At 66.3% G+C, this 56523-nt stretch carries 57 protein-coding genes (2 of these 57 running past the window's edge); 37 read left to right on the top strand and 20 right to left on the bottom strand.

The genetic code is table 11. From position 1 onward, the window contains the following. Together AU192_RS14555 and AU192_RS14550 are read left to right on the top strand one after the other, a co-directional pair. Positions 1 to 52 carry the final stretch of an LLM class F420-dependent oxidoreductase gene (locus AU192_RS14555; RefSeq protein WP_064397249.1) on the top strand. Its footprint begins 905 nt before the window's first position, so the window shows 52 of its 957 coding nt (coding positions 906-957); its start codon lies off the left edge, out of view; the stop codon is at positions 50 to 52. Next, the gene (locus tag AU192_RS14550) at positions 49 to 1101 is read left to right on the top strand and encodes a CaiB/BaiF CoA transferase family protein (RefSeq protein ID WP_082695020.1); all 1053 of its coding nucleotides are present in this window, start codon (positions 49 to 51) and stop codon (positions 1099 to 1101) included. The genes AU192_RS14555 and AU192_RS14550 overlap by 4 nt, the downstream gene beginning before the upstream one ends. On the opposite strand, the gene AU192_RS14545 is transcribed toward AU192_RS14550, so the two are convergent. Then, positions 1089 to 1403, bottom strand: coding sequence for a 2Fe-2S iron-sulfur cluster-binding protein (locus tag AU192_RS14545; RefSeq protein WP_064397247.1), 315 nt, complete (start codon positions 1401 to 1403; stop codon positions 1089 to 1091). The two genes, AU192_RS14550 and AU192_RS14545, sit on opposite strands and share 13 nt — an antisense overlap. A 112-nt stretch (positions 1404 to 1515) precedes the next feature. Between AU192_RS14545 and AU192_RS14540 the strand changes: the two genes are divergently transcribed. From AU192_RS14540 to AU192_RS14525, 4 genes are read left to right on the top strand one after another with little or no spacing between them, the layout of a single operon-like run. Further along, positions 1516 to 2913, top strand: a complete 1398-nt coding sequence (locus AU192_RS14540; protein WP_064397245.1) for a class I adenylate-forming enzyme family protein — start codon at positions 1516 to 1518, stop codon at positions 2911 to 2913. Beyond that, the gene (locus tag AU192_RS14535) at positions 2898 to 3710 is read left to right on the top strand and encodes an acyl-CoA dehydrogenase family protein (RefSeq protein ID WP_064397243.1); all 813 of its coding nucleotides are present in this window, start codon (positions 2898 to 2900) and stop codon (positions 3708 to 3710) included. The genes AU192_RS14540 and AU192_RS14535 overlap by 16 nt, the downstream gene beginning before the upstream one ends. After that, positions 3697 to 4785, top strand: a complete 1089-nt coding sequence (locus AU192_RS14530) for an acyl-CoA dehydrogenase family protein (RefSeq protein ID WP_064397241.1) — start codon at positions 3697 to 3699, stop codon at positions 4783 to 4785. The genes AU192_RS14535 and AU192_RS14530 overlap by 14 nt, the downstream gene beginning before the upstream one ends. A 1-nt stretch (position 4786) precedes the next feature. After that, a complete protein-coding gene (locus AU192_RS14525; RefSeq protein ID WP_064397238.1) occupies positions 4787 to 5554 on the top strand; it encodes an enoyl-CoA hydratase/isomerase family protein in 768 nt (255 codons plus the stop codon). Positions 5555 to 5804: 250 nt separating this feature from the next. Here AU192_RS14525 and AU192_RS14520 read toward each other — a convergent pair whose 3' ends face one another. Further along, positions 5805 to 6569, bottom strand: coding sequence for an SDR family NAD(P)-dependent oxidoreductase (locus AU192_RS14520; RefSeq protein WP_064397236.1), 765 nt, complete (start codon positions 6567 to 6569; stop codon positions 5805 to 5807). A gap of 74 nt (positions 6570 to 6643) precedes the next feature. Here AU192_RS14520 and AU192_RS14515 point away from each other — a divergent pair, with 74 nt between their 5' ends. Together AU192_RS14515 and AU192_RS14510 are read left to right on the top strand one after the other, a co-directional pair. Next, on the top strand, positions 6644 to 7789 hold the full coding sequence (locus tag AU192_RS14515; protein WP_064397234.1) for a thiolase family protein: 1146 nt from the start codon (positions 6644 to 6646) through the stop codon (positions 7787 to 7789). Between the two features lie 47 nt (positions 7790 to 7836). Next, positions 7837 to 8727, top strand: coding sequence for an ArgK/MeaB family GTPase (locus AU192_RS14510; protein ID WP_064397232.1), 891 nt, complete (start codon positions 7837 to 7839; stop codon positions 8725 to 8727). Here the strand turns inward: AU192_RS14510 and AU192_RS14505 are convergent. Beyond that, a complete protein-coding gene (locus tag AU192_RS14505; RefSeq protein WP_064397230.1) occupies positions 8679 to 9308 on the bottom strand; it encodes a TetR/AcrR family transcriptional regulator in 630 nt (209 codons plus the stop codon). The genes AU192_RS14510 and AU192_RS14505 overlap by 49 nt on opposite strands. A gap of 88 nt (positions 9309 to 9396) precedes the next feature. On the opposite strand from AU192_RS14505, the gene AU192_RS14500 reads away from it, so the two are divergent. Genes AU192_RS14500 through AU192_RS14485 form a run of 4 tightly spaced genes read left to right on the top strand, consistent with a single transcriptional unit; the run spans position 9397 to position 11830 of the window. Then, a complete protein-coding gene (locus AU192_RS14500; protein ID WP_064397228.1) occupies positions 9397 to 10104 on the top strand; it encodes a hypothetical protein in 708 nt (235 codons plus the stop codon). Continuing rightward, entirely contained in the window at positions 10101 to 10940 is an 840-nt protein-coding gene (locus AU192_RS14495) for a hypothetical protein (protein ID WP_064397225.1), read from the top strand. The genes AU192_RS14500 and AU192_RS14495 overlap by 4 nt, the downstream gene beginning before the upstream one ends. Then, entirely contained in the window at positions 10937 to 11533 is a 597-nt protein-coding gene (locus AU192_RS14490; RefSeq protein ID WP_064397223.1) for a cytochrome c oxidase subunit 3, read from the top strand. Before AU192_RS14495 ends, AU192_RS14490 begins: the two co-directional genes overlap by 4 nt. Before the next feature lie 3 nt (positions 11534 to 11536). Then, positions 11537 to 11830, top strand: a complete 294-nt coding sequence (locus AU192_RS14485; RefSeq protein ID WP_064397219.1) for a cytochrome C oxidase subunit IV family protein — start codon at positions 11537 to 11539, stop codon at positions 11828 to 11830. Between the two features lie 98 nt (positions 11831 to 11928). Here AU192_RS14485 and AU192_RS14480 read toward each other — a convergent pair whose 3' ends face one another. Continuing rightward, positions 11929 to 13533: an FAD-dependent oxidoreductase gene (locus AU192_RS14480; protein WP_064397217.1), complete on the bottom strand. Its 1605-nt coding sequence runs from the start codon at positions 13531 to 13533 to the stop codon at positions 11929 to 11931. Positions 13534 to 13562: 29 nt separating this feature from the next. Beyond that, positions 13563 to 14369: an IclR family transcriptional regulator gene (locus AU192_RS14475; protein ID WP_082695019.1), complete on the bottom strand. Its 807-nt coding sequence runs from the start codon at positions 14367 to 14369 to the stop codon at positions 13563 to 13565. Positions 14370 to 14531: 162 nt separating this feature from the next. Here AU192_RS14475 and AU192_RS14470 point away from each other — a divergent pair, with 162 nt between their 5' ends. From AU192_RS14470 to AU192_RS14380, 19 genes are all read left to right on the top strand, one after another. Next, complete coding sequence (locus AU192_RS14470; protein ID WP_064397457.1) at positions 14532 to 15431, top strand: alpha/beta fold hydrolase; 900 nt, start codon at positions 14532 to 14534, stop codon at positions 15429 to 15431. Next, complete coding sequence (locus AU192_RS14465) at positions 15428 to 17128, top strand: bifunctional 3-(3-hydroxy-phenyl)propionate/3-hydroxycinnamic acid hydroxylase (RefSeq protein ID WP_064397214.1); 1701 nt, start codon at positions 15428 to 15430, stop codon at positions 17126 to 17128. Before AU192_RS14470 ends, AU192_RS14465 begins: the two co-directional genes overlap by 4 nt. Then, positions 17076 to 17996 carry a 3-carboxyethylcatechol 2,3-dioxygenase gene (locus AU192_RS14460; protein WP_064397212.1) on the top strand — a complete coding sequence of 307 codons (921 nt, stop codon included), beginning with the start codon at positions 17076 to 17078 and terminating at the stop codon, positions 17994 to 17996. The genes AU192_RS14465 and AU192_RS14460 overlap by 53 nt, the downstream gene beginning before the upstream one ends. Next, positions 17989 to 19761 (top strand): FAD-binding protein, encoded by a 1773-nt coding sequence (locus AU192_RS14455; protein ID WP_064397210.1) that lies wholly within the window; start codon positions 17989 to 17991, stop codon positions 19759 to 19761. The genes AU192_RS14460 and AU192_RS14455 overlap by 8 nt, the downstream gene beginning before the upstream one ends. After that, positions 19758 to 21098, top strand: a complete 1341-nt coding sequence (locus AU192_RS14450) for an LLM class flavin-dependent oxidoreductase (protein ID WP_064397208.1) — start codon at positions 19758 to 19760, stop codon at positions 21096 to 21098. The genes AU192_RS14455 and AU192_RS14450 overlap by 4 nt, the downstream gene beginning before the upstream one ends. A 23-nt stretch (positions 21099 to 21121) precedes the next feature. Continuing rightward, the gene (locus AU192_RS14445; RefSeq protein WP_064397206.1) at positions 21122 to 21940 is read left to right on the top strand and encodes a coniferyl-alcohol dehydrogenase; all 819 of its coding nucleotides are present in this window, start codon (positions 21122 to 21124) and stop codon (positions 21938 to 21940) included. Between the two features lie 30 nt (positions 21941 to 21970). Then, on the top strand, positions 21971 to 22966 hold the full coding sequence (locus AU192_RS14440) for a cyclase family protein (RefSeq protein ID WP_064397205.1): 996 nt from the start codon (positions 21971 to 21973) through the stop codon (positions 22964 to 22966). Between the two features lie 11 nt (positions 22967 to 22977). Further along, a complete protein-coding gene (locus AU192_RS14435) occupies positions 22978 to 23568 on the top strand; it encodes an NADPH-dependent FMN reductase (RefSeq protein ID WP_064397203.1) in 591 nt (196 codons plus the stop codon). Continuing rightward, the gene (locus AU192_RS14430) at positions 23565 to 24404 is read left to right on the top strand and encodes an alpha/beta fold hydrolase (protein ID WP_064397201.1); all 840 of its coding nucleotides are present in this window, start codon (positions 23565 to 23567) and stop codon (positions 24402 to 24404) included. The genes AU192_RS14435 and AU192_RS14430 overlap by 4 nt, the downstream gene beginning before the upstream one ends. Beyond that, positions 24401 to 25210 (top strand): SDR family NAD(P)-dependent oxidoreductase, encoded by an 810-nt coding sequence (locus tag AU192_RS14425; protein WP_064397199.1) that lies wholly within the window; start codon positions 24401 to 24403, stop codon positions 25208 to 25210. The genes AU192_RS14430 and AU192_RS14425 overlap by 4 nt, the downstream gene beginning before the upstream one ends. Beyond that, positions 25207 to 25923, top strand: a complete 717-nt coding sequence (locus tag AU192_RS14420; protein ID WP_064397197.1) for a TetR/AcrR family transcriptional regulator — start codon at positions 25207 to 25209, stop codon at positions 25921 to 25923. The genes AU192_RS14425 and AU192_RS14420 overlap by 4 nt, the downstream gene beginning before the upstream one ends. Then, positions 25920 to 26114 carry a ferredoxin gene (locus AU192_RS14415; RefSeq protein ID WP_064397455.1) on the top strand — a complete coding sequence of 65 codons (195 nt, stop codon included), beginning with the start codon at positions 25920 to 25922 and terminating at the stop codon, positions 26112 to 26114. The genes AU192_RS14420 and AU192_RS14415 overlap by 4 nt, the downstream gene beginning before the upstream one ends. 10 nt (positions 26115 to 26124) lie before the next feature. Continuing rightward, positions 26125 to 27363 (top strand): cytochrome P450, encoded by a 1239-nt coding sequence (locus tag AU192_RS14410; RefSeq protein ID WP_064397196.1) that lies wholly within the window; start codon positions 26125 to 26127, stop codon positions 27361 to 27363. Between the two features lie 36 nt (positions 27364 to 27399). Continuing rightward, on the top strand, positions 27400 to 28569 hold the full coding sequence (locus AU192_RS14405) for an amidohydrolase family protein (RefSeq protein WP_064397194.1): 1170 nt from the start codon (positions 27400 to 27402) through the stop codon (positions 28567 to 28569). A gap of 59 nt (positions 28570 to 28628) precedes the next feature. Next, positions 28629 to 29804: a M24 family metallopeptidase gene (locus tag AU192_RS14400; protein ID WP_198957164.1), complete on the top strand. Its 1176-nt coding sequence runs from the start codon at positions 28629 to 28631 to the stop codon at positions 29802 to 29804. After that, positions 29805 to 30947 carry a M24 family metallopeptidase gene (locus AU192_RS14395; protein WP_064397187.1) on the top strand — a complete coding sequence of 381 codons (1143 nt, stop codon included), beginning with the start codon at positions 29805 to 29807 and terminating at the stop codon, positions 30945 to 30947. Positions 30948 to 30953: 6 nt separating this feature from the next. Further along, positions 30954 to 31904, top strand: a complete 951-nt coding sequence (locus tag AU192_RS14390; RefSeq protein ID WP_064397185.1) for an enoyl-CoA hydratase/isomerase family protein — start codon at positions 30954 to 30956, stop codon at positions 31902 to 31904. Continuing rightward, positions 31904 to 34312, top strand: coding sequence for a CaiB/BaiF CoA-transferase family protein (locus tag AU192_RS14385; RefSeq protein ID WP_064397183.1), 2409 nt, complete (start codon positions 31904 to 31906; stop codon positions 34310 to 34312). The genes AU192_RS14390 and AU192_RS14385 overlap by 1 nt, the downstream gene beginning before the upstream one ends. Before the next feature lie 122 nt (positions 34313 to 34434). After that, positions 34435 to 35241 (top strand): SDR family NAD(P)-dependent oxidoreductase, encoded by an 807-nt coding sequence (locus tag AU192_RS14380; protein ID WP_064397181.1) that lies wholly within the window; start codon positions 34435 to 34437, stop codon positions 35239 to 35241. Between the two features lie 81 nt (positions 35242 to 35322). Here AU192_RS14380 and AU192_RS14375 read toward each other — a convergent pair whose 3' ends face one another. Further along, entirely contained in the window at positions 35323 to 36165 is an 843-nt protein-coding gene (locus AU192_RS14375) for an SDR family NAD(P)-dependent oxidoreductase (protein WP_064397179.1), read from the bottom strand. A gap of 18 nt (positions 36166 to 36183) precedes the next feature. Then, entirely contained in the window at positions 36184 to 37269 is a 1086-nt protein-coding gene (locus AU192_RS14370; protein ID WP_064397177.1) for an NAD-dependent epimerase/dehydratase family protein, read from the bottom strand. A gap of 94 nt (positions 37270 to 37363) precedes the next feature. Between AU192_RS14370 and AU192_RS14365 the strand changes: the two genes are divergently transcribed. Both AU192_RS14365 and fadD12 read left to right on the top strand, forming a co-directional pair. Beyond that, positions 37364 to 38170, top strand: coding sequence for a lysophospholipid acyltransferase family protein (locus AU192_RS14365; protein WP_064397173.1), 807 nt, complete (start codon positions 37364 to 37366; stop codon positions 38168 to 38170). Between the two features lie 3 nt (positions 38171 to 38173). After that, the gene (gene fadD12, locus AU192_RS14360) at positions 38174 to 39781 is read left to right on the top strand and encodes an acyl-CoA ligase FadD12 (protein ID WP_064397171.1); all 1608 of its coding nucleotides are present in this window, start codon (positions 38174 to 38176) and stop codon (positions 39779 to 39781) included. Here the strand turns inward: fadD12 and AU192_RS14355 are convergent. Next, entirely contained in the window at positions 39778 to 41211 is a 1434-nt protein-coding gene (locus AU192_RS14355) for a WS/DGAT/MGAT family O-acyltransferase (protein ID WP_064397169.1), read from the bottom strand. The two genes, fadD12 and AU192_RS14355, sit on opposite strands and share 4 nt — an antisense overlap. Before the next feature lie 137 nt (positions 41212 to 41348). On the opposite strand from AU192_RS14355, the gene AU192_RS14350 reads away from it, so the two are divergent. Next, positions 41349 to 42320, top strand: coding sequence for an NADPH:quinone oxidoreductase family protein (locus AU192_RS14350; protein WP_064397167.1), 972 nt, complete (start codon positions 41349 to 41351; stop codon positions 42318 to 42320). 9 nt (positions 42321 to 42329) lie between these two features. On the opposite strand, the gene AU192_RS14345 is transcribed toward AU192_RS14350, so the two are convergent. From AU192_RS14345 to AU192_RS14330, 4 genes are all read right to left on the bottom strand, one after another. Continuing rightward, positions 42330 to 43409: a phosphotransferase gene (locus AU192_RS14345; RefSeq protein ID WP_064397165.1), complete on the bottom strand. Its 1080-nt coding sequence runs from the start codon at positions 43407 to 43409 to the stop codon at positions 42330 to 42332. 8 nt (positions 43410 to 43417) lie between these two features. After that, entirely contained in the window at positions 43418 to 44254 is an 837-nt protein-coding gene (locus AU192_RS14340; protein WP_064397164.1) for a mycofactocin-coupled SDR family oxidoreductase, read from the bottom strand. A gap of 40 nt (positions 44255 to 44294) precedes the next feature. Beyond that, positions 44295 to 45425 carry a cytochrome P450 gene (locus AU192_RS14335; RefSeq protein ID WP_233151298.1) on the bottom strand — a complete coding sequence of 377 codons (1131 nt, stop codon included), beginning with the start codon at positions 45423 to 45425 and terminating at the stop codon, positions 44295 to 44297. Positions 45426 to 45735: 310 nt separating this feature from the next. Next, entirely contained in the window at positions 45736 to 46452 is a 717-nt protein-coding gene (locus tag AU192_RS14330) for a TetR/AcrR family transcriptional regulator (protein ID WP_082693919.1), read from the bottom strand. 122 nt (positions 46453 to 46574) lie between these two features. Between AU192_RS14330 and AU192_RS14325 the strand changes: the two genes are divergently transcribed. Together AU192_RS14325 and AU192_RS14320 are read left to right on the top strand one after the other, a co-directional pair. Next, the gene (locus tag AU192_RS14325; protein WP_064397158.1) at positions 46575 to 47750 is read left to right on the top strand and encodes an acyl-CoA dehydrogenase family protein; all 1176 of its coding nucleotides are present in this window, start codon (positions 46575 to 46577) and stop codon (positions 47748 to 47750) included. A gap of 12 nt (positions 47751 to 47762) precedes the next feature. Further along, positions 47763 to 48545, top strand: a complete 783-nt coding sequence (locus tag AU192_RS14320; RefSeq protein ID WP_064346535.1) for an enoyl-CoA hydratase — start codon at positions 47763 to 47765, stop codon at positions 48543 to 48545. A gap of 91 nt (positions 48546 to 48636) precedes the next feature. On the opposite strand, the gene AU192_RS14315 is transcribed toward AU192_RS14320, so the two are convergent. From AU192_RS14315 to AU192_RS14280, 8 genes are all read right to left on the bottom strand, one after another. After that, positions 48637 to 49524, bottom strand: a complete 888-nt coding sequence (locus tag AU192_RS14315; protein ID WP_064397156.1) for a type IV toxin-antitoxin system AbiEi family antitoxin domain-containing protein — start codon at positions 49522 to 49524, stop codon at positions 48637 to 48639. Between the two features lie 169 nt (positions 49525 to 49693). After that, positions 49694 to 50461, bottom strand: coding sequence for an acyl-CoA dehydrogenase family protein (locus tag AU192_RS14310; RefSeq protein WP_064397454.1), 768 nt, complete (start codon positions 50459 to 50461; stop codon positions 49694 to 49696). Between the two features lie 36 nt (positions 50462 to 50497). Next, positions 50498 to 51619, bottom strand: coding sequence for an acyl-CoA dehydrogenase family protein (locus AU192_RS14305; RefSeq protein ID WP_064397154.1), 1122 nt, complete (start codon positions 51617 to 51619; stop codon positions 50498 to 50500). Next, positions 51616 to 52044: a nuclear transport factor 2 family protein gene (locus tag AU192_RS14300; protein ID WP_064397152.1), complete on the bottom strand. Its 429-nt coding sequence runs from the start codon at positions 52042 to 52044 to the stop codon at positions 51616 to 51618. The genes AU192_RS14305 and AU192_RS14300 overlap by 4 nt, the downstream gene beginning before the upstream one ends. After that, positions 52031 to 53245: a metal-dependent hydrolase family protein gene (locus AU192_RS14295; RefSeq protein WP_064397151.1), complete on the bottom strand. Its 1215-nt coding sequence runs from the start codon at positions 53243 to 53245 to the stop codon at positions 52031 to 52033. The genes AU192_RS14300 and AU192_RS14295 overlap by 14 nt, the downstream gene beginning before the upstream one ends. 65 nt (positions 53246 to 53310) lie before the next feature. Next, on the bottom strand, positions 53311 to 53640 hold the full coding sequence (locus tag AU192_RS14290) for a hypothetical protein (RefSeq protein WP_064346540.1): 330 nt from the start codon (positions 53638 to 53640) through the stop codon (positions 53311 to 53313). Beyond that, positions 53633 to 54961 carry an aromatic ring-hydroxylating oxygenase subunit alpha gene (locus tag AU192_RS14285; protein WP_064397149.1) on the bottom strand — a complete coding sequence of 443 codons (1329 nt, stop codon included), beginning with the start codon at positions 54959 to 54961 and terminating at the stop codon, positions 53633 to 53635. Before AU192_RS14285 ends, AU192_RS14290 begins: the two co-directional genes overlap by 8 nt. 5 nt (positions 54962 to 54966) lie before the next feature. After that, a complete protein-coding gene (locus tag AU192_RS14280) occupies positions 54967 to 55506 on the bottom strand; it encodes a carboxymuconolactone decarboxylase family protein (protein WP_064397452.1) in 540 nt (179 codons plus the stop codon). A 260-nt stretch (positions 55507 to 55766) separates the two neighbouring features. Here AU192_RS14280 and AU192_RS14275 point away from each other — a divergent pair, with 260 nt between their 5' ends. Further along, positions 55767 to 56523, top strand: the 5' portion of a protein-coding gene (locus AU192_RS14275; RefSeq protein WP_064397147.1) for an amidohydrolase family protein. The gene runs 539 nt beyond the window's last position; the window shows 757 of its 1296 coding nt (coding positions 1-757); its start codon is at positions 55767 to 55769; the stop codon falls past the right edge of the window.

Below are 56523 nucleotides of genomic sequence, written 5' to 3'. Positions count from 1 at the left end.
GAAATACAGGACGCGCGAGGTGATCGGCGAACTGGCCAAGGCTGTGCGGTGAACGGCCCGCTGGCCGGTATTCGCATCATCGAGGTCGGCGTCATGCTGGCCGGGCCGTACGCCACCATGCTGTTGGCGGACCTCGGCGCCGAGGTCACCAAGGTCGAGCCGCCGGGTGGCGAGATCTCGCGGCAGGTCGGCGACAGCTACTTCGCCAGTCTCAACCGCAACAAGAAGAGCGTCGTGCTCGACCTGCGGTCGGACGCCGGGCGACAGCGCCTGGGCGAGCTCGTCGCGGATTCCCATGCGCTGCTGGTGAATATGAAGCCGTCGGCGATCAAGAAGCTCGGCCTGACATATGACTCGCTCAAGCGCTTCAACGAACGCATCGTCTGTGTGGCGATGACGGGCTTCGGGCTCGAGGGCGGCGACGATCCGGCGTTCGACTACGTCATCCAGGCCGCAACCGGCGTCGCGGCGATGACCGGACATCCGGACGAACCGCCGACCTTGCCGGGATACTCGTCGGCCGACAACTCGACCGGACTGGCCGCCGCACTGGGGCTGCTGGCGCAGATCGTGTCGGGCCGTGGTGGTCAGGTCGACGTGTCGCTGCGGGACGTGATGTTCTCCCAGTTGAACTACCGCGCGTCGGCGTACCTCAACGACGGCGCGGAACCGCTGCGCTATCCGTTCGGGGCGCACTCGTATTACGTTCCGGCGCAACTGTTCGCGACGGCGGACGGTTATCTGGCGCTGTTCATCACCCATGACGGGTTCTGGCGGGCGTTCTCGGCCGAAGCGGGTATCGAGGGCTTTCCGACCATGGCCGAACGGGCAGCCCAGCGCGACGAGGTGCTGGCGGTGGTGGCCGAGGCGTTGGCCACCGACACCGCCGCGAGTTGGGAGTCGCGGTTACGTCCGCTGGGAATTCCCGTCGCCGCGGTGCGCACACTGCCCGAAGCGTTGGAACAGACGCCCGAGGTGGTCGTCACCGCGGGGGATTTCCGGTTGGTGCGCAGCCCCATTCAGATTGTCGGCTACGACCCCGAATACCGACCGGCACCCCGCGTCGACGAACACGGCGATGTCGCGGCTCAGTCGTCGTAGGTCACGCTGATCGTGTCGGTTTCCGGGATCGCTTGGCAGGTCAGGATGTATCCCTCTTCGACCTCGTCCTCGTCGAGAGCGTCGTTGATACGCATCGTGGCGCGGCCCTCGGTCAGCTTGCCCATGCAGGTGCCGCAGTTGCCGGCTTCGCACGAGAAGGGCGGCGACAATCCGGCTCGCCTGGCGCTTTCCAGTAGCGTCTCGTTGGCGACGCGCGATACCGATACCTTCTTGCGGTCGAGCACGATCGTCACCTGTCCGCCACCCTGTGCTGGCTGGTCAGGCATCGGATCCGCCGTCATCTATGGCTCTCCTGGCATATCGGTTCTAACTGGGCGAGAATACCATTCTCGTTAAATGATACGCTATTCTCAAAGCGAAATCCGGCTCGGTTGACACTAGTGAGGACAGAGTGTGAGTGAGGCGATCGCGCTCGCCTTCGAGCAGCGTGAGTACACGCTGTCGCAGCTGGATGCGCTGGCCGCGGGCATGGCGGCCAACCTGGAGCGGCGCGGTGTGCACGCCGGGGACCGAGTTGCGCTCATGTCGTCCAATCGCCCGGAGTTCGTCGTCGCGCTGCGCGCCGTCTGGCAGCTGGGCGCTTCGGCAGTACTGCTCAGCCCGGCGTGGCGGCGCGCAGAGATCGAGCACGCCCTCGCGCTGACCCGACCGACGCACGCGGTCGGCGACCACCCCGTGCTCGCCGAACTCATGCCGATGCTGTCGCTCGACGACCCGATCGAGCCGGGGCGGCGCGAGATCCACCCACCCGATCCGCAGAGCGACGCGCTGTTCGTGTTCAGCTCGGGCACCACCGGCATGCCGAAGGCGGTACGTCATACCCATGCGGCGTTCGATGTCGCGGTGCGGCACTGGCGTGACGCGCTGCAGCTGTCTGCGTCGGATCGCATGCAGATCATGACACCGCCCTCGCACATTCTGGGCCTGCTCAACATCGTGATGGCGCTCGACACCGGCACATGGGTCCGACTGCATCGGCGCTTCGACATCGAGCTCATGCTGCGACATATCGAGAGCGACGGGATCACCATCGAGATGGCCGTGGCCCCAATCGCTTTGGCGCTTGCTGCACATCCCGATCTGGAGTCCTACGACCTTTCGTCACTGCGCTACATCATGTGGTGCGCGACCCCTGTCACGGCCAGCGTCGCCGAAGCCGTCACCGCCAGGACCGGGGTGAAGTGGGTGACCGCATACGGCGCCAGTGAGTTGCCGGTGATCTCGTGCAACGACATCGACGGCAAACACCTGGACACCGTGGGCCGGCCCGTACCTGGCGTGCGCGTGCGGGTGGTGTCGCTGGACACCGGTGCGGTCCTCGGGGTGGGTGAAGCCGGCGAGATCGAGGTGCAATCGGATTCGGTGATGGCGGGTTATCTGCCCTCGTCCGCGACCGCCGGCGCATTCCACGACGGCTGGTATCGCACGGGTGACGTGGGTTTCCTCGACGACGACGGGTGGCTGCGCATCACCGACCGGTCGAAGGAAATGATCAAGGTGCGCGGTTTTCAGGTCGCACCCGCGGAGGTGGAGGCGATTCTGCACGGGCACGCCGCCGTCGAGGACTGTGCGGTGTTCGGTGTGCCCGACACCGTCAACGGCGAAGCGATCATCGCCGCCGTGAAGGTGAATACACCGGTGTTGGAAGATGATCTGGTGTCGTGGGTCGGGGAGCGGTTGGCGTCGTACAAGCGACCCAGCCGGGTCTTCGTCGTGCCCGAGGTCCCGCGCCTGCCGTCGGGCAAGGTCTTGCGTCGAGTGCTGAAGGAGCGTCTGTGGACGTCCGTCTGACCAGTGAACAACAACAGTTGAGGGCCGCCGCCGCGAGCCTGGCCGAGGATCTCGGTCCCGGATCGGTGGCCGACCTCGACGATGCGAATCGGGTCGCCAGGCTGGAGAAGGCCGTGGACGCCACGGGCTTTCGTACGCTTCGCTCGGACGGCGCATCGGGTGTCGAAGTCGCGATCGTAGCCGAGGAGTTCGCCCGAAAGCTTGTCGACGTGCCGTTCATCGGGCCCGTGCTCGCCGACGACCTCAAGATGCGCAGCGGTCGTGTGCCGGTTGTCGGGGAGGCGGCGGAGTCGGTGGACCTGACGAAAAGCCTTGACGGCGTGGTCGAGTCGCCTGCCGAACTCGACGGTCTGTCCGAGGAAGACGCGGGCCGGTGGCGCGCGCTGGCGTTGACGGTGACGTGCGCCGACCTGGTCGGCGCGGCCAGGGGAGCGCAGGATCTCGCCGTCGAATACGCCAAGGTGCGCGAACAGTACGGTTCGACGATCGGCTCCTATCAGGCGGTCGGTCATCTCCTGGCCGAGAGCCTCGCCTTGATCGAGGGCTCGGTCAGCGTGCTGCGGCACGCCGCGTGGGCGGTCGACGAATTGCCGCCCACCGAAGCGATCGAGGCGGCGCGGGTCGCCAAGATTTACTGTGCGCGCTCGGCTTTGAGCGTCTGCGAGACCTCGATTCAGGTGCACGGCGGCATCGGTAACACCTGGGAGTGCCTGGCCCACGTCTATCTGCGCCGGGTGCTGGCCGCCACCGAGACGTGGCCCGTGAAGTTGGAGGAGCTGTCCATTGGACTTTCGTGACTCACCCGAGGAAGCCGCGTTCCGCGAGCGTCTACGCGGCTGGCTGACCGAACAGAAGGGCAGGTTCCCGACGTCGGGCGACGAGTACTGGGCCGCCCAGGGAGCTTGGCACCAGGCGCTCTACGAGGCCGGCTTCTTCGGCACGTCGTGGCCGAAAGAGTATGGCGGACAGGACCTGCCGCCGGTCTACGACGTGATCGTCGACGAGGAGATCGCCAAGGCGGGGGCGCCGGCGCGGCCCAGCCTGGGCTATCTGGTCGTCGGAATGTCACACCACGGCAGCGAGGAGCTTCGGCAACGCTTCCTGCCGGGGATGATCAACGGCACGGAGCGGTGGTGCCAGGGCTTCTCCGAGCCCGGCGCGGGTTCCGATCTGGCGTCGCTGACCACCACCGCCGTGCGCGAGGGCGACGAGTACGTCATTCACGGTCACAAGATCTGGACCAGCTATTCCGACGTGGCCGACTGGTGTCTGCTGCTGGCCCGCACGGACAAGGACGTCCCCAAGCACAAGGGCATTTCGGCGTTCATCGTGTCGATGCACCAGGCGGGCATAGAACAGCGGCCGTTGAAGATGATCAGCGGCGTCACCAAGGAGTTCGGCCAGGTGCTGTTCGACGGGGCCCGGGTGCCGGCGGAGAACATGGTCGGCGCGCCCGGTGAGGGCTGGAAGTTGGCCATGACCGTGGTCAGCCACGAGCGCGAGCCGTCGACGCTGGGGTTCTCGGCCCGCTACGGAAAGCTGGTGCGCCAGTTGGCCTCCCGTGTCGAGGGACCGGCTCCCGAGGAGCTGGCGTGGGCGTGGGTGCAGACCGAGATGCTGCGGCTGCACGTGCGCAGGCGGCTGTCCGAACAGCTCGACGGGATGACACACGGGCCGCAGGGCTCGCTGGACAAGTTGTTGATGACCTGGACCGAGCAGTCGGTCGGGCACGCCGCGCTGGCGACCGTCGGCACCGGTGATCCCGAGTTGTTCGGCGCCTACATGTACAGCCGCGCGCAGAGCGTGATGGGCGGTACCTCGCAGATTCAGAAGAACATCATCGCCTCGCGCATTCTCGGATTAGGAGTCTAAGTTGTACGACCTACCACCGGAGATCGACGTTCAGGCCGACGGCGCGTTGCGCATCATCACGCTGAACCGGCCGGACTCCTTGAATTCGGTCAACGACGACCTGCACAGCGGGCTCGCGTGGTTGTGGCCGCGGCTGGCCGAGGACCGCGAAGCTCGCGCGGCGGTGATCACCGGCGCGGGAAGAGCGTTTTCGGCCGGCGGTGACTTCGGTTATCTCGAGGAGCTGCGCCAGGACGCCGACCTGCGCGCAAAGACGATCCTGCACGGCCGCGAGATCGTGCTGGGTATGGCGCGCTGCCGGATCCCGGTGGTCGCGGCCGTCAACGGACCCGCGATGGGCCTGGGCTGCAGCCTGGTGGCGTTGTCCGACATCGTCTACATCAAAGATGATGCCTACCTTGCCGATCCACACGTTCAGGTCGGATTGGTGGCCGCCGACGGTGGACCGTTGGTGTGGCCGCTGGAGATGAGCCTGCTGCACGCCAAGGAGTACGCGCTGACCGGTGCGCGGATCTCGGCACAGCGCGCCGCCGAACTGGGCCTGGCCAATCACGTCGTCGAGGACCCGCTGAGCGAGGCGATCGCCTGCGCGAAGAAGATCATGGAACTGCCGCGCCAGGCGGTCGAAAGCACCAAGCGGCTGTTGAACATTCACCTTGAGCGGTCGGTGCTAGCGGTGCTCGACTACGCCAACACCGCCGAGGAGCAGTCGTTCAAGACGGACGACTTCCGCGAGATCGTCACGCGCCTGAACGCTAAGAAGAAGTAGGCACGAGCGCACCCCACTAGCCGCGCGAGCGTGCGTGTCTGCACACGACACGCCGCTCTTTGTCGGCATTTTGGGCACGCTCGTGACGCGCGAGCGTGCACACAATGGTGCCTCGAAGCGGGAGTAGCACAGCGGCACGCGATTTCATGTGCAAACGCGCACCGTCACGCTGGCGCGACGGTGCGCAAACTGCTGTAAAAACGCGACGTGTCGTGTGCAGACACGCACGCTCGCGGCACAGGGGGAGAGGCTACTTGGGTGGGAACCGCAACGCTCCGTCGAGGCGGATGATCTCGCCGTTGAGATAGTCGTTCTCGATGATGCTCTGTGCCAGTCGCGCGTACTCCGTCGATCGGCCCATCCTCTTGGGGAACGGCACCTGCGGACCCCAGTACTGCTCGAGTTGGTCGGCTGCCTGTCCGTACGCGGGGGTGTTGATGGTGCCCGGCGCGATGGTGACCACGCGGATACCGAGCGGCGAGAGATCGCGGGCCGCATTCAGCGTCATGCCGATCACGCCGCCCTTGGCCGCGGCGTACGGCAGCTGACCGATCTGACCCTCGTAACCGGCGATCGACGCGGTGTTGACGATCACGCCGCGGGCGCCCTCCTCGAGCGGCTCGGACTTCGCGATCGCGGCAGCCGCCAGCCGCATCACGTTGAAGACCGCGGTCAGGTAGAACTCGATCGTCGTCTTGAAGCCGTCGAGGTCCAGCGGCGAGCCGTCCTTGCCGATGAGCCGGCCGCCGCTGGCCGGACCGCCGTGGGTGTCCACCGAGATCCGCAGGGGAGCCAGCGCCGTGGCCTCGGCGATCGCCGCGTTGACGGAGTCCTCCGACGTCGCATCGGTACGGACGTAGCGCACACCGAGTTCGCTCTCCAGCTTCTTGCCCTTGTCGTCGGCCATGTCCGCGACGACGACCTTGGCTCCCGCGCCGTGCAGCCGCCGCACCGTCGCCTCGCCGAGGCCGCCGGCGCCACCGACCACGATTGCCGAGCTACCCGCGATTTGCATATGGTTCCCCTTCTTGCAACTGGCACTCTCGGCTTGAGAGAATAACATTCTCATACGTCGAGACGGAGATACCTATGCCTGAAGCCGTGATCGTTTCTGCCCTGCGCACCCCCATCGGCACCGCGATGAAGGGCACGTTGCGAGACACCGACGCCTACGAGCTGGCCGAGCACTTGGTCGGCGCGGCAGCCGGTGAGGTCGACGGGCTGGCCATCGACGACGTCATCCTCGGCGAGGGACTCTACGGCGGCGGCGTGATCGCGCGCCACGCCGCGATCACCGCGGGTCTCACCTCGGTACCCGGCCTGTCGAACAACCGGCATTGCGCCGCCGGCCAGGCCGCGGTCCAAAGCGCCGCCGCCAGCATCCGCGCCGGCATGGATCAGGTGGTGATCGCCGGTGGGGTGAACTCCGCCTCCACCACGCCGCGCTTCACCCGCCGCGCCAGCAGCGCGAAAGATCCCGCGATGCTCGACTGGTTTCCCCCGACGCACCCCGACCGCGCGGACGCGCCGAACATGGACATGTCGATCACGGTCGGCTGGAACGCCGCCGTGCGCGCGGGCGTCAGCCGCGAGGAGATGGACGAGTGGGCGCTCGGCTCACACCGCAAGGCGATCCAGGCGATCGACGAGGGTCGTTTCAAGGACGAGATCGTCCCGATCGAGACGCCCTACGGACAGTTCGACACCGACGAGCATCCGCGTCGCGACACCAGCATCGAGAAGCTTGCTGCGCTCAAGCCGCTGCATCCCGAGATCGAGGGCTTCTCCATCACCGCAGGCAACGCCTGCGGCGCCAACGACGGAGCCGCCGTGCTGACCCTGGCCAGCGAGCGGCTCGGGCTTCCCTCGCTCGGCACCGTCAAGGCCTGGGCATCGGTCGGCGTCGATCCCGCCTTCACCGGGCTGGCGCCCGTCGAGGCGATCCCGAAAGCCCTCAAGCGCGCGGGCATTTCGCTCGCCGACGTCGATCTGTTCGAGATCAACGAAGCGTTCGCGGCGATGTGCGTGGCCACCGTCAAACTGCTCGACATCGACCCCGACCGCGTCAACGTCAGCGGAAGCGGCTGCTCACTCGGCCATCCGGTCGCAGCCACCGGCGCGCGCATGCTCGTCACGCTCGTTCACGAATTACGCAGGCGCGGCGGCGGGATCGGGGTCGCCGCGATGTGCGCGGGCGGCGGTATGGGATCGGCCACGGTCATCGAGGTGGCCTGAGCCGCCCGGCGGCGACATCAAGCAGGCGCTCCGTAGACTCCCAGACGATGACCACCTCAAACGATATTGCGGAGCTCATCGAGACGGCACGCAACGGATCGGCCCGCGCGACCGGCCGATTGCTCAGCATTGTCGAGAGCCCCCGGCGCAGCGAACTTCTCGACGCGCTGGGGTCCGTCGAGGTGCCGCGAGTGGTGGGAGTGACCGGGCCGCCGGGTGCGGGAAAATCGACGACGGTCGGTGCGCTCGTCGGCGCGTACCGTGAGCGAGGCGTGCGTGTCGCGGTGCTCGCGGTCGACCCGTCGTCGCCATACAGCGGGGGAGCGCTGCTCGGCGACCGGATCCGCATGGCCGCCCACATCAACGATCCCGACGTGCTGATCCGATCCGTCGCCGCCCGTGGGCATCTAGGTGGGCTGGCCGCGGCGGTGCCCGCGGCGATCCGCGTTCTCGCGGCGCTGTCCTACGGGCTGGTGGTGCTGGAGACCGTCGGGGTCGGACAGTCCGAGATCGAAATCGCCGCGGTCGCCGACCCCACCGTCGTCATCCTCAATCCCGGTGCCGGTGACGCCGTACAAGCGGCCAAGGCCGGCCTGCTGGAAGTCGCCGACATCGTGGTGGTGAACAAGGCCGACCGTGAGGGGGCCGACCAGACCGTGCGCGACCTTCGCGCCGAGAGCAGCGCCCCCGTCCTGAAACTGATTGCCGCACAAGGCGACGGCCTTCCTGAACTCGTCGACGCGATCGATGCGCATCACCGCTCCGACAGCCCGGAACGGCGCGCAGCGCGCGCCAGGACGCAGATCTTGTCGCTGGCGCAGACGCTGCTGCGCACGCATCCGGAGCTGGACCGGCTGGCGGCGGCCGTCGCCGACGGCACCGACGACCCCTACACCGCCGCCGAGCGCCTCTTCGTCGTCGACCGGGAGCGGCGCTGAGCCTGCTCCGGTAGGTCGAGCAGCCGGCGGGACATCCGAATCAACTGAGCGCGAAGCATTTCGGCGTCGAGATCGGAAACCAGGGGGTGCATCACGGCCACGCTGATCGCGCTAGACAGCACCGCCGCGTGCAGCCGCGCCTCCGGTCCGGCCTGGGTGCCCAGCAGCGCGGCATACAGGCGTTCGATGAACCGTTGGAACGGCTCATGTTCGGCCTGAAGCCGGATGATCACCGGATCGAACTGCAGCACGCTGACGACTCCGCGTCGTTCGACGGCCTGGTCGATCATCCGGTCGAGCAGGATCTCGCGTGACTTGAGGCCGTGGTCGGCCGCCTCGGCAGCTTCGAGCGCGTCCTCGAGATAGCCCATCTCTCGTTCGGTTATCGCGATGACGATCTCTTCCTTCGTCTTGAACTGGCGGTACACCGCCGCCTTGGTCACCCCGATTTCATCGGCGATCATCTGTAGCGAGGTGCCGCTGACCCCGTGTTCGGCGATCAAGGCCAGCGCGGCGTCCAAGACCCTGGTCTGGGCAGCGGTGCGGGTGATCGCACTGAATTTCTGCTCTGCCACGGCCATGTCGTCGAGGGTAGCCCAGCATTGACCGCCTGGTTGCCGATCGGTTACCGTTCGAGTAGCCGATCGGCAACCAACTATTAGGCGGACGATGAAGCGAACTGATGGCGAGTTGCTCATGCTGTGGGCGCTGCCCGCGATGGTGATCATCTGGGCCTCCGCGTTCTTCTTGTTTCCCGGCTTCCTGCATCCGATGTCTCCGACGATGTCCGCGGAGGAGGTCGCAGACTTCTACCGCGACGAGACAGCCCGAATCCGCTACAGCATGATCCTGTTCAACTGGTTCGGGGTCGGTTTGATCCCGACGGTGATCCTGATCGCGATGCAGGTTCGCAAGATGGCGCACCGCACGCCGATCCTGTCCTACTGCCTGATCGCGTGCGCAGGCGGTCCACCGACGCTGTTCCTGATCGCCAACATGTTCTGGCTGTTGGGATCGTTCCGGCCCGAGCGTTCCCCCGAGCTGACTCAACTGCTCAACGACCTCGCCTGGGTCACCTTCACCGTGCTGGTCCCCTATCTCATCGCCCAGTGCCTGGTGCTCGCCCTGGCGATCTACTGGGATCGTCGAGACCAACCGGTCTTCCGGCCATGGGTGGCGCACTTCAACCTGCTCATCGCCGCCGCATTGGTGCCCGCGGCATTCGGGGCGGTGACGTTCGAGGGCCCGTTCGCGTGGGACGGCGTGCTGTCGTTCTGGCTCAAGAACATCGCGATCGCCGTCTGGATCGTGGTGATGGGAGTCGTTCTCGCCCAGAACATCCGCCGCCAACGTGCCGAAGCCGCGGTCGCCGCATGAGCGCGTTGAGCGCAGAACCGGTGACGGCGCCGGACCCGCCCAACGATACACGGTGGGGCAGGCTGGTCTGGAACTTCCGCTATCACCCCAAGCGTGAGCTGTGGTTCGCGTGGTGGGTGATGGTGGTCTTCTACCAGTTGTACGGCGTGCTGTTCTTCCTCGTTACAAGGGTGCAACCGCCGCCGAGCCCCGACTGGGACACGCCGTTGATCGTGCAGTGGTTCGCCGATCGCCATCTCGGTCTGCTCAGCGGGTTCGGCGTCGTGTTCCTGATCTCGGGCATGTGTGCGCCGATGAATGCCCTACTCGCATACTCGATGTGGCGGATGTCGGTAAGTCGTGTCTTCGCCTACTCGTACCTGATCATGTACTCGCTCGCTGCGCTGCCCGGCATGCTCGTGATGGCGATCGCGATGACCGTCGGCGCGCTCCGGCCGGACCGTGACCCCGAACTGATCGTGTGGATGTATGACTTCGCGTTCCTGTCGTTCAGCGGAACGATGGGTGTCTTCCTGGTCGGCTCGGTGGTCTGGCTGGTGGCGATCCTGCTCGACAAGAACAACGTGTTCCCGAAATGGTTCGCGTATCTCGGGCTGTGCAATGCGCTGACCGAAGTCGTCGTCGCACCGGCCTGGATCTTCCAACGCGGCGCATTCGCGTGGAACGGTGCGATCGCGTGGTGGATCAACATGGTCGTCTTCATCACCTACACCGCGGCGTTCATCATGCTGCTGCGCAAAATGATCGAGCGGGAGGATTTCGGCACGGGACCGCTGCCCGATCTGCCGCCGAAAGACTCAACCGAAGCCACCGAAGCGGTGGAGGCGGCTCGATGACTGACGTCGTTGGCGCCGCGCCGAAACCGCTCGAGGATCAGCCGCAACGGCGAGTGCCCGGCCAGCCCGACATGTGGCTGTTCGTGTTGTTCGAGGCGCTGCTGTTCACCGGCTACTTCTCGGTCTACCTGGCTCTGCGCACGCAGAACGAGGATCTCTTCCTACAGTCCCAAGCCGATCTCGACCTGCGGATCGGAGTCTTCAACACCATTGTCCTGTTGACGAGTTCGTGGGCGATCGCCCGGTGCGTGCAAGCCGCGCGCGGCGGTTCGTACCGTTCGGCGACGACGTACGCCTATGTGACCGTGGGTCTCGGGGTGACGTTCGTGGTGTCGAAGGTGTTCGAGTGGATTCTGGAGATCCGCATGGGGAACACGTTCACCAGCGCCGAGTTCTTCCAGCACTACTTCTTCCTCACGTCGCTGCACTGCATCCACGTGTTGATCGGCTTCATCGTGTTGGGTGTGGTCCTCTACCAGTTGCGCAGCCCGGCGCGACGCTCGCAGGAACTCGTCGAAACGGGGGCAACGTACTGGCACACGGTCGATTTCCTGTGGGTGCTGATTTTCGCAATGCTCTACATCGTGAGGTGACCGGTGAGCAACACCATGAGCAAGAGACTCGTCATCGCCTGGGCGATCCTGACCTTGCTGACGCTCGTCTACGTCTGGATGGATGGGGCGGTCGATCAGAACGGCACCCTGAAGGCCAGCACCGTGGTCACCGTCAGCGCGATCGTGATCGCTCTGATCAAGGTGCGCATCATCTTTCGGGAGTTCATGGAGGTACGCCACGCCCCGGACTGGCTGCGCCGCCTCACCGACGGCTGGGTGGTTCTGGTCGCCACCTGCCTGTTGAGCAGCTACTTCATCGGAATGGCGGTAGCCTGAGCGGCACTCGACGCTGAGTGTGCGGTTCGATACGCAACACGCCGCGATGAGCGTATCGGGTCGCACAGTCGAGCACCGGCGGGCGTTCGAACCATGAGCTACACGCGCGCGGAGGCGGCAAGGCCCGCACGGTAGCCGAACACCATTGCGGGGCCGATCGTTCCACCGGCACCGCCGTACGCCTTGCCGGTTGCCCCGGCCATCGCATTGCCCGCGGCGAACAAACCCGGGATCGCCGACCCGTTGACGTGCAGCACCCGGCCGTCGCTGTCGGTGCGAGGGCCGCCCTTGGTGCCCATCGCGCCGATCGACACCGGCACCGCATAGTAGGGCGGCGTGTCGATCGGGCCGAGGGTGCGGCCGGCGGGTGTCGGCGCCTTGTCGTCGCCCCAGTACCCGTCGTAGGCGCTCGAGCCCCGCGCGAAATCCGGATCGCGATCGTGGGCGACGCCGTCGTTCCAGGATTGCAGCGTGCGTGCCAACCCGTCGGGGTCGATGCCGGTCTTCTCGCCGAGCTCCACCAGGTCCTTCGACGGTGAGAACCAGTCGGGGGCAGGGCCATCGGGTTCGATGCCGAGGAATCCGTACTTCTTGAGGTGCAGCGAGTCGAAGACGATCCACGCCGGATCGTTGGCATACCCGAGCTTGGGATCGAGATAGTGGAACGGCCCCGCCATCGAGTTGTACTCGCCGGCTTCGTTGAGGAACCGCTTGCCCGCCCGGTTGACGATGATGCTGCGCGGACGGGTCCTTTCCAGACGGACGCTGCGGCTGCGCGGCTGACCTCCGAACGTGTCACCGGGAAGTTGCACGATCGGCACCCACCACGCCTCGCCCATGTTGGCCAGGTCGGCGCCGTGCGCCATCGCCATCCGCAGGCCGTCTCCGGTGTTGTTGGGCGGTGAGACGGGTCCGCGCATCGGCCCCCGCAGGTACGCCTCGACCAGCTTGCGGTCCCACTCGAACCCGCCGGTTCCCAGGATCACGCCTCGACGGGCCCGCACGGTGAACTCGTTGCCGTCCTGCGAGATTCGAGCGCCGGTGATGCCGAGGGGGTCGGAGAGCAGTTCGACCGCGCGCGTGTTGGTCCGCGGCGTCACACCGAGGTTCAGCAGCCCCTTCAACAGCCCGGCGACCAGCGCCGTGCCCGCCACGCAGTAGTCGCCGGATTCGTCGTCGACCGAGGCGTGGATGCGCGCACGGGTCTCGGCGTCGATGCCGACGTTGCTGAAATCCGCCGGAAACGACGTGATGCGGTCGCGCCACTCACCGAGCAGGCTCAAGTCGAAAGGCTTCGCGTTGAGCGAACGCCCACCGGAGGGCCGCCCACCGGGCAGCTCGGGCTTGTAGTCGGGGAACCCCTCGGCAACCTCGAAACGCAGATCACTGTGTGCCTCAACGAAATCGAGCATCTCGGGGCCGGTGCGCACGAATGTCTCGACGAGGTCGTCGTCCATGTATCCCAGCGATTGGGCGCGCAGGTAGGCCATCGCGTCATCGACGCTCAGCTCACCCGCGGCGGCCCGGTTGTGCGCGGGTATCCAGATGATCCCACCCGACACCGCCGTCGTGCCACCCACGGTCCCGGCCTTCTCGTAGATCTCCACCGAAGCGCCATTGGCCGCCGCGGCGAGCGCCGAGGTCAGACCGGCCCCGCCGCTACCGAGTACGACCACGTCGACGTCATGATCCCAATCCGTCACGTGCTGCTCCTTCCGGCTGGAGTGACCCTCTAGTTGAGGATCGTGGACAACTCGTCGGCCGCCCTGATGACTGCGTCTCTGCCGCGCGTCAGGACGTCCTCGCGGTGCGAGATGAGGTTGATACATGTCGGCGGCGCGGGTGGCCGTCGGCGCACCGGGACCGCGAGGCCGTAGGTGTCCGGCTCGATCTCGCCGTGGGTGATCACCCACCCCTGCTCCCGCGTCTGCGGCACCAGATCACGCTCGCCGGGGCGCGGCGGCATGCTCGCCAGCAACGCGATTCCGGCGGCGCCGCGGTCCAGCCCATAGCGGCTGCCCTCATGGAAGGACAGTTGATAGAAGACGTTGGTCGGCACGACAACGGCGATCGCGACTTGCTGATCGCCCTCGGCGACGAGAAGCGACACCGTGCTCGAGAGTTCGTCGGCCAGACCCCGCAGGGTCGGCAGGCTCAGCTGGCGCACGTTGTTGTCGAACGACGCCCCGAGCACCGCCAGCGCCGCGGCCGAGCGGTAGCGGCCGTCCTCGCCCTTGGCCACCAACCGGAACTGCGACAGCGTCGACAACAAGCGGTAGGCAATGGTCCGGTGCACACCGATGTCGTCGGCGATCTGCTGGGCGGTCAGGCCGGTGGGGGAGCTGGCCACCAGCTGCAAGGCGGCCAACCCTCTGGCCAGCGTCTGCGAGCCGGGCGCCCCGTTCGGCACGGCGCCGATCGGCTCCGGCCCCGGGCGGGCTCCGCCCTGCTCCACCCGATGTCGGGCTCCGCCCTGCTCCACCCGATGTCGGGCTCCGCCCTGCTCCACCCGATGTCGGGCTCCGCCCTCCGAAGGCATGGCGTCCCTTCCTCGACTTCCCTTGACATCTAGCTGCCGTGAGAGTGATGCTCTGACTATAGTGCACGTGGGTGTGCGATAAATGAGCAGAGTGCTTACAAAATACGAGAATTCGATTCTCGCGGTCAAGAGAGGGTAAGCGTGTCTGAATCGGATTCGCTGGTGGCGTCCGCGGCGGCCGATGGGCGTTCGGAGGCAATCGAATTCGAGAGCGTCTGGAGCGATCTGCAGGGCGTCTCGTTCGCTCAGGGCTACCTCGACGCCGCTGGGACCCGTACCCGCTATCTGCACGCCGGTGACACCGACAAGCCGGTGCTCGTTTTCCTGCACGGCTCCGGTGGGCATGCGGAGGCCTACGTGCGCAACCTGCAGGCGCACGCCGAGCACTTCTCGGTCTGGTCGATCGACATGCTCGGCCACGGCTACACCGACAAACCCGGCCATCCGCTGGAAGTGGGCCACTACGTCGACCATCTGATGGCGTTCCTCGACGCCGTCGGGACCGACCGCGCCCACATCAGCGGTGAGTCGCTCGGTGGTTGGGTCGCGGCGCGATTCGCGGTCGACCACCCCGACCGATTGGACCGACTGGTGCTCAACACCGCGGGCGGCTCGCAGGCCGATCCCGAGGTGATGAAGCGGATCATCACGCTGTCCATGGCCGCCGCCGAGAACCCGACGTGGGAGACGGTGCAGGCCCGCATCAAGTGGCTGATGGCCGACAAGACCAAGGATTACGACGACATCGTCGCGAGCAGGCAGCGGGTGTACCGGCAGCCGGGGTTCGTCGCGGCGATGCGCGACATCATGGCGCTGCAGGACCCGGAGATCCGCGCACGCAACCTCCTCGGGCCCGACGAGTACGGATCGATCACTGCGCCGACCCTGGTGGTGTGGACCAGTGACGACCCCACGGCCGACGTGACCGAGGGGCGACGCATCGCCTCGATGATCCCGGGCGCCCGCTTCGAGGTGATGCCCGGATGCGGCCACTGGCCCCAGTACGAGGATCCCAAGACGTTCAACCGCCTGCACCTGGACTTCCTTTTGGGGCGGCTATGACGACGACCGACGTCGACGTCGTCATCGTCGGGGCAGGCCCGTCGGGTCTGACGCTGGCCAACATCCTTGGGCTGCACCGGGTCCGGACGCTGGTGGTCGAGGAACGCGACACGCTCATCGATTACCCCCGCGGCGTCGGTCTCGACGACGAGGCGCTGCGGACGTTCCAGTCGATCGGCCTGGTCGACCGGGTTCTGCCGCACACCGTGCCGAACCAGATCCTGCGGTTCTTCGACGCCAACCGAAGGCTGCTCGCCGAGATGGCACCGCCCGACGCCCGGTTCGGCTGGCCCAAACGCAACGGCTTCGTGCAACCGATGGTCGATGCCGAATTGTTCGGCGGCCTGGACCGATTCGACAATGTGGAGGTCCGGTTCGGGTGTCGGATGGAGTCCTGCGTCGAGACCGACGACGCGGTGACGGTACAGTTCGGCGGCGACAAGCCGTCGGTCACGGCTCGTTACGTGGTCGGCTGCGACGGCGGCCGCAGCGCCACTCGCCGGCTGATGGGCGTGTCGTTCGACGGCACCACGTCGTCGACCCGCTGGCTGGTGGTCGACGTCGCCAACGACCCACTCGGCCATCCCAATAGTGAGGTCGGCGCCGACCCGGCGCGCCCCTATGTGTCGATCTCGATCGCCCACGGCATCCGCCGCTTCGAATTCCTGATCCATCCTCACGAGACCGACGCAGAAGCCGACGATCCGGCGTTCGTCAGAAGAATGCTGGCGCAACGAGTCCCGTATCCCGAGCAGGTCGACATGATCCGGCACCGGGTCTACACGCACCATTCCCGCATCGCCGGTTCATTCCGCAAGGGCCGGATGCTTCTGGCCGGTGATGCCGCGCACTTGATGCCGGTCTGGCAGGGGCAGGGATACAACAGCGGTATCCGGGACGCGGCCAACCTCGGCTGGAAACTCGCTGCGGTGGTGACCGGGCAGGCCGACGACGCCCTGCTGGACACCTACGACGTCGAGCGTCGCAAACACGCCCGCGCGATGATCGACCTGTCCACCATGGTCGGCCGCGTGATATCGCCGACCAACCGCAGGGTCGCCGCGTTGCGGGACCGGATCATTCACGCCGCTTCCGTGGTTCCCTCGCTGAAGCGCTACATCCTCGAGATGCGTTTCAAGCCGATGCCGCGCTATCAACAGGGCGCCGTGTTCCATTCCGCACCGGGTGCCGGTGCGGCAGGGGCGGTCTCGCCGACGGGCACGCTGTTCATCCAGCCGCGCGTCGACACCCGCACTGAGCAGAACGCGTTGCTTGACGACGTGCTCGGGCCGGGATTCGCGGTGCTGTGCTGGAGTAACAACCTGCGAGCGATCCTGGGCGACAACGCGTTCAACCGATGGAAGGCGTTGGGTGCGGAGTTCATCGAGGCGCGTCCGATGACTCAGCTGCACTGGCCGGGTCACGACGACGACGATGTGGTGGTGATCGGTGACAGGACCGGTGCGCTCAAGGCGTGGTTCGACACCTACACCGACTCGGTGTTGTTCCTGCGGCCCGACCGCTGCATCGCCGGCGCCTGCATCGCCCAGCGCGCCGCCGAACTGAGCGAATCTCTTTTCGACGTTCTGTGTCTGACCCAGGGAGGAGGCACCGGTTCTCATGGGCACACTGGCCCTGTGCTGCATGTCGCACAGCCCGCTACTGAACCTTCCGGGACCGTCACGGGATCTCCTTGACGACATCGAGACGGCGATATCGGGTGCACGCCGGTTCGTCGCCGACTACGACCCCGAGCTCGTCGTCATATTCTCCCCGGACCACTACAACGGGTTCTTCTACCGGACGATGCCGCCGTTCTGCATCGGCACGGCCGCCCAGGGTGTCGGTGACTACGGCTCGCACGCAGGCCCGTTGAACGTGCCCGAAGACGTCGCGACCGACTGTGCCCGAGCGGTTCTGGAGTCGGGAATCGACGTCGCCATCTCGGCGAGCATGGACGTCGATCACGGAACGGTCCAACCGTTGCAGAACCTGTTCGGAGATGCGACGTCGGTGCCGACGATCCCCGTGTTCATCAACTCGGTGGCCACCCCGCTCGGGCCGGTGCGCCGGGTGCGGGCGCTCGGCGCGGCGCTCGGCACCTTCCTCGCGACCCTCGACCAACGTGTCCTCGTCGTGGGCTCCGGTGGGCTGTCGCACGATCCGCCGGTGCCCACGTTGGCGACCGCGCCGCCCACCGCACTGGAACGGATCGTGCACGGTGCGCCCATGACAGCGGAGCAGCGGCAGGCCCGCCAGGTCGCGGTGATGGACGCCGCGCAGGCGTTCGCGCACGGCGAGAGCCCGTTGCAGCCGCTCAACCCGGAGTGGGACGCGGCTTTCCTCGAGCTGATCGACAACAACCGGCTCGCCGAGGTGGACGGCTGGTCCAACGAGTCGGTCGAGCGCGAGGCCGGCCATTCAGCACACGAAGTACGCACGTGGATCGCGGCTTTCGCCGCGCTTGCCACGCACGGCCCGTACCGCACCGATCAGCGGTTCTACCGGGCGGCACCGGAGTTGATCGCAGGGTTCGCGATCAGGACGGCGGTTCTGGATGTCTGACAACAAGTTCGACCACACCGTCGACGTGCTTGTCGTCGGGTCAGGTGGCGGCGGAATGACGGCGGCGCTGGCCGCTGACGCGTTCGGTCTTGACACGCTCATCGTCGAGAAGTCGGCGCACTTCGGCGGGTCCACCGCGTTGTCCGGCGGCGGCATCTGGGTGCCCGGCGCACCGTCACAGCGCAAGGCGGGTTACGTGCCGGATCCCGACGGCGTCGTGGAGTACCTACGCCAGATCACCGGAGGACTGGTCAGCGACGCGCGTCTGCGCCAGTACGTCGATGCCGCTCCGGAGATGATGGAGTTCCTCGAAAAGCGCAGCCCGTGGTTCGAATTCGTGTGGAAGCCGGGCTACGCGGACTACTACCCGGAGCTGCCGGGCGGGTCGGCACAGGGCAGCACGATCAATGTGCCCGCCATCGACCTGCGCAAGCTGGGCGACGAGGAGCAGCATCTGCTGCAGCCACTCGCGCTGGCACCGAAGGGAATCTGGTTCGCGCCCAAAGATCTTCGGTTGTTCTACCAGGTCCGGCAGAACTGGCGCGGCAAGGCCGTTCTCGTCAAGTTGATCTGGCGGATGTTCCGGGCCCGCGCCCTCGGCGACCGGATGGCGGCCATCGGCCAGTCGCTGGCCGCTCGCATGCGGCTGGCGCTCAAACAACACAACGTTCCGCTGTGGCTCAACTCGCCGATGAGCGAACTGATCACCGACGTCGACGGAGCGGTGATCGGGGCGGTGGTGGAGCGTGACGGTCGTCAGCAGCGCATCGAAGCCCGGCACGGCGTGATCCTGGCCGCGGGTGGATTCGACCACGACATGGAGTGGCGCCGCCAGCACCTGCCGCTTCTCGAAAAGGATTGGAGCTTCGGCAATCCGGCGTCCATGGGCGACGCCATCCGGGCGGGGGAGAAGGTGGGCGGCTCGACCGATCTGCTCGACGAGGCTTGGTGGTTTCCCGCGATCTGCTGGCCCGACGGACGGCTGCAGTTCATGCTCAATGAGCGCATGATGCCGTCGCAGTTCGTGGTCAACGGCGAGGGTAAGCGATTCATCAACGAGGCCGCCCCCTACATGGACTTCGCGCACGCGATGATCGAGGGACAGAACAGCGGGGTCACACACATTCCGTGCTGGCTGATCACCGACATCCGGTCGTTTCACCGGTACGTGGTCGCCGGGCACCTGCCGATCCCCAAGATTCCATTCGCGCCGGTGCCGACCGGCTGGAAGGTGCCCAAGGCGTGGCTGGAATCCGGTGTGGTGCATGAGGGAAGCAGCTTCGAGGAACTCGCGGCCAAGATCGGTGTTCCGCCGGCACAACTGCGCCAGACCGCCGAGCGGTTCAACGAACTGGCGCGCAACGGCCACGACGACGACTTCAACCGCGGGGACTCGGCCTACGACAACTACTACGGTGACCCCGCCCTGCCGAACCCGAACCTGCACCCGCTGGGCAAGCCGCCCTACTACGCGTTCCAAATCATCCTGGGCGACCTGGGCACCTCCGGAGGTCTGCGCACCGACGAGTTCGCCAGGGTGCTGCGCGCCGACGACCGCGTCATCGAGGGCCTCTACGCGGTCGGCAACACGTCGGCCGCGGTGATGGGCCGCAGTTACGCGGGCGCCGGTGCCACCATCGGCCCGGCGATGACCTTCGGCTATGTCGCGGCCAAGCACATCGCCGAGCAGCTGTCCGGCTCTGGAGTTCAGACCGGAACTAGTACCGATTCGACACTCGATACACATCGGAAGGTAACGAAATGAAGATCTCGCTGTTCTACGAGTTTCCACTGCCGCGGCCGTGGAGCGAAGACGACGAGCACAAGCTTTTTCAGGACGGTCTCGACGAGGTGGAACTCGCCGACAAGGCCGGCTTCTCCGCAGTGTGGCTGACCGAGCACCACTTCCTGGAGGAGTACTGCCACTCCACCGCGCCCGAGATCTTTCTGTCCGCAGCGAGCCAGCGCACCCAGAACATCCGCCTGGGCTTCGGCATCATGCACCTGCCGCCGGTCGTCAACCACCCCGCACGTGTCGCCGAACGGGTCGCGACACTCGACCTGATCTCCAACGGGCGCGTGGAGTTCGGCACCGGCGAGTCGTCGTCGGTCGGTGAACTGGGCGGGTTCGGTGTCGACCCCGCCGACAAGCGCGCGATGTGGGAAGAGGCGCTGGAGGTTTCGATCCGCTGTATGACCGAGGAGCCGTTCACCGGTTTCAAGGGAGAGCACATCGAGATGCCCCCGCGCAACGTCGTACCCAAACCGCTGCAGAAGCCGCATCCGCCCGTCTGGGTGGCGTGCACGAGGCCCGCGTCGGTGGCCATGGCGGCCCAGAAAGGCCTCGGTGCACTGAGTTTCGCCTACACGGGCCCGGGACCGCTGACCGAGCGGGTGAACGGCTACTACAAGGAGTTCGAGGAGAACGGCGCGCCGGTCACCCCGCAGATGAACCCGAACATCCTCGCCATCGGCGGTGACTTGTCGATGATGGTGGCCCCCACCGACGAACAGGCGATCGAACGACTCGGCAAGGGCGGCGGCTTCTTCGCGTTCGGCATCATGCACTACTACATGACCGGGATGCACACACCGGGCCGGACCGGGGTGTGGAAGCGGCACCTCGAGGAGATCGAGAAGGACCCCAGCATCGTCTATGGACCCGACCGCGGTCCGATCGGAAGCCCGGACACGGTGCGCAACTTCCTGCGCGGCTACGAGGAAAGCGGTGTCGACGAACTGATCCTTTTGCTGACCCCGCGCAGGCACGAAGAGACGATGGAGTCCATCGAGTTGATGGGCAAGGAGGTGCTGCCCGAGTTCATCGAACGCGACGAGAAGGCGCAGGCGGAGAAGGCCAAACGACTCGAGCCGATCATCGAGAAGGTCGAAGCGCGGCGGCAACCGTCGCAGGCACCCGTCTTCGACGAGAGCTATGCGTTCGGCGGACTGCCCACCGGCCGCCAGAACTACACGGCCAACGAGGTGTCGCTGGCGATGGACGAGATGAACGCCGGCATCGAGGCGGCGGCGGCCAAACTCAAGTCAGGAGAAGGGTGGGCGAGCCGCAACCCAGAAGCGGACGCCAAGAGCGCGCAGTGACGAACGCCGGCCAGAGATGAGCCATGGGCCGAACTGACGAACTGTGGCGCTACGACGGGCGTCGTGTGGTCGTCACCGGATGCGCCTCGGGCATCGGTGCCCACGTCGCCCGTCAGGTCGCCGACCTGGGCGGCGAGGTGATCGGACTCGACATCAAACCGCCGACCGAGGCTGTCGGCGGATTCATCGAACTCGATCTGTCGGATCAGGGCTCGATCGACCGGGCGGCCGACGCCGTCGGCGACTCGGTCGACGCGCTGTTCAACGTCGCCGGGGTGTCGTCGGGGATCAAGGACCCACTGCGGGTCGTGACGATCAATTTCCTGGGCACCCGGCGGTTTACCGAGGCGCTGGTGCCCCGGATGCGCGCTGGATCGGCGATCGCGAACGTGTCGTCGCTGGCGGCGTCGGCGTACCGGGACAACGCGCCGGTCACCGCCGGCCTGGTCGACACGGACTCGGTCGAGGCGGGCATCGAGTGGTGTCGACGCCATCCCGAGGCGCTGGCCGACGGCGGCGGTTACCGGTTGTCCAAGGAGGCCATCATCCTCTACGGCATGGCACAGGTGAGCGCGTTGGGCGCCAGGGGGATTCGCATCAACTGCACCGCACCCGGGGTGACTGACACGCCGATCCTCGACCAGTTGCGCAGCGCGTACGGGCAGGAGTTTCTCGACTCCTTCCGGACCCCGCTGGGCCGGGCCGCCGAACCGCAGGAGCAGGCCAGCGTGCTGACCTTCCTCAACAGCAGGGCGGCCAGTTATCTCACCGGCCAGGTGATCTGGGTGGACGGAGGCACCACGGGGGAGACGGACCTCGCGGGATCGGTACGGCGGCGTTGACGTGAAAGTCGGCACAGTGAAAGGTAATCCATGGCCAGCATGAGCGAGTTCCGCCGCGTCGCCGACGACGTGCGCAATTGGGGCCGCTGGGGCGACGACGACGAGCTGGGCACGCTGAACCTCATCACGCCCGAGAAGGTGGCCGAAGCGGCCGCGCTCGTAAAGAAAGGGACCGTGATCCCGCTCGGAGGCGACTTCGGCTCGAACGGCCCGCAGGGCGCGTTCCAATTCCGGCCGAACCCCACCCATGTGATGACGGTGGACGGCGGCGACGCGAACACCCTGGCGCGGTACGGTCCCCAGTGGCTGCGGAACTCAGTGGCTCACCAGGTCAGCGAGTTCTTCGTGGACAACCCGTTTCGCTTCAACGACGACATGATCGTGATGCCGCTGCAGGCGGCCACGCAGTGGGACGCCATCTCCCACGTCTACTACGATGACAAGCTCTACAACGGCTTTCCCGCGGACTCGGTGACCAGCTTCGGGGCCGTCCATCTGGGCATTGAGAAGGTCGACGTCAAGGGCATCACCTCCCGAGGAGTGCTGCTCGACGCGGTCCGGCACCGCGGCGCCGACGTCTTCCTCGAACCCGGAAACCCTGTCACACCAGCAGAACTCGATGATATCGCCAAGGCCCAGAACGTGACGATCACGCCGGGGGACATCGTCGTCGTACACACCGGGTGGTGGACGAGGTTCCTGTCTACCGGTGACGGCTCCGAACCAGGATCCGGTCTGGACTGGACCTGCGCATCGTGGCTGCACGACCATGACGTCGCCGCGGTCGCCGCCGACAACCTCATGGTCGAGGACCCCGATCCGGCCAACGGAGTCGAGGGCACGTTTCTGCCCATGCACATGGTCTGCCTGCGCGACATGGGCCTCATGTTCGGCGAGTACTGGGATCTCACCGGCCTGGCGGCCGACTGCGCCGCCGACGGTGTCTACGAGTTCCAGTTGATCGCACCGCCTTTGAAAGTCGTTGGCGCGGTGGGCGCACCCGTCAGCCCGATCGCAATCAAGTAGTGGGTGAGGATATGACTGCAAGCACCAGAACCGGCGGTGCGCCGTTCGTCGTGGGACTCGGCGGCACGCTTCGGGCGAATTCGTCGACCGAGCGCGCGTTGCGTTACTGCCTCGCGGCGGTCGAGCAGCAGGGTGGGCGGACGCGGCTGTTCGCGGGACCCGACCTGGATTTGCCGATGTATGCCCCGCACTCGCTGGAACGCACGCCCCAGGCTCTCGAACTGGTCAGTGCGCTGCGCGATGCGGACGCCGTGGTCGTCGGCTCACCCGGTTACCACGGGGCGATCTCTGGATTGGTCAAGAACGCGCTCGACTACATCGAGGATCTGCGGGAGGACCCGCGCGTCTATCTGGACAACACGCCGTGGGGCTGCATCAGTTGCGCCTACGGCTGGCAGGCTGCGGTCAACACACTCGGGCAGTTGAGGTCCATCGGGCACGCGCTGCGCGCGTGGCCGACTCCGCTGGGCGTGGCGATCAACTCCGCCGACCAGATCTGGGACGAGGCAGGGGAGTTGATCCACGACGCCACCCAGAACCAGCTGGACATGCTCGCCACCCAAGTGCTGTTCTTCGCCAAGGCCGCCCGGGAGACCGCGTGACCGAGCTCCAACGCAAATCGGTTCTGGTCGACGGTCTGGTGACCGGTTATCTCGAAGCAGGACAAGGCGATCCGGTCGTCCTGCTGCACGGTGGGGAGTTCGGCGCCGGCGCCGAGATCGGCTGGGAGCACAACATCGCCGCGCTCGCCACGCGCTACCGCGTGCTCGCGCTCGACATGCTCGGGTTCGGCGAATCGGCGAAGGTCATCGACTTCAACGACGGCCGCGGTATGCGGATCCGGCACATCGCACGGTTCTGCGAAGTCCTCGGGGTGGAATCCGCGCATTTCATCGGCAACTCGATGGGGGCCGTGAACATGTTCGTCGACGCCACCTCCGAAGCGCCGGTGCTGCCCGCCCGCAGCCTGGTGACCATCTGCGGAGGCGGCGAGATCCAGCGCAACGAGCATTCGGCCGCGTTGTACGACTATGACGCCACGTTCGCGGGGATGCGCCGGATCGTCACGGCGCTCTTCTACGACGCCTCCTACCCCGCCGACGAGGAATACGTCCAGCGCCGCTACGAAGCCAGCATCGCGCCGGGCGCGTGGGAGGCATTGGCGGCGGCGCGGTTTCGGCGTCCGGGCCTTGAGGCTCCACCGCTGCCGTCGAGTGTCCGCGCCTACGAGCGCATCACCGTGCCGACACTTGTGGTCGAGGGCGGCGGTGACAAACTGCTACCCCGCGGGTGGGCGGGCGAGATCGCGCGCCAGATCCGCGGTGGCCGGTCCGCGGTGATCGATGCGGCCGGGCACTGCCCGCAGATCGAACAACCCGACGCGGTCAATGAACTATTGCTCGGCTTCCTGGCCGACTCACACGAAGGGGCGGCATGACCGGCGAACTCGAGGGCAAGGTCGCGGTCGTCACCGGCGGATCTTCCGGACTTGGTGAAGGGTTGGTGCGGCGGTTCTGCGCCGAGGGGGCCAAGGTCGTCGTCGGCGACGTCGACCGCGAGGGCGGCGCCCAACTCGTCGCCGACCTCGGTGACTCCGTCCGCTTCATCGAGACCGACGTGGCCGAGGTCGAGCAGGTCAACCGGCTGGTTTCCGCGGCGGTCGAGGAGTTCGGCGGCCTGCACGTGATGGTCAACAACGCGGGCGTGTCGGGCAAGATGTTCCCGAAGTTCCTCGACGACGATCTCGCCGACTTCCACCGGGTGATGGCCATCAACGTGCTTGCGGTCATGGCCGGTACGCGCGATGCGGCCCGGCACATGGCCGAACACGGCGGCGGGTCGATCATCAACTTGACCTCGATCGGCGGCATCCAGGCCGGCGGCGGGGTGATGACCTACCGGGCGTCGAAGGCCGCCGTCATCCAGTTCACCAAGTCGGCGGCGATCGATCTGGCCCACTACGAGGTTCGCGTCAACGCGCTCGCGCCGGGCAACATCCGGACCGCGATCGTGCGCAAATCGGCGACGGGAGAGGACCTCGAGCGCCTCGAGGCGTTCGAGGCCAAAATCCGCGAACAGATGCGCAACGACCGCCCGTTGAAGCGGGAGGGCACCGTCGACGACGTCGCCGAGGCCGCGCTGTACCTCGCCGGGGACCGTTCCCGGTATGTCACCGGAACGATCCTTCCCATCGACGGCGGCACCAGTGCGGGGAAGGTGATCGTCCGCAAGCCGAAGCCATGACGACTTTAAATCAGTCGCTTGACTTAAGCGCTTGGGAGCGGTTGACTGTGACGGTGACCACTGCCAGAAGCGTGCGCACCGAACGGGCGAGCACCACACGCGAAGCGATCCTGGCCGCCGCCGAGCGGCTGTTCGCCGAGCACGGTGTCTATGCGGTATCCAACCGGCAGGTCAGCGAGGCAGCAGGCCAGGGCAACAACGCCGCGGTCGGCTACCACTTCGGCACGAAGGCCGACCTGGTGCGGGCCATCGAGCAGAAGCACCGCGTCTCGACCGAGCGTCTGCTGTCGCGGATGGTCGCCGAGATCGGCGACTCGACCGAACTTCGTGACTGGGTTGCCTGCCTGGTGCGCTCGCTGACCGAGCACCTGGCACAGATCGGGACCCCGACGTGGTACGCGCGCTTCGCCGCGCAGGCGCTGGCCGACCCCGAGTACCACAAGATCGTTGTCAAGGGTGCTCTGGAGTCGCCGTCGGTGAAACGCGTCGTCGACGGCATCACCCGCTGCCTGCCGGACCTACCGCCTGCGGTGGTCACCGAGCGAAACATCATGGCTCGCAATCTGATGATGCACACCTGCGCCGATTTCGAACGTGCCTTCGCCGAGGGGGCCGACATGCCGCGGACGACCTGGAGTTCCGCGGCGTCCGGGCTCATCGACGCGATCGTCGGGCTGTGGCAGGCACCGATCACGGAGCGCCCGGCATCATGAAACTGACTGTCGACCAAGACAAGTGTGTGTCATCGGGTCAGTGCGTGCTCAACGCAAGCGACATCTTCGACCAGCGCGACGACGACGGCGTCGTGGTCCTGCTGAACGACAGCCCGGCGGACGACCAGGCCGACGACGCCCGCAAGGCGGCGGCGGCATGCCCCGCACTCGCCATCCACATCGAGGAATGAGATCCACCATATGTCTGAAACCTTGACCGGAACGCCCGACGTGTCCTCGGATGTCCCCGAATACCCGATGGAGCGCGACGCTCGGTGCCCGTTCGCCCCACCGCCGCAGATGCTCGAAATGGGTGAGGCCAAACCGCTTTCGCGGGTGCGGATCTGGAACGGCACCACGCCGTGGCTGATCACCGGGCACGCGGTGGCGCGCGAGCTGTTCGCCGATTCCCGGGTCAGTGTCGACGACCGCATCGAGGGCTTTCCGCACTGGAACGAGCACATGCTGTCCACGGTGTACAAGCGGCCGCGTTCGGTGTTCACCTCCGACGCCGAGGAGCACACCCGGTTTCGCCGGATGCTGTCCAAGCCCTTCACCTTCAAACGGGTCGAGGGGCTGCGGCCCGCCATTCAAGAGGTGACCGACGAGTGCATCGACAACATCCTCGCCGGTCCGCAACCCGCCGACATCGTCGCCCAACTGGCGCTGCCGGTGCCCACCCGGGTCATCAGCGAAATGCTCGGTGTGCCATACGAAGACCATGAGTTCTTCCAGCACCACGCCAATGTCGGCCTCGCGCGCTACGCCTCCGCCGAGGACGGCCAGAAGGGCGCCATGAGCCTGGCCAAGTACCTCAGCGATCTGGTCAAGGCCAAAATGGAGAACCCGTCGGAAGACGCCGTTTCCGACCTCGCCGAGCGGGTGAACGCCGGGGAGATCACCGTCAAAGAGGCCGCACAGCTGGGCACCGGCCTGCTCATCGCCGGTCACGAGACCACCGCCAACATGATCGGCATCGGGGTGCTGGCGCTGCTCGAAAACCCCGAACAAGCCGCGCTGCTACGGGATTCGGACGATCCGAAGTTCATCGCCAACGCGGTCGAAGAGCTGATGCGCTACCTGTCGATCATCCAGAACGGCCAGCGTCGGGTCGCGATCGAAGACATCGAGATCGCCGGTGAGACCATCCGTGCCGGCGAGGGCATCATCCTCGACCTGGCACCCGCCAACTGGGATGCCGCCGCTTATCCCGAACCCGACAAGCTCGACCTCGGCCGCGATGCCGGCCAGCAACTCGGCTTCGGCTACGGCAGGCATCAATGCGTCGGCCAGCAGCTCGCTCGTGCCGAGCTGCAGATCGTGTTCCACACGTTGCTGCGGCGCATACCGACGCTGAAGCTGGCCGTGCCGTTCGAGGACGTGCCCTTCAAGCACGACCGACTCGCGTACGGCGTCTACGAACTTCCGGTGACCTGGTAGTCAGGTCCATTCTTCAGCCCGATTGGAGTGTCAACGATGTCAGCACCAACAACTCCCGCCCTTTATCCGCCTGAGGGTTTCGGCGCGCCCAAGCACCGCAAGGGCCATGCCACCGGCGACTTCGGTCTTCCCCAGGGCACCGAGATCTTCTCGGCGGACAACCACATCTCGGTGGCCGAGGACATCTTCTACGACCGCTTCCCCGAGGAGCTCAAGGGCGCCGCGCCGCGCATCTGGTACGAGGACGGCGCCTACATGGTCGGCATGAAGGGCAAGGCCTGGACCGGCGGCGACTTCGGGCGGGTGCTGATGCAGTACGACGACCTCGCCGGAGCGGCGTCGAACAACATCGAGGCCCGCGTCCGTGAGCTCAAAGAGGACGGCATCGACAAGGAACTGGCCTTCCCCAACGCGGTGCTGGCGTTGTTCCACTATCCGGACAAGGCGCTGCGCGAGCGTGTCTTCCGGATCTACAACGAGCACATCGCCGATCTGCAGGAGCGCAGCAACGGACACTTCTACGGTGTCGGCCTGATCAACTGGTGGGACCCGAAGGGCACCAGGAGCACGTTGGAGGAGCTGAAGTCACTGGGCCTGCGGACGTTCCTGCTGCCCCTCAACCCCGGCAAGGACGACGACGGCAACATCTACGACTACGGCAGCACCGATATGGACGCGGTGTGGGACGAGATCGAGGCCGCCGGCGTGCCGGTCAGTCACCACATCGGTGAGACGCCACCCAAGACGCCGTGCCAGCACAACAGCGTCGTCGTCGGCATGATGGTCAACGTCGACTCGTTCCGCGAGCAGTTCGCCAAGTACGTGTTCTCCGGCATCCTCGACCGCCACCCGGCATTGAAGATCGGGTGGTTCGAAGGTGGTATCGCCTGGGTGCCAACGGCTCTGCAGGACGCCGAGCACATGCTTGCGTCGTACCGACACATGTTCAACCACCAGCTCGAGCATCCCGTGCGCCACTACTGGGACAACCACATGTGCGCGTCGTTCATGGTCGACCCGCTCGGCTTGGAGCTCATCGACAAGATCGGCGTCGACAACGTGATGTGGTCGTCGGACTATCCGCACAACGAGTCCACGTTCGGATACTCGGAGAAATCGCTGAAGACGGTCGTCGATGCGGTCGGACCCGAGAACGCCGTGAAGATCGTCAGCACCAACATCAAGAACTTCCTGGGGATTTCGTGACCACATTCGCACCACAGTCAGCGTCGATCGACATTCCGGACCTTCCCGACCTCGCCCGGATGTACCGGGAATGCGGGGCGCGACTGCGTGATTCGATGATGGACAAGGGTGTCGACGCACTGGTCCTGCTCGGCAACGGCAACGTCGTGTATGCGACCGGTATCAGCTGGCCGCTGCTCGACGCCGGGCTCTCACACGTGGAACGTCCGGTGGCGATCGTGCTCGCCGACGACCCACACCCGCACCTGTTCATGCCGCTGCGGGAGGGGTCCTCGTCGCAGTGCGAAGTGCCCGACGACCATGTGCACGGCCCGCTCTACCTCGAATTCGACGAGGGCGTCGAACAATTCGCGAAGGTGCTGGCCGACCTGGTTCCCGCTGGCGGCAAGATCGCGGTCGACGAGCTGACCGGCGCCATGCGCCGCGCATCCGCAGCGCTGTTCCCTTCGGGTCCGCCGTCGGACGCCGCGCAGGTCGTAGGGCCTGCCAAGCTGGTCAAGACGCCCGACCAGATCTCATGCGTCCGCCATGCCTGCCGTATCACCGAAGAGGCGATGGTCGACGTGCAGAAGGCGCTGGCCCCCGGTGTGCGGCAGGTCGACCTCTCGGCGGCGTTCGTGCGCCGTGCGTTCGAACTCGGCGCGACCGCCAACATGCTCGAGGCCATCTGGCAGGTGATGCCGACGACGAAGACCAGCGGTTCGGTGTGGACCACCACCGGAGACCTGGCGCTGCCGCTGTTGACCACCGAACGCGAACTCGAACGCGGTGACGTGTTGTGGACCGACGTCAGCATCACCTACAACGGGTACTGCTCGGACTTCGGGCGCACCTGGCTGGTCGGCGACGAGCCGAATGACCGCCAGCACGCGCAGTTCGAGAAGTGGCGGGAGATCCTGTCTGCCGTGCTGTCGGTCACCAAGGCCGGCGCGACGAGTGGTGACCTGGCCCGCGCGGGCATCGCCGCCAACGGTGGCACCAAGCCGTGGCTGCCACACTTCTACCTCGGGCACGGCATCGGCACCAACGCCGCCGAAATGCCCATGATCGGAACGGATCTGGGCGAGGAGTTCGACGACAATTTCGTGTTCCCTGCCGGGATGTTGCTGGTGCTCGAACCCGTGGTGTGGGAGGACGGCACCGGTGGCTACCGGAGCGAGGAGATCGTGGTCATCACCGACGACGGATACCAGTCCATCACCGATTACCCCTACGCCCCCTACGGACGGAACTGAATGGCACTCCAGATTCTCCCTGACGCAGCCGATCTGCGACGGGGCCGCCGCGAGCGCGCGCTGGCCCAGATGGAGGAACGCGACATCGACATCCTGGTGCTGGGGCGGCAGGCCAACGTGCGCTACGTGACCGGCGCCCCGCAGCTGTGGGTGGCGGGTACCCGGCCGTTCGGACCAATCTGCGAGGTCGTCCGCTCGACCGGTGAGATCCACCTCAACAGCACCTGGGACGAGGGCATCCCCGACGAGATTCCCCACGACCACCTGTACGGGCTGGCGTGGAACCCGATGACGCTCGTTGACGTGCTCAAGGCGCTGCCCGGGGCCGCCACCGCCAAACGGGTGGGAACCGATTCGCTGACACCGACATTCGCGCAGCTGCTGCCGATGGCGTTCCCCGACGCCGAAATCGTCGACGCCGAACCGGCGCTGCGGGCCGCGCGCCGGATCAAGACCGCCGACGAGATCGCGGTGCTCCGCGGTGCGCTGAGTGTGGCCGAGGCGGCGCTCGACGCCGCGCGCGCCGAGTTGGCGGCCGGGACGACCGAGAAGTCGCTGACCGGTGCGCTGATGGAGGCGATGGCCGCCGGTGGGGTCACCACGCCCGCCACTCAGGACGGAGCCTGGGTGACCAGCAAGGAACACCCGTGGCGGCGCGCTCGCACCGACGGCCGTATCGAGGACGGCGACCTGGTGGCGTTCTCTGCCGGTGCGCTGGCCGACGGCTACGTCGGCGAAGTTGGCCGCACATGGCCGGTCGGAGAGGTCGAGGGGTCTGCGGTCCCACAGCTTTACGATCGCTGGAACCGTCTGTGGGACAGTCTTTTGGACGCCTGTCAGCCGGGTCGTCCCGCGAGTGGCCTGCTCGCCGCCTACGAGGCGGCCGGTGAGCCGCTGCCCGCGATGCCCGTCGCCCACGGCCTCGGTCTGGGCTACGACTCGCCCGTCGTCACCCCGGCCCTGCGGGCCACCATCGCCGACGAACTGCTCGAACCCGGCATGGTGCTCGCGGTCAGCGGCTACGTCTGGCAGCAGGGCGTGGGCGCGGTCTTCACCCGCGACGCCGTGCACGTCACCGCCGACGGGGCCGAGGTGCTGACCTCCAGCCCGCTCTGGAGTGGTGCGGGCGTCGGAATCGGTTGACGCGACATGTCGGAACCCGGGAGTCGGCCCGCCCCTGAGGAAATCGTCCTCTACGAGAAGGACCCGGCGACCAAGATCGCGACGATCACGTTCAACCGGCCCGAATACCTGAACGCACCGACGTCGGCTGCACGGTTGCGGTACGCCGACCTTCTGCGTGGCGCCACCGTCGATGACGACGTGAAGGTTGTCGTGATCCGCGGTGTCGGCGAGAATCTCGGCAGCGGCGCGGATCTGCCGGAGTTCATGGCGGGTGACGACGACGCGCGGCTGGCCGAGCTGCGGGTGGACGATCCGAACGTCACCTATCCACCAAAGGGATCGTTCCGGCACGGCGCAACGATGGGGCAGTGGTACGCCAACGTCGCGGCGGGCAACCGGGCGTTGCAGGAACTCAAGAAGATCAGCATCGTCGAGGCCAAGGGGTACTGCTACGGCTGGCACTTCTACCAGTGCGCGGACGCGGACCTGGTGATCTCCAGCGACGACGCGCTGTTCGGCCATCCGTCGTTCCGGTACTTCGGCTGGGGCCCGCGGATGTGGACCTGGGTGATGACCATGGGGCTGCGACCGTTCCAGGAGATGGTTTATACCGGTCGCCCGTTCACCGCAGACGAGATGAAGGAGTGCAACTTCCTCAACAAGGTGGTTCCGCGCGACCAGCTCGAGGCCGAGGTCGCCAAGTACGCCCACGCGTGTGCACGGAACCGACCGGTGGACAGTGTGTTTCAGCAAAAGATGTTCTTCGAGGTGGTCAAGCAGTTCCAGGGCGAATACCTCGGCAGCCTGCTGTCGGCGATGTTCGAGTCGATGGGCGGCGCGGCGCGGCCCGACGGCGACGACTTCATGCTTGCCGACGCGATCGATGTGGGCCTCGCGGACGCCGTCAACGACAACGACGACAAGTTCCCGCCCGAGTTCCGGTTGAGCAAGGCCAACCGCAGAAAGAAGGATTAGTGCCGGCGCTGGACGAGTACACCGTCGTTGACCTGTCGAGCGGAATCGCGGGAGGCTACGCCACCAAACTACTCGCCGACGGTGGTGCCACGGTGGTCAAAGTGGAGTCGCCGCAGGGTGATCCGCTGCGAACCTGGTCCGCGTCGGGGGCACGCATCGAGCCGGAAAGTGACGGGGCGCTATTCAGCTTTCTGGCCTGCTCGAAACACAGCGTCGTCGTCGACCCGGACGTCGCCGCCGACCTGGATATGCTGCGCGGGTTGCTGTCAGCCGCCGATGCGGTGGTGTGGTCGCGCGGATCGGCGGTCGCCGAACTCGACGAGTTCACCCCCGCCGCACTCGCCGATGTATACGGTCATCTGACTGTCACAGCGATCACCCCTTTCGGGCTCGAGGGGCCGTGGGCGGACAAGCCCGCCACGGAGTTCACCCTGCAGGCGTGGTCGGGTGGCGTGATCGGGCTGGGCCGGGGCGCACAGGATCGCGCGCCGCTGTTCGTCGGGGGCCAGATCGGGGAGTGGCTGGCGGGCGCATACGCGGCGGCGGGTACGACGGCGGCCTCGGGTCTGGTCGACGTCTCGATCCTCGAGGCCCAGATCCTCTGCCTGACTTACTATTCGGTGTCGTTCAACGATGCGCTCGGACGCCCGTTCCGCGACCGCCGCCGGTTGACCGTGCCAGGTGTCGCGTCCGCGGCCGACGGGCTGGTGGCGTTGGGGTGCGGCACCGCGCAACAGTGGTTCGACCTGTGCGCGATGGTCGGCCACGACGAATGGATCGATGAGGGCGGTGACCTGTCGATCACCGAACAGGCCAACATCCACGCCGAGCAGATCTACGAGTGGGTCAAAGAGAACCGCGTCGAGGACATCCTCGAGCTGTCCAGCGCCTTTCGGATTCCGAACGCACCGGTCGGAAACGGCGCCACTGTCACGGATTTCGACCAGTTCGTCGAACGCGGCACGTTCGTCACCAATCCGCGCGACGGATTCACCCAGCCCGGGCCGCCGTACCGCACCACGCCGTCGCTGCTGCGCGCGCCGCTACCCGCGCCCCGGCTCGGCGAGCACACCGCCCTGTACCGTTCGCGAACGGTACACCAGGGTCGCGATTCCGCCGAGATCACGACCCTGGGTGGGGTTTCGCGAACATTGTTCGAGGGGCTACGGGTGCTCGACATGACGAGCTTCTGGGCGGGCCCGTCGTGCACCCACATGCTGGCCTTGCTGGGCGCCGAGGTGATCCACATCGAGTCCACTGCGCGACCCGACGGCACGCGGCTCATCGCCGGGGTGCCGATCACCGAGGAGCAGTGGTGGGAGCGCTCGCCGATCTTCTCCGGCTTGAACACCAACAAGAAGAGCGTCACGCTCGACATCCGTTCCGAGCGCGGCGTGGAGCTGCTGCGCCGGCTCATCACGACCTGTGACGTCATCGTCGAGAATTACACCCCGCGGGTGCTCGACCAGATCGGTCTGGACTTCGATGCCGTGCACCGGCTGCGACCCGATGCGATCATGATGCGCATGCCGGGATTCGGGCTCGACGGGCCGTGGCGCGACAAGCCCGCGTTCGCCTACGTGATCGAGGATTGCTCCGGAATCACCTGGCTGACGGGGCATCCGGATCAGAACCCGGTCGAGCCCTATTCGGTCGGCGATCCCAACGCCGGGGTGCACGGTCTCAACGCGCTGTTGCTCGCGCTGGCGCACCGGCGACGGACGGGACAGGGGGTCCGGATCGAGGCCGCGATGGTCGACGCCGCGCTCAACGTCGCCGCCGAGCAGGTCATCGAATACTCGGCCTACGGAAATCTCCTGCAGCGGCAGGGCAACCGCGGGCCGACCGCCGCGCCGCAGAACCTGTACCGCACCGGCGAGCTCGACGAGTTCGGCCGCCCCGACGACTGGGTCGCGATCGCGGTGGCCACCGACGAGCAGTGGGCAGGGCTGGTCGATGCCCTCGGGCAGCCGGCATGGGTGACCGACGAACTCGCCACGGCCGACGGCCGTCGGCGCAACCAGGACACCATCGATGAGCACCTGGGCGCGTGGTGCGCCGACCGCACCGGTGACGATATCGTCGAAACACTCTGGGCGGCCGGGGTTCCGGTGGCCAAGGTGATGCAACCGCACCGCGTCGGCGACCTCGAGCAGCTGGTGCACCGCGGCTTCTACGAGAAGGTCGACCATCCCGTCAACCCTCCGGCCCGACACAGCACGCTGCCCATGCGCATCGCGTCCGTCCGGAGTTACCATCGCAGTCCCGCACCGCTGCTGGGACAGCACAACCACGAGGTGCTGACCGCGCTCGGGCTCAGCGGCGACGAGATCACGGCGCTCGAGGAGGAAGGGGTCATCGGAAACGCGCCCGCGGGTCTCACCATTCGCACGACGAAGACCGGTTGACGGGCGCAGGAATGACCGCAACGGGCGCCTATCACCGAGATTGCAGCCAGGGCTGTGGGCCGGTGAACGACCCTCACCGCAATGTCGGTGCTAGGCGCGCAGCGAGTCGCTAGCCTCGACCGATGGCCATCGATCCGTCGAACATTCTGCTCACCGGCCGCGTTGCGGTCGTCACCGGCGGTGGCGCGGGCATCGGCAAGGGAATCGCTGAAGGGCTCACCGCCTTCGGGGCGTCCGTCGCGATCTGGGAGCGCGACCCGGAAACCTGTGCCGCGACCGCCGAAAGTCTCGGTGCGCTGGGGATTGTGGTCGACGTACGGGACAGCGCGCAGGTCGACGCGGCGCTTCAGCAGACCGCCGATGCGCTAGGCGAGGTGTCGATCCTGGTCAACAACGCCGGCGGCACCTTCTTCTCGCCGATGCTCGAAACCACAGAGAACGGCTGGGATGCGCTGTACAAGGCCAACCTGCGCCACGTGCTGCTGTGCACCCAGCGGGTGGCGCGCCGTCTCGTGGAGGCCGGCAGGCCCGGCAGCGTCATCAACGTGACGTCGATCGAGGGTGTGCGGGCCGCACCGGGATACGCCGCATACGCCGCGGCCAAGGCCGGCGTCATCAACTACACCCAGACCGCGGCGTTCGAACTGTCCCCACACGGCATCCGCGTCAACGCCCTCGCGCCGGACCTCACCCTGACCGAGGGGCTCATGCAGATCTCCGGCGGCACGCTGAACCACGACGTCGCTCCTGGCATACCGATGGGCAGACCGGGACATGTCGACGAAATCGCCTCGGCGGCAGTGTTTCTGGCCTCCGACATGGCGAGCTACATCACCGGTCAGACGATCCACGTCGACGGCGGGACCCACGCGGCGGGCGGCTGGTATCACCACCCGCAGACGGGAAGGCCGACGCTGGGTCCGGTCTAGCCCGGTCGCGTCGCGCGACTACGGTTTCTGACGAAGTTCGCACGCTTTTCGTCAGAAACCGCCGTCTCGGCGGAGTTCCCGTCAGTGGGTCCAGCCCGCGGCGGACTGGTCGTCGAAGGTGCGGTCGATGCGCTCGAAGCGGCGTCGAATCGAGCCGCGGGCCGCGCGGTGCGGTAGCACGTAGAGCCGGTTGGCTTCGATCGCGTCGGCGGTCAGGCGCGCCACCTCGTCGACGTTGAGCACGGAGTCGTCGCTCGGATCCGACGCCAACTGCTGAACCGAGTCCGCGCCCGACGCGGTGGCCGGACCGTAGTCCTCACTGCGCACGCGTTCGGTGTTGGCCAGCAGGTTGGTGTCGACGATCATCGGGCACAACACCGTCACACCGATGCCGTTGGCGCGCACCTCGCGCGACAACGTCTCCGCGAGCGCGACGACGCCGTACTTGGCGACGCAGTAGGGGCCCAGGCCGACATTCGGAATCAGTCCGGCGAACGACGACGTGAACGCGATGTGGCTGTCGGCTTCCTGCGCGATCAGCCGCGGCAGGAACGCCTCGACGCCGTGGATCGGTCCCCACAGGTCCACGTCGATGACGAACCGCCAGTCGTCATGGCTGGTCTCGGCGATGGGGCCGGCATAGGCGATCCCGGCATTGTTGAAGACCAGGTGCACGTCGCCGAACACGTCGAACGCCTCGTCGGCCAACCGGTTGACATCGTCGAACTTGCGCACATCGCACACCACGCCGCGGGCGTCGACGCCGTCGGCGCGCAGATCGGCCACCGCACGGTCGAGTGCGGCCGAGTCGATGTCGCTGAGCATGATGCGGGCTCCGCGCCCGGCGAATTCGCGTGCGGCGGCCAAACCGATTCCGCTTGCGCCGCCGGTAATGACCGCCGTGCGTCCGTTGAACGTATCCACCCGCCGAAGACTAGGCGGTCAGCTCAGATCGCGAGGGCGATCCCATGCCGGCTCGCCCAGCCGGGCCCGGATCGCCGCCCACGGGTCCGCATACCGGCCGGGCGTATCGCGGTACGCGCCCCGACGCTCGAGGAGCGCACGCGCAAGCGGCGCAAGCGGTATCAGCAATCGCGCCGCGTAACGCGTCCAGCCTGCGTTGGCGGCGGTCTCGGCTTGCATGTCCGGCCACGAGTAATGCTGGAACCGCAACGCTTCCTGCGCGCGGGTGGTGTCCATCCAATCGGTGACGAACCAGGTGTCGTCGCGGTCGGGGTCTCCGGGCCTGCCGGGCGGCAGCACCCCGGGAAGGCCGCGGGCCGCAGCCAGCGCCGCGCCCACGTCGCCCTGGCGGATGCGGTGCGAGTCGTCGCCGGCGATCAGCAGGATCTCCCCGACGACGTCGGCCGTGGTGGCGGCGGCGAAGGCCCACGCGACGTCACGGACGTCGACACTGTGCAGGCGGCCGTCGGTGGGTAGCAAACTCTCTAAGTACAGGGCGTCGGCGCTCAACGGCATCGCATTGGGGTCGGTGCTCAGCACACCACCCAGGCGCAGCACCACCCAGGGCAGGCTCGAGGCGCGCACGATCGCCTCGGCCTCCGCCTTGGTGCCGCTGTACAGATCGCACGGCCGCATCGGATCGTCGGCCCGCACGGGAGCGGTCGACCTGTGCGGGTTGCGCGCACCGTAGACCGCGTTGCTCGACGCCTGGACGAAGCGCGGGGGCGTGGGTTGTTGTTCGGCGATGCGCACCAGCGTCGCGGTGGCCTCGACGTTGACGCGCCGCGCGAGCCCGGGGTTCTTGTAGATCGCCGGCGGGATCACCGCGGCCAGATGGATGATCGCGTCGGGCGAGACGTCGGCGACCAGCCGCTGCACCGAAGCCTCGTCGGTCAGGTCGGCCCACCGTACGGTGGCGCCCCGTGGCAGCTTCGCCTGTGCCTTCCTGTTCGCAGGGGTGTCCAGGTCGGCCACCACGACGGAGCGTCCGAGTTCGGCCAGCCTGCGTACGGTCGCCGAACCCACCAGGCCGAAGCCGCCGGTCACCAATATCGCCCCGGTCATTGCGCCTCCCACCTGCGAATATGACATTCTCTTTTTACGAAAGTAGCATGTTCAGGTCTAGGGGAGGGGCGGCGCGGGGTATGACAGGTACGCCATGAACAGCAACGGGGCGCAGAAGCCGGAAGTCGCCAAGTGGGATCCCGCGTTCACCCGGGGCATCGTCAACACGGTCGGCCCGCTTATCAAACGCTACTTCCGCGCCGAGGTGCGCGACGTGGACGTCATGCCCGCTGCCGGCGGCGCTCTGCTGGTGTCGAACCACTCTGGCGGCATGCTGACGCCCGACGTGCTGGTCTTCGCTCCGGCCTTCTATGAGACGTTCGGCTTCGACCGGCCCGTCTACACGCTCGGACACGACGCGATCTTCGTCGGGCCGGTCGGCACATTGTTGCGGCGCGCGGGTGTCATTGGGGCGAATCGGGAGAACGCCGCCAAAGCGTTGCGCGAGGGCGCCGTCGTATTGGTCTTCCCCGGCGGGGATTACGACTCCTACCGGCCGACATTCAACGAGAACGTCATCGACTTCGCGGGCCGCACGGGATACGTCCGGACCGCTGTCGAGTCTGACGTGCCGATCGTGCCCATGGTGTCGATCGGCGCTCAGGAGACACAGCTGTTCCTCGCGCGTGGCGACTCGATCGCCCGACGCATCGGACTCAAGCGCCTGCGCGCCGAGATCCTGCCGATCAGTGTCGGATTCCCGTTCGGGGTGTCGGTGTTCTTCCCGCCGAACCTCCCGCTGCCCGCCAAGATCACCACGCGGGTGTTGCCGCCGATCAATGTGGTCGAGCAGTTCGGAAAGGACCCCGACGTGAAGGAGGTCGATGCGCACGTGCGCTCCGTGATGCAAGCCGCGCTCGACGAACTGGCCGCCGAACGCCGATTCCCGGTTCTGGGCTGACCGATGGCTGACGTTCTCGGACTCGTGCAGACGCTGTGGCGGGCCGGCTTGATCGCGCCGCTGCGGCCCGATAAGTACCTACGGATGGGCGCGGCGATGCGTCGCGTGGGCATGACCGCGACGGTCGGCTTCGCCGCGGCCGCGCAGCGCTGCCCGGACCGCCCAGGACTCGTCGACGAGCGCGGCACCCTGACCTGGAAGCAGATCGACGATCGCTGCGACGCGGTGGCCACCGGGCTGCAAGCCCTTTCCGGCGGCACACCGAAAACCGTTGCCGTGATGTGCCGCAACCATCGCGGCTTCATCGAGTCCCTGGTGGCCTCGAACCGAATCGGCGCCGACGTGCTACTCCTCAACACCTCGTTCGCGGGTCCGGCCATGGCCGAGGTGGTTGATCGAGAAGGCGCCGACGTCGTCATCTTCGACGAGGAGTTCGCCGAGATCGTCGACCGTGCCATGGCCGACAAACCCGACGCGACGCGGATCCTCGCCTGGACCGACGAAGCTACCGACGGCCTGACCCTCGATCAGCTCATCGAGTCCAACCTCGGCAAGCGACCCGCCGCCACCGAACGCAACAGCGACATCATCCTGCTGACGTCGGGCACCACGGGAACCCCGAAAGGCGCCAAACGCGGTCAAGGCAGTGGGGGCGCAGGCGATCTCAAGGCGGTGCTGGACCGAACACCGTGGCGCGCCGAGGAGGCCACCGTCATCGTCGCGCCGATGTTCCACGCGTGGGGCTTCTCGCAGCTGCTGTTCGCCGCGCTGCTCGCCTGCACCATCGTCACCCGCCGCAAGTTCGACCCCGAGGCCACGCTGGAGCTGGTCGACCGGTACAAGGCAACCGGTCTGGCGGTCGTGCCGGTGATGTTCGACCGGATCATGGACCTTCCCGACGAGGTGCTGAACCGCTACAGCGGCAAGTCACTTCGCTTCGCGACGGCGTCAGGTTCGCGGATGCGGCCCGACGTGGTCATCAAGTTCATGGACCGGTTCGGCGACGTGATCTACAACAACTACAACGCCACCGAAGCGGGCATGATCGCCACCGCGACGCCGTCCGACCTGCGCGCGGCTCCCGACACGGCCGGGACCCCCGCCGACGGCACCGAGATCCGCATCTACGACGCGGATTTCAACGAACTCCCCGCTGGCGAGACGGGTCAGATCTTCGTCCGCAGCGGCACGCTATTCGACGGGTACACCTCCGGCCAGACCAAGGACTTTCACGACGGTTTCATGGCGTCGGGAGACGTCGGTTACCTCGATGAGGCCGGGCGGTTGTTCGTGGTCGGCCGCGACGACGAGATGATCGTCTCCGGCGGAGAGAACGTGTACCCGATCGAGGTCGAGAAAGCGCTGGCCCAACACTCCGATGTCAAGGAGGCGGTGGTGCTGGGCGTCGACGACGAGCAGTACGGTCAGCGCCTCGTCGCCTTCGTCGTGCTCAACGACGGTAAAAGCGCAGGCCCCGACGACCTCAAACAGCACGTCCGTGACAACCTCGCCAACTACAAGGTGCCGCGGCAGATCACCGTCCTCGACGAACTTCCACGCGGCAACACCGGCAAGGTGGCTCGGAAGGACCTGCTCGACCTGGTCGACTAGCGGGCCGCAGGGGCCGGTGCCATCGCCGTGCCCACCACGGACAACGCGGGAAGCCCTGCCGCGGAGCGGATCTCGTCGAGGCCGTGCACCATGGCGTCGGTGGCCTCGTGGATGTCGTCGAAGGTCACGTCGTCGGACAGGATCGAGATGTCCACCTGGTCGACGTAACTCCACACCGTCATGTTGAACGCGCTGCCGGCCGACAGCACGCCGATCGAGTAGATCTCGCTCACCGGGGCGCCGCCGATGTGGCCGCGGCGGCGTGGTCCGGGCACGCTCGACACCGCGACATTCATCAGCGGGTTGTGCTTGGCGCGTTGGCTCTGCCAGCGGAGGAGCGTCGGTGTCAGTGGGGGAGGGAGGTACTCCATCAACTGGCCCTGCAACTTGGGGCCGAGCAGTTCGTAGTTCTCCTTGGCTCGCGCAGTCGCCACGGACGTCAGCCGCACTCGTTCGAGCGGGTCGTCGATATGGACGGGGAGCGATACCGACAGGCCACCGATTTCGTTGCCGGTGACCCGGTCCGGAGACAGGTCCGTGCTCACCGGGACCGACGCCATCAGAGGCCGGTCGGCGCGCCCGTCGTATCGCAACAGCAGTTCGCGCAGCCCGCCCGCCGCGGTGGCCAGCACTATGTCGTTGAACGTCACCTTTAGTTGTTTGGCCGTCTCCTTGACCTCGGCCAGCGACAGCGACGCCGTGGCGAATGTGCGTCCCGGCGAGACCACGTGGTTGAGGAACGTTGGCGGTGTGCGGAACATCTTGGCAAGCTCCGGTTGATCGGCGCGCTCCTTGGCGCGGCGCCGCAACTTGGTGAACCCGCGCACCGCCTCGCGAGCGAGCGTAGGAAGGGCGGCCACGTTCGACGCGTGGTCGCGCATCGCGACCTTCACCAGATCGGATCGCCCCGGGGCGTCACAGACGGCGTAGTCCTCGTGCTCGTTCTGCGTACCGTCCGCGAGATCCATCAGCCGCGCAAGCAGATTCGCCGACGCCACACCGTCGGCCAGGGTGTGGTGCACCTTCCCGATGAGTGCGAACCGGTCGTCGGCCATACCCTCAGCGAAGTGGAACTCCCACAGCGGGCGGCTGCGGTCGAGCGGTGTGCTGGCGATCTTGCCGATCACCTCGTCGAGCTCGCGGCGGCCACCTGGGCTCGGCACGTGTACGCGGCGCAGGTGGTAGTCGAGGTCGACCGGGCAGTCCTCGAGCCACATCGGGTGATGCAACTTCCACGGAATGTCGACGAGCCGGTAGCGCAGCGGGTCGAGCAGGTGCAGCCGCCGGGCGATGGTGCGGTGGAACAAGTCGAAGGTGAATTCGCCGTCGAAGTCGGCGGCGTTGATGATGGCGACCTTCAACGTGTGCGTGTGCAGGTTGGGCGTCTCGCTGTAGAGCAGCATGGCGTCCATACCGTTGAGTCGCTTCATATCCCCACCCCCTGCAGCCTCGGAGCCCAAGTGTCTATCGAACCACTCCGAAGGTCATGATCGGGGGGTTTCGGTAAGCGGGCAGCCAGCGCCTGTCCCTGGCTATTGTTAGTAGGTCGAACGATTGGAGTGGGCCGATGAGGGCGATCGTGTGCCGGGAGTACTGCCAGCCCGAAGATCTGGTGCTCGACGAACTTCCCGATCCGACACCGGAACCCGGCCAGGTTGTGATTAGGGTGCGCGCGGCCGCGGTCAACTATCCCGACGTGTTGTTGATCGGCGGCAATTACCAGGTCAAGGTGCCGCCACCGTTCAGCCCCGGCAGCGAGATGGCAGGAGAGGTGATCGCCGTCGGTGACGGCGTCGACTGCCGCGTCGGTTCCCGAGTGACGGCGACGACATTCGTCGGCGCCTTCGCCGAGCAGGCGGTGGTGGACGCACGCGCGGTGTCGCCGATTCCGGACGGCGTCGAGTACGCCGTAGCCGCCGCGTTCGGCGTCACTTATAAGACCGCGTTCTACACCTTGCGTACCGTCGCGCCGGTGCAACCGGGTGACTGGGTCGTCGTGCTCGGTGCCGCGGGGGGCGTCGGACTCGCCGCGGTCGACATCGCGCGACTGCTCGGCGGCAGGGTGCTGGCGGCGGCTTCGGGTCAAGAGAAGCTCGATCTGTGCCGCGAGCGCGGCGCCGAAGCGTGTGTGGACTACGACCGCGAAAGTCTGCGTGATCGAATCAAGGAGATCACCGGCGGGGCCCGCGCCCAGATCGTCGTCGACCCCGTCGGCGGACCGTACTCCCTGCCCGCGCTGCGCGGCCTCGGGCGGGGCGGAACCTTCGTCACGCTCGGCTACGCGGCCGGCGAGATCCCATCTGTTCCGCTCAATCTGGTTCTACTGAAAGGTATTACAGTCCGCGGCATGGAGATCCGAACCTTTGCGTCGGACTACCCGGAAGAGGTGGTACGCGACGACGAGGAACTACACGCCCTGTACGCCGAGGGCAAGCTCCGTCCCCACATCGGCGCCCGGTTTGCGCTCGAGGACGCCGCGGCCGCGTTGCGTCACGTCGCCGAGCGCAGGGCATTGGGCAAGGTCGTCATCGACATCTAGGTCGTGCGCCTAGTCCAGAGCAGCCAGCGCGGCGCGGGTGTCGAGGTCGATGAACGCCGCCGAATACCGTTGCGCCAGCGCCAGACAGATGTCGGCGCCTTGCCATGCGTCGCCGCCGGAGAGCGTCGCCATCCAGATGGCCAGCCCGTGTGCGACCGACGCGCGGTACCGCAGCCACACTTCCTCGGCCGATGGGAGCTCGGCGGCGGGCAGGGTGAGCGCTGCGCGGTACTCGTCGAGCAGGTCGCGCTCGGCCCGCCTGCGGTCCTCGATCGTCAGCGCCCCCTGCAGGAAGTAGCCGAGATCCAGGGACCAGTTGCCGCGCCGCGCCATCTGCCAGTCCAGGAACCCCACCTCGTCATCGGGCAGCACGTAGGTGTTGCCGATGTGCGGATCGCCGTGCAGCAGGGTCGGGGCGGACGTCGAGGATCCAGTCAGGGTGCCGATGTAGCGGGCCCAGATGTCGACGAACAAATCGGTGCCGCTGAGGCCGAGTATCTGAGAGGAGACGGTGTCGCCCAGTCGATCGCGGGCGATGTCGAGCGGCGCATGCTCGAGTCCTTCGAACGCCACGAACGGCTCGAGCCAGTCCAGCGCCGGGTTCGCGGTCAGCCGCTCACCCCAGAACTGGCTGTGCATACGTGCCAACCCACGGACGCCGTTGGCGACCTGCTCGACCGACATCGGCCGGGTGGAGTCGCGTGGATCGGCGCCGCGCGCGACGACGTCCTCCATGATCATCACGAAGTTCGAGCCGGGCTCGTCGATCAACGCGGCGTAGACGGTCGGATGGTCAAGCGGCAGCAACACACCCGAGCTGAACAGCCGCGGTTCGTGGAACAAGCCGCTGGTGAGAGCGACCAGCTCGGCGTGGTCGGGGTCGACGGCCTTGGCGAACACCGTCTTCGGGCCCGACCCCGTCGAATACTTCAGTGCCAGCCGCGCCCGGCGATTGGTGCCGTCGTCGCGCAGCGCGACGCTGACGTCCTCGACGGTGGCGCCCGGGAAGTGCTTCCCGAGCGCGGCCGTCATCCACCCCGGTGTGATCTCCTCCCAACTGCGCGGAAGCGACAGCTCGGCAGCGGTCATCTGGGTGCCTACTTGAGGCAGCTGCCGCCGTCGACCGGCAGCGTCACCCCGGTGATGTAGCGGCTCTCGTCGGAGGCCAGGAACAGCACGGCGTTGGCGATGTCCTCGGGCTCCACCCAGCCGATCGGCAGCGTGTGCATCATCTGCGCGACGACCTTCATGTCGTCGGGGCCCGGGTTCTCCAGGTCGGGACGGAACAGCTTCATCGTCCCCTCGTTCATGTACAGCGGCGTGTTGACATTGGTCGGATGCACGGAGTTGACGCGGATGTTCTGTGCGCCGAGCTCGACCGCGAACGTCCGCATCAGGCCCACCACACCGTGTTTCGCGGCAACGTAATGGCCCGTGTGCGGGTAGGCCTTCAGGCCGCCGACCGAGCTGGTCAGGATGATCGAACCGCCGCGGCCGCCGGCCAGGATGTGTGGCACGCCCGCCTTGACGCTCTTCCAGACGCCGGAGAGGTTGACGTCGATCATGTCCGTCCAGTCGCCTTCACTGGTCTTGTCCAGCGTGGCTCCGCCGTTGCCGATGCCGGCATTGGCGACGATGATGTCCAGCCGGCCGAGCTGCTCAACACCTGTGTCGACGGCGGACTTGAGCGCATCGAAGTCGCGGACGTCGACCTCGGCGGTGTAGATGCGGCGGTTGAGGCCCTTCACCAGATCGGCGGTCTCGGCGAGGTCTTCGGGCGTGGACAGTGGGATCTGCACGCTGTCGATCTGCTTGCAGATGTCGACGGCGATGATATCGGCGCCTTCCTGCGCCAGCCGTACGGCATGGGCGCGGCCCTGGCCGCGGGCGGCGCCGGTGATGAAAGCGACCTTGCCTTCAACGCGTCCGGTCATCGGTTACCTCAATTCGTTGTCGTAACAGGGGGTTTGGGTTCTACTTCGAGTTGACAAAGGTGGGCATGGTTTCCCAGCCGCGGACCGCGGTGGTCGGCGATGGGCGCGCGTTGGGCCAATCGACCTCCCAGGTCGGGAACCTCTTGAGGATTTCCTCGAGCGCGATCCGGCCCTCCAGGCGTGCCAGCGCGTTACCCATGCAGAAGTGGGTTCCGGCACCGAACGTCATGTGCGAGTGCAGTTCTCGGTGGATATCAAAGACGTCGCCGTTCGGCGGGAAGCGGCGATGGTCGCGATTGGCCGCGCCCACCAGCATCAGCATCGCCGATCCCTCGGGGACCGTTTGGCCGTAGTACTCCACATCGCGGGTCACGTACCGGGCGATCTGCAGCGCCGGCGGTTCCCAGCGCAGGATCTCCTCGATCGCTTGCGGGATGAGCGCTGGGTCGGCGACCAATTCGGCGCGCTGGTCGGGGTAGTCGGCGAGTGTCTTGCCGGCCCAACCGATCAAGCGCGTGGTCGTCTCGCTGCCCGCGGTGGCGATGACCGTCAGGTACATCAGCAGTTCTTCCCGGCGCAGTCTGCGACGGGTGCCGGTTTCGTCTTCGAACTCGGCGTTGAGCAGGTCGGTCATGATGTCGTCGGAGGGATGCTCGGTGCGGTAGTCGATGAATTCGGCGAACACCTCACCGCTGGCCATCAGATCGACTGAGTCGCTCTGCAACGTCGCCTCACCGTGCTCGGTGACGCGGCGCTGGTCGGCTTCCGGTATGCCCAAGAGCATTCCGATGACGCGCATCGGCATCTGCGCGCCGAGATCGTTGACGAAGTCGAATTTGTCCGTGCCGGTCAACGGGTCCAGGCAACCGGCGGTGAACTCGCGGATCTGGGGTTCCAGCGCCTGCACCTTCCGCGGGGTGAACACCCGGGACAGCAGGTTGCGGTGGATGTTGTGGATCGGGGGATCTTCGAAAATCAGTGTGCCCGGGGGGATCTCCATCCCCGATTTGATGATCTCGAGCAATGCGCCGCGACCCGAGATGAAGGTCTGGTGGTCGATGACGGCCTTGTTGACATCCTCGAACCGGCTCAACGCGTAGAAGTCGTGTTTGGCGTTGTAGTACAGCGGGGCCTCTTCGCGCAGGCGCGCGAAGACCGCGTACGGGTTCATGTTGAGCTCGACGCTGTACGGGTCGTAGTACAACTCGTCCTGTTCCGCATCGTGTACGTCGGGATTTTCAGCGCTGATCGTCACCGGATCGCCTCTCGCCGGTCAGGTCGCATAAGACAGTGGGCTGGCATTTGTCTCACAACTCTGGCATTCGCTCCGAAGGAGTGTCAATACGGGATTCAAAACGGAATATTTAAGCTCTTCGCTCAGAAGAATACGATTCTCCGCACGAGTTGTCAGGCTCGGTTTCGGGGCGCGGTGGGAACGAGAACGCGATTCTCGCGCCAGAGGTGAGAACGGAGTTCTCCGCCTACTTGGCGGCAAATCCGTGCGAGACGAAGTCCCAGACCTCGTCGGCGGTGATCGGGTGCGTGGTGCCGTCCTCGGCACCGTTGGACTGGGCCACGAACATGACCGTCTGCATGGTCATGGCCGCCATCCGCTTCGGGTTGATGCCCTCCCGCAGCTGGCCTGCCTCACCGGCCTCTTCCATCAGCTCGGTCAGCAGCGCGAGCAGCGGCGCGTGTGCGATCTTGACCTCGGCGGGGTGCGAGAGCAGGAGCCGAGGGGCGAAGTCGGTGAACAGCGGGCGTTTGGCCGTCGGGTCCGGACGCGAGGATTCGAAGAGCAACTGCACGGCGACCTTCAGCCGCTCGATCGGCTCGTCCTCGGTGGTGGTGGCTGCGCGGATTTGGTCCGCCGACCGGCTCAGTGCGTCCTCGAAAAGGGCCAACAGCAACTCGTGCTTACCGTCGAACTGCAGGTAGAAGCTGCGTAGCGATTGCCGCGAGCGATCGACGACCTCTTGGACGGTGAAGTCGGTACTGCCCTTTTCGATGATGATCGCCTGCGCGGCGTCCAGGAAGCGCTGTACGCGTTGCGCGGCCCGTAGCTTCGCGGTTTTGATCGACCGTTCGACCGCGCGCTGCTTCCAGGCAGGCTCCTCGCTGGGGCTTGTCACCGGCGGCTCAGACGCCGGCCGGGTGGGGAGAACATGAACTGACTGTACCGGAGAACGTCTCGCCATTGCGGTCCTCGACCCCCTCGCGGCCAACGTGTCAGAGATTGTAACTTTCTCACGATGAGAATAGTATTCTCATTTTGGAGATAACAATAGTCCTACCAAAGATTTGATCCGGCGGGAGTCCCGTGCAGCTCACCTTCGATGCTGATGTCGAGGCGTTCCGCGCCGAATTCAACGCCTTCCTCGACCAACATCTTCCCCCCGATGCCGTCGCCCTGGAGCGGTCGCGGTCCAGCAGCGACGTGCCGGGCTGGGCCCGGGACTGGCAACGGCTGATGTTCGACAACGGATGGCTGCTGCCCGGCTACCCGCCGGAGTTCGGCGGGCGCAACGCGACGATCCTGCAGCAGTACGTCCATCAAGAGGAACTGGCGCGCAGGCGGGTGTATCTGACCTACAACGTGCAGGGCGTCGGGATCATCTCGGCATCGCTGATCTCGTTCGGGACACCCGAACAGCAGCAGCGCTGGGCGGTGCCGATCCTTCGCGCGGAGATCACCGCGTCGCTGGGGATGAGTGAACCGGGCGCGGGATCGGACCTGGCGTCGCTGCGCACCACCGCGGTGCGCGACGGGGACCATTTCGTCGTCAACGGGCAGAAGGTGTGGACCTCGGGGGCACACGACGCCGACGTCCTGCTGACATTCGTTCGTACCGATCCGAAAGCGGCCAAGCACAAGGGCATCAGCGTGCTGATGATCCCGACGAACCTGCCGGGGGTGGTGCGACGTCCATTCGCGTCGCTGTGCGGCAACGACGACCTGGATTTCAACGAGGTCTTCTTCAACGACGTCCGGGTGCCCGCCGAGAACCTGGTGGGACCGTTGAACGAGGGTTGGCGGGTCGCCAACGGCTCGCTCGGGCACGAGCGAAACATGCTGTGGCTCAGCTATGCGGACCGCCTGCAGGAACTGGTCGAAGATTTCCGTCCCATCTCCGCACTCGATCGCGACCGGTATGCCGAGCTGGTGATGGACAACCAGGCGTTGCGCCTGCTCGGCTCGGTGGCACTCGCCCGTGCCGCGCGCGGCGATGAGGATGTGCCCGCCCTGTCGGTGCTCAAACTGCTCGGCTCGGAGGCGTCGCAGTCGGCGGCCGAGTACGCGCTGGCCGCCGCGGGGACCGACGCGCTGCCCGCGCCGAACTTTTCCGGCCCATACAGCGCACAGCATCTGGAGCTGTACCGGTGCGGGTGGTTCGAACGCTACGTTCGCACCTTCGGCGGCACGATCGCCGGCGGCACCTCAGAGATTCAACGCAACATCATCGCCCAGCGCTTGCTGGGACTGCCTCGAAACTAAAAGGACTGCACCGTGTACATCGAATACGAGGTCGCCGACCGCATCGCGACCATCACCCTGAACCGGCCAGAGGCCGCCAACGCGCAGAACCCGGAACTGCTCGACGAACTCGACGGGGCGTGGACCCGCGCGGCCGAGGATCCCGAGGTGTCGGTGATCGTGTTGCGCGCCAATGGGAAGCACTTCTCGGCCGGGCACGATTTACGCGGCGGGGGACCGGTCCCGGACAAGATCACGCTGGAGTTCATCATCCAGCACGAGGCCAAGCGCTATCTGGAGTACACGCTGCGCTGGCGCAATGTGCCCAAGCCGTCGATCGCCGCCGTTCAGGGCCGCTGCATCTCCGGTGGCCTGCTGTTGTGCTGGCCGTGCGATCTGATCATCGCCGCCGACGACGCCCAGTTCTCGGACCCGGTGGTGCTGATGGGCATCGGCGGCGTCGAATACCACGGACACACTTGGGAACTCGGACCGCGCAAGGCCAAGGAGATCCTGTTCACCGGCCGCGCTATGACGGCCGAGGAGGTCGCGGCCACCGGCATGGTGAACAAGGTGGTGCCTCGCGACCAGCTCGACTCGGAGACCAGGGCGATGGCCGAGCAGATCGCCAAGATGTCACCGTTCGCGCTGCGCCAAGCCAAGCGTGCGGTGAACCAGACGCTCGACGTGCAGGGGTTCTACGCCGCCATCCAGTCGGTGTTCGACATCCACCAGACCGGCCACGGAAACGCGCTGAGTGTCGGTGGATGGCCGGTGCTGGTGAACCTCGACGAGATGAAGGCCAGCATCCAGTAACCCTTTGTGCCGCGAGCGCGCGTTACCTTTGTGCCGCGAGCGTGCGTGTTTGCGCACGACACGCCGCGGATTTTCGACACTTTGCGCGCGCTCACGCGGCGCGAGCGTGACGAAGTTGTCGGTCGATCCTCGCTACGAATTCCGACGCCCGGTGTCGCACATCGTCGAAGACGATCGCGATGACGGTCCAGCCGACGTCCTGCAGGGCGAGTTGACGGCGACGGTCATTGCGCAGCGCATCGGGTTCGGTGTGCCAATCGATGCCGTCATACTCGACCGCGACGCCGAAGTCGGGCCATGCGAAGTCAAGACGCCGTAGCTGTCCGTTGCCGTCGACAACCTCGTACTGCAGTTCGGGCAGCGGCAAGCCACCGTCGGTCATCGCCAGCCGCGCTTCGCTTTCCATCGGTGACTCGGCGCGCGCGTCGGCGAGAGGCAGAAGGTCGCGCACCGCGACAATGCCGCGCCGACCGGCCTGTCGAATTGCCGCGCGCCACAACTCGGCCCGGGTGCACGTGCCCGAGCGGAGTGCAGCGTCGAGCGTCGCGAGTGCGCGGGGCCGACGCAGTGCGCGGGCCACTTCGATTGCAGTCCACGCCGGGGAAGTGGCGATCCGCCCGGCGGTTTGCACCAGCGGCGCACCGTCGCGGCGGTGCACGATCACACCGTCTGCCGACCGCAACTGGTGGCCGGGCGGATTGAGGACGTGAAGTTCAGCGGGTTCCTCGGTGTCGAAGCCGAACAGGGCGGCCGCAGTCGACAGGCATACCGGAACGGTTGTGCCGCACGAGAGGTCCAGGCCGCGCAGCCGCAGGTCGTCCGTCGGCTCGCCGAGACAGTAGATACCGTGACAGAGTCGCTCCAGATACTTGGCTTTCAGTATCGATTCGAACGTGTACCTGGGAATGATCGCCAGAATCTGGCCGGTGGTCGCCACGCCACCTTGCTCATCGAACAACTGCCTCAGGGCGGTATCCATGACCGCAATCGTCACGCCGACGCATCAACACCTCGGCCGCGAAGAACACGGTTGTGGATGAATCTGGTGTTGTGCACGGTCGGTGGTTCGCGAGCGTGCGCGAAGCGTCGAAATTCCGCGGCGTGTCGTGTGCAGACACGCACGCTCGCGGAACGAGGAGACCGGCGGGCTACAGGTGGGCGAGTCTCGGGACTGAGCCTCTGGCCCGCAGGCCGGCTCCGGCCCTCTTGGTGAGTTCGCGTGAGCTACCGAGCAATCCGTCGAGCACGAGGGCCCGCTTGATGTGCCGGTGCAGATCGTGTTCGGCGGTGAAGCCGATGCCGCCGAGCACCTGCTGGCAGTGCTTGGCCGCCGTCATCGCCGCTTTGCCGGCCGCCGCCTTGGCCAGCATCGCCGTGAGGTCCGCACTCTCCGTTCCCGGCAGGCCCAGCGTCGCCTCGGCGCCCTCGATCGCAACGAGCGTCTCGGCCAGCCGGTGCCGGATCGCCTGGAACGACGCGATCGGCTTACCGAACTGGACGCGATCCAGTGCGTGCTGACGGGCCAGTGCGAGCATTCCGCGTGCCGAACCGACCAGCCACCAGCCCACCGCGCGACGGGCCTCGCCCATCCGCATCAACTCGCCGTCGGGCACGCGGCGAAGCGGCAGGTCACCCAGCGTCGGCTCGGTGTTGGCCGTGCGCTCCCACACCACCCAGCCACCGCCGGTGTACGGCATCGGCGGTGTGCCGCCGGGCAGTCCGCCGATGGTCTCCAGCAGCACATCGTTGAGAACGGAAGCGTGCGAACCGGTTTCGCCCAGCAGCCGGAACACCAGCGGAATCGCCTGGTCGGGCGTGTCGGCCAGCATCTCGGCCCAGCCGAGTTCCGCGAGTGCCGCGTCCAACTCCGCCCCGGAGACCGACAGCATCGTCTTGCGCAGGGTGTCCTCGAGCATCGCCAGTGATTCGGCGTCCAAACCGGATTCCACTCCTCACTCCTTACCGAGATCGAGCAGGCGACGGGCGATGATGTTGCGTTGCACCTCGGCGGTTCCGCCGTAGATGCTTGCCGCTCGCGAATACAGGTACTCGGTCCGCCAGGTGTTGTCGTCGAGTTCGATGCGACCGGGCAGCAGATCGCGCACGGTGTCGTAGAGCCGCTGTTCGGCGCCTGCCAGCAGTACCTTGTCGATCGAGGTGTCCGCGCCCAGTTTCTGTCCCTCGCCCAGCCGGTGCTGGGTGGCGCGCGAACGGCAGCGCAACGTGTGCAATGCCAGGTACACCTCGCCGAGGTCGGAATCCGACGCGGTGCCAAGGCCTTTGACTTCGTTGACGAGATCGTCGAAGCGCGAGTACAGGTAGGCGATGCGCTGCCAGAAGCAGGTGGAACGCTCGTAGGGGAGCAGGTCCATCGCCAGCTTCCAACCGTCCCCGGGATTGCCCAGCATGCGATCCGCAGGCACCACGACGTCGTCGAAGTACACCTCGCAGAACTCGTCGACGTCGTGCATGGTGCGCAACGGGCGCACCGAGACACCCGGGGAATCGAGGTCGACGAAGAACGCGGTGATCGCCTCGTGATTGGGCGTGTTCGTATCGCCGGTGCGGGTGAGCAGGATGCACCGCGTCGCGTACTGCGCGAAACTGGTCCACACCTTCTGGCCGTTGATCACCCAGTTGTCACCTTGGGGCACAGCGCGGGTCGTCAACGACGCCAGGTCACTGCCCGAACCGGGTTCGGAAAAGCCTTGGCACCATGACTCTTGACCCGACAGCAACCGCGGCACCATCTCGGCGGCCAGTTCGGGCCGCGCGTAATCGATCATGGTCGGTGTCAGCACGTCGAGCATCGAGTACGGGCCCGGATGGTCGAGACCGCGTCCGACGACCTCCTCGCCGACGATGGCGCGCAGGATGTCGGGGCCGCCCAGCCCGCCGGCCGACTCCGGCCAGCCGTAGCGCATCCAGTCCGCGTCGTACAACGCCTTGAGCACTCGCAGGTGCTGGGCTTGATGCGCGTCGAGCGAGTCGTCGTCGGAAGGGGTCAGGTCGTTGGCGTCGAGCCATTCCCGCAGTGCGGTACGGAACGCGGCCGGCTCGAAGAGCTCTGTCATCCTGCTTCCGGCCTTCCGATCGCGTGAGGTCGGCCGGAGTCGTGGTCGCCGCTGCGCCGAATGAACGTCATGGCACGGGTTTTCAGCCGCCAGCCCTCGTCGGTGCGGACGTAAGTGTCGTTGTAATAGCCGATGCGCATGTCGTGCTTGGAATGCTCGATGAAGCACAGCGGCTGGGTGCCCGACGCCTTGTCGGGGTCGTCGGGGTCGAGGTGGACCAGCGACGTGCCGGTCATGAACAGGCCCTTGGGTGCGGCCTCGACCAGCTCGGGGAACCGGTTGAGCGTGTAGGTGGAGCCGAACGCGCTGTACGTCCCGTCGGGGGTGAACACCGATGTCAGGCCCTCGATGTCGCCCTGGGTGATGGTGACGGCGTACTTGGCCAGCAGCTGCTGGATCTCGACGAGATCGTCAGTTCGAGTCATGTCGGAAGACCTTACCGCCCTTCATTACAAAGTTGACATCCCGTGTAACCCCTATGTCGGTCAGGGGATCGCCGGGGACCGCGATGATGTCCGCGAGGTACCCCTCGGCAATGCGACCCAGGTCGGTTCTGTCAATCAGATCGGCGGCGACGACGGTCGCCGCGCGTAGCACGGCGGCGGGTGGCATACCCCAGTCCACCAACGTGACGAGCTCGTCGGCGTTCTTGCCGTGCGGAATGGCCGGGGCGTCGGTGCCGACCGCGATCTTCACGCCCGCTTCGTATGCGGCCTTGATTGACGTACGCGCCTTGGGGAACATTTCGGCGGCCTTGTCCTGCAGCGCTTTCGGAGCCCGGGACACATCCATGGCCTCGGCGAGGCGGCGCGTGGTCACCAGCCATCGGTCGTTGTCGATGAGCATCTGGATGGCTTCGTCGTCCATCAGGAAGCCGTGCTCGATACAGTCGATACCGCATGCGACGGCGTGCTTGACCGCCTCGGCTCCGTGGGTGTGCGCGGCCACCTTCAGCCCACGCCGGTGTGCCTCGTCGACGATGGCCCGCAGTTCCTCGTCCGAATAGTGTTGTGCGCCAGCCTCTCCGGTCAGCGACATCACACCGCCGGATACGCAGACCTTGATCAGCTGCGCGCCGTGCTTGATCTGGTAGCGCACCGCCTTGCGGATCTCGTCGACGCCGTTGGCGATGCCCTCCTCGACCGTCAGTTCCAGCGCGCCGGGCATGAACGCGGCGAACATCGTCGGATCGAGGTGCCCCCCGGTCGGGGTGATCGCGTGGCCCGCCGGGATCACCCGCGGACCATCGATCCAGCCCGCGTCGATCGCCTTGCCCAGCGCGACGTCGAGCAGGTACCCGCCGGTCTTGACGAACAACCCGAGGTTGCGAACCGTGGTGAAACCCGCTCGCAAGGTGCGTCGCGCATTGCCGACGGCCCGCAGCACCCGCGTCGCGGGGTCGTCCTGGACCTGGGACAGGCCGGGGTTCTCGCCCCGGCCGCCCATCAGGAGGTTGACCTCCATGTCCATCAGACCGGGCAGCAGGATGGCGTCACCGAGATCGATGACGTCGCCCTCGGCTGAGCCACCGACGCCCACAATGCGGTCGTCGTCGATCCGGACGATTCCCGGCCGGACGATCTCGCCGGCGTCGACGTCGAGGAGACCCGCGGCTTTGAGGGTCACTGCGCTCGGCGATGTGGGGGCACCGCCCGCTTGCGGGGGACCGCTTGCGCGAAGAGCGGACAACGTCAGACCACCGGCTCCCGGATGCAGGTGATGTAGGTGGCTCCGCTGTCGAGCACGCGCGGCTGCTTCCACACCTCGATCGGGAACGACACGTTGACCAGCGACTGCATCATGTGGATGAGAGCCTTTGCGTCATCGGGCATTCCGTCCAGCGGGAAGCGGGCGTCGCAGTACTCCATGACGGCCTCGAGGCGCTCCATGCCGGCGTCGTAGAACTCCTGCATCTCCTCCATCGTCGAGGACAGGCGCTTCTGGTAGCGCTCCTCTTCGGTGGGCAGGCACCAGTCGGTGAACCGCTCCAGGTCGGCGAATTCTTCCGGCAGCTTAGGCATTGATCGCGTCCTTCTCGCTCGCGGTTGCGGCGGCCTGTCCATTGGTGAGGCCCTTTTCCTTCTTGTAGGCGTTCACGTGGTCCCACGCGGTTTTGTGCAGGTGACGCAACAGCACCTCCTGGTCGCACAACGGGAAGTCCTTGACGACACGGGTGTTGATCATCGTCTGGGTGGCTTCGAGGGTGTTGGCGTCCTGGAACGCGTACTCCTTGAACGTCACGGCCGCAAGCTCGTGGGCGAGCCGCTCGCGCGTGTTCGTCGCGGGGACAAAGTACAGGGTGCACTCGAAGATGTGCTTGTCCACGTCGGTGGGCCAGTAGTGGTAGGTCAGGTACCAACCCGGCGCCCACAGCAGCAGCGTGAAGTTCGGGAAGAACTCGAAGGAGTCCTGACCCCAGGCGTGGTGCCGCGATGGGTTGACCGCAGGCGGAAGTTCTTCGGGCAGAATGCCCTTGATCTTCGGCCGGTCCCACGGTCCGAACAGGCCGCTGTGCAGGATCCGTTCGATGGGCTTGACCATGTTTATGTCCTTCGGCGGGCTCATCCCGCCCCACGAGGACACCATGGAGTGCCTGCCCTTGATGTCGTAGGCCAGTGCCTCGAAGCCGTAGCTGGCGAGCTTCTCGGCCTCCTCCTTGACCGCCTGCTTCATGTGCAGGATCGGAGCGTGATAGAACTCGACGAACGCGTCGATGAACAGCTTCCAGTTCGAGTTGACCTCGGCCCGATAGGAATACGTCTCGGTCATCTCGTGGAAGGGATAACCCTCCAGCCCCTTGGCGAAGTCGCCCAGGTATTCGGTGAGGGGTTCGGCGTCGTTGTCGAAGTTGATGAAGATGAAGCCTTCCCACACTTCGCAACGCACCGGCACCAACCCGTAGTCGGCCTTGTCGACGTCGAAGAACTCGCCCTCCTGCTGGATGAAGGTCAGATCCCCCTTGAGGTTGTAGCGCCAGGCGTGGTACTTGCAGGTGAACTGGCGGCACGTGCCCGAGACCTCTTCGCCGGGGTAGTCGTTCCACACCAGCTTGTTTCCGCGATGGCGGCACATGTTGTGGAATGCGCGCACCTCGTCGCCGTCCTTGACGATGATCACCGAGGTGCCCGCGCCCGCCGACGGCATCTCGCGCGTGAAGTAGCTGCCCTTCTTGGGAAGCCGCTCCACTCGTCCCACGTTGAGCCAGCACTTGCGGAAGATGGCCTGCTGCTCGAGCTTCCACTGCTCCGGGTCGATCGAATCGGTGTAGTCGACCGGTGCGGTGCCCAGTTCGGGCCAGTGCTCGGTCCAGCTACCCTCTTCTGGTTTCGGGAAAAATGCCACGATGTCTACCTCTCTGCGAGATTTTCGGCGTCTGGTTCTACGCCGAAAGTGTTGATGGCCATGGCCAGTGCGCCATAGCAGCCGATGGTGAAGACGAGGTCCATCAGCTGACGTTCCTCGAGGTGTTCGGACAGGGCGGCCCACGTCGCGTCGGAGACATTGGCGCTGTCCTGAAGTTCGTCGACCGCACGCAGTACGGCCCGGTCGAGCTCATCTGATGCCTCACCCCGTTGGACGGCGTCGATGACGTCGTCCGTCAGGCCCTCGTCGCGCCCCATTTCGACGTGGTGTCGCCACTCGTACTCGCACTCGGTCAGATGCGCGACGCGTAGGACCGCCAACTCGCGCAGCCGCGGCGGCAGTGTCGACCCGTACAGCAGGTGGAAGTTGAAACGCAGGAAGGCGCGGGTCAGCTTCGGATGGCGGACCATCGTCGCCAGCAGATTGCCCGCCCGTTCGGGATTGCGCCGTTCGGGAGACATGCTCGACAGTGCCTGCTCGACGGCATCGTCCCACTCCTGTGCGGGTAGCGGCGGCACGCGCAAGGCGCCTCCTTCCTGTGTGCTCTCGGCGATGAGAATCAGGTTCTCATATTTCGCCAATAGATTTCCACCTTTCGCGCCGACGGTCAACGCCGGAGGTCATCGACGGTGGTCACGAGGCTGCCTCTCCGAACCTAACTGCCCTGACAGGAGGCCATAGGGTGGTTTTCGGACATGGATTCTCGTAGGGTGAGAAGATAGTTTCCTCACATCGGGCACAGTCCGGATAGCTAGCCTCGGGGGACGCGACGAAAGGAACGGGCATGAACAAGGACGACATGATCTTGATCAGCGTTGATGATCACATCGTCGAACCGCCCGACATGTTCAAGAACCACCTGCCCAAGAAGTACATCGACGAGGCCCCGCGGTTGGTGCACAACCCCGACGGTTCGGACACCTGGCAGTTCCGCGACACGGTGATCCCGAACGTTGCGCTCAACGCGGTAGCGGGCCGTCCGAAAGAGGAGTACGGCCTGGAACCGCAGGGTCTCGACGAGATCCGGCCCGGCTGCTGGCAGGTCGACGAGCGAGTCAAGGACATGAACGCCGGCGGCATCCTTGGCTCGATGTGCTTCCCCTCGTTCCCCGGCTTCGCGGGCCGGTTGTTCGCCACCGAGGATCAGGAGTTCTCGCTGGCGCTGGTGAAGGCCTACAACGACTGGCACGTCGAGGAGTGGTGCGGGGCCTACCCGGCGCGGTTCATCCCGATGACGCTGCCGGTGATCTGGGATCCGGTGGAGTGCGCCAACGAGATCCGGCGCAACGCTGAGCGCGGTGTGCATTCGTTGACGTTCACCGAGAACCCCTCGGCCATGGGGTATCCGAGCTTCCACGATTTCGACCATTGGAAGCCGATGTGGGACGCGTTGGTCGACACCGAGACCGTGCTCAACGTGCACATCGGTTCTTCGGGGCGGTTGGCGATCACCGCTCCGGATGCGCCGATGGATGTGATGATCACGCTGCAGCCGATGAACATCGTCCAAGCCGCCGCAGATCTGTTGTGGTCGCGCCCGA

This window comes from Mycobacterium lehmannii, from assembly GCF_001499925.1.
GTDB lineage: Bacteria > Actinomycetota > Actinomycetes > Mycobacteriales > Mycobacteriaceae > Mycobacterium > Mycobacterium lehmannii.
Note: the sequence above shows the minus strand (reverse complement) of the source record. Positions and strands in the feature narration are given on the sequence as shown.

Bases quoted from the DNA above. Each gene is read 5' to 3' on its own strand.
- AU192_RS14545 (WP_064397247.1), bottom strand. From the start codon at position 1,403: ATGACGGCGGATCCGATGCCTGACCAGCCAGCACAGGGTGGCGGACAG.
- AU192_RS14520 (WP_064397236.1), bottom strand. From the start codon at position 6,569: ATGCAAATCGCGGGTAGCTCGGCAATCGTGGTCGGTGGCGCCGGCGGC.
- AU192_RS14515 (WP_064397234.1), top strand. From the start codon at position 6,644: ATGCCTGAAGCCGTGATCGTTTCTGCCCTGCGCACCCCCATCGGCACC.
- AU192_RS14510 (WP_064397232.1), top strand. From the start codon at position 7,837: ATGACCACCTCAAACGATATTGCGGAGCTCATCGAGACGGCACGCAAC.
- AU192_RS14505 (WP_064397230.1), bottom strand. From the start codon at position 9,308: ATGGCCGTGGCAGAGCAGAAATTCAGTGCGATCACCCGCACCGCTGCC.
- AU192_RS14500 (WP_064397228.1), top strand. From the start codon at position 9,397: ATGAAGCGAACTGATGGCGAGTTGCTCATGCTGTGGGCGCTGCCCGCG.
- AU192_RS14495 (WP_064397225.1), top strand. From the start codon at position 10,101: ATGAGCGCGTTGAGCGCAGAACCGGTGACGGCGCCGGACCCGCCCAAC.
- AU192_RS14490 (WP_064397223.1), top strand. From the start codon at position 10,937: ATGACTGACGTCGTTGGCGCCGCGCCGAAACCGCTCGAGGATCAGCCG.
- AU192_RS14475 (WP_082695019.1), bottom strand. From the start codon at position 14,369: ATGCCTTCGGAGGGCGGAGCCCGACATCGGGTGGAGCAGGGCGGAGCC.
- AU192_RS14465 (WP_064397214.1), top strand. From the start codon at position 15,428: ATGACGACGACCGACGTCGACGTCGTCATCGTCGGGGCAGGCCCGTCG.
- AU192_RS14460 (WP_064397212.1), top strand. From the start codon at position 17,076: ATGTCGCACAGCCCGCTACTGAACCTTCCGGGACCGTCACGGGATCTC.
- AU192_RS14455 (WP_064397210.1), top strand. From the start codon at position 17,989: ATGTCTGACAACAAGTTCGACCACACCGTCGACGTGCTTGTCGTCGGG.
- AU192_RS14450 (WP_064397208.1), top strand. From the start codon at position 19,758: ATGAAGATCTCGCTGTTCTACGAGTTTCCACTGCCGCGGCCGTGGAGC.
- AU192_RS14445 (WP_064397206.1), top strand. From the start codon at position 21,122: ATGGGCCGAACTGACGAACTGTGGCGCTACGACGGGCGTCGTGTGGTC.
- AU192_RS14440 (WP_064397205.1), top strand. From the start codon at position 21,971: ATGGCCAGCATGAGCGAGTTCCGCCGCGTCGCCGACGACGTGCGCAAT.
- AU192_RS14435 (WP_064397203.1), top strand. From the start codon at position 22,978: ATGACTGCAAGCACCAGAACCGGCGGTGCGCCGTTCGTCGTGGGACTC.
- AU192_RS14425 (WP_064397199.1), top strand. From the start codon at position 24,401: ATGACCGGCGAACTCGAGGGCAAGGTCGCGGTCGTCACCGGCGGATCT.
- AU192_RS14420 (WP_064397197.1), top strand. From the start codon at position 25,207: ATGACGACTTTAAATCAGTCGCTTGACTTAAGCGCTTGGGAGCGGTTG.
- AU192_RS14415 (WP_064397455.1), top strand. From the start codon at position 25,920: ATGAAACTGACTGTCGACCAAGACAAGTGTGTGTCATCGGGTCAGTGC.
- AU192_RS14410 (WP_064397196.1), top strand. From the start codon at position 26,125: ATGTCTGAAACCTTGACCGGAACGCCCGACGTGTCCTCGGATGTCCCC.
- AU192_RS14405 (WP_064397194.1), top strand. From the start codon at position 27,400: ATGTCAGCACCAACAACTCCCGCCCTTTATCCGCCTGAGGGTTTCGGC.
- AU192_RS14400 (WP_198957164.1), top strand. From the start codon at position 28,629: ATGTACCGGGAATGCGGGGCGCGACTGCGTGATTCGATGATGGACAAG.
- AU192_RS14395 (WP_064397187.1), top strand. From the start codon at position 29,805: ATGGCACTCCAGATTCTCCCTGACGCAGCCGATCTGCGACGGGGCCGC.
- AU192_RS14390 (WP_064397185.1), top strand. From the start codon at position 30,954: ATGTCGGAACCCGGGAGTCGGCCCGCCCCTGAGGAAATCGTCCTCTAC.
- AU192_RS14380 (WP_064397181.1), top strand. From the start codon at position 34,435: ATGGCCATCGATCCGTCGAACATTCTGCTCACCGGCCGCGTTGCGGTC.
- AU192_RS14370 (WP_064397177.1), bottom strand. From the start codon at position 37,269: ATGACCGGGGCGATATTGGTGACCGGCGGCTTCGGCCTGGTGGGTTCG.
- AU192_RS14365 (WP_064397173.1), top strand. From the start codon at position 37,364: ATGAACAGCAACGGGGCGCAGAAGCCGGAAGTCGCCAAGTGGGATCCC.
- fadD12 (WP_064397171.1), top strand. From the start codon at position 38,174: ATGGCTGACGTTCTCGGACTCGTGCAGACGCTGTGGCGGGCCGGCTTG.
- AU192_RS14355 (WP_064397169.1), bottom strand. From the start codon at position 41,211: ATGAAGCGACTCAACGGTATGGACGCCATGCTGCTCTACAGCGAGACG.
- AU192_RS14350 (WP_064397167.1), top strand. From the start codon at position 41,349: ATGAGGGCGATCGTGTGCCGGGAGTACTGCCAGCCCGAAGATCTGGTG.
- AU192_RS14345 (WP_064397165.1), bottom strand. From the start codon at position 43,409: ATGACCGCTGCCGAGCTGTCGCTTCCGCGCAGTTGGGAGGAGATCACA.
- AU192_RS14340 (WP_064397164.1), bottom strand. From the start codon at position 44,254: ATGACCGGACGCGTTGAAGGCAAGGTCGCTTTCATCACCGGCGCCGCC.
- AU192_RS14335 (WP_233151298.1), bottom strand. From the start codon at position 45,425: ATGAACCCGTACGCGGTCTTCGCGCGCCTGCGCGAAGAGGCCCCGCTG.
- AU192_RS14330 (WP_082693919.1), bottom strand. From the start codon at position 46,452: ATGGCGAGACGTTCTCCGGTACAGTCAGTTCATGTTCTCCCCACCCGG.
- AU192_RS14315 (WP_064397156.1), bottom strand. From the start codon at position 49,524: ATGGATACCGCCCTGAGGCAGTTGTTCGATGAGCAAGGTGGCGTGGCG.
- AU192_RS14310 (WP_064397454.1), bottom strand. From the start codon at position 50,461: ATGCTCGAGGACACCCTGCGCAAGACGATGCTGTCGGTCTCCGGGGCG.
- AU192_RS14305 (WP_064397154.1), bottom strand. From the start codon at position 51,619: ATGACAGAGCTCTTCGAGCCGGCCGCGTTCCGTACCGCACTGCGGGAA.
- AU192_RS14300 (WP_064397152.1), bottom strand. From the start codon at position 52,044: ATGACTCGAACTGACGATCTCGTCGAGATCCAGCAGCTGCTGGCCAAG.
- AU192_RS14290 (WP_064346540.1), bottom strand. From the start codon at position 53,640: ATGCCTAAGCTGCCGGAAGAATTCGCCGACCTGGAGCGGTTCACCGAC.